This is a genomic window from Gordonia sesuvii (assembly GCF_036350415.1).
GTDB lineage: Bacteria > Actinomycetota > Actinomycetes > Mycobacteriales > Mycobacteriaceae > Gordonia > Gordonia sesuvii.
On record NZ_JAZDUF010000008.1, the window covers coordinates 1 to 56,023 of the forward strand.

Consider the following 56,023-nt stretch of genomic DNA (forward strand, 5'->3'; position numbering starts at 1 on the left):
CGCTGCCTTCGGCCAGCAAATGACCCACCACCGAGTTCACATCCAAAAACTCACCCTGGCGATCAAACTCACCCTGCATACCCACCAGGATCCCAGCCCAACAGCCACAACCCGCCCACCACACGCCGAAAACCAACGCCGATTATTCAGCAGTCTCCTAGCGCCTCGTTCCTCAGGGACCAGAAAGGCTCCCTGAGCAGTCGGGCCTCAAGAAGCAGGCGGGTTCCGCGGATCGCTCTTCCCGCGGGGAAACCGCGACTCGTAGGACTCCTCGTCCTCGAGGGTCACCTCGGGCTGCAACGGGTCCTGTTCGGGCCGCGGTGCGTCCGGCGGGAGCGCCGACGCCGACCGCCGCGCGGCAGCCAGCAGTCCGAGTCCGGCCACGCAGACGACCGCTGCAGCGAGGCCGATCCAGGCGACCCCACCGCGTCCGCCTGCGGCCGCGCCGAGCGCGATGACGATCAGCACGACGCCGGCTGCCAGCACGACATACCCGGCCAGGCCGGCAGCTGTGAAGCGGTGCGCGACGGTTGCCGTGCGACGATGCCCCAGACCGCTGCCGTGAGTGTCGCGCGGGACCTGTCCCGGCCCGTCCGTCCCGGCGGTCACCGGAATCCCTGCTCACCGGTCAGATGGTCGATCGCGGCGGTGGCGCCGGCATTGTCGGCGACACCGGAGGCGCCGGACTCGCGGGCACAGTGCGCGCAGCAATACACGGTTCCGCTGCTCTCCACCCCGTGGCCGATCACCCGGCACCCGCAGTGCGCGCATCGAGGCGCCAACGCTTCGATCGCGCATTCGAAGCTGTCGAACACCCCTTCGCTCTGTTCGGCGCCGTTGTTCACTGTGATCGTCATCGAGCGTTGATAGTCGTTTCCGCACACGTCGCAGATAGCCATCAGATGCTCCCATCGATTGGAACCGACAGTTCGCACTACGAGTTCCCGATTGTCCGATTGCCAAACCCGTTCGATCCCAGGCGTAGAAGCGAGGACTGCCGGGTACGCTGCTGCGCGATGGAGACCTCACGCACGCCTCGACGTCCGGGCGGCCTTCGCATCGTGACCGAGCCGGGACTGCCGGCAACGATCGTCGAGCACGCGGATCGACGTATCCGGCGGGTCCTCGACGAGAACGAAGTCGGTTTCCGCGGATTCACCGTCACCGAGGAAGCGGCGTTGCACGCATCGCCGCAGGGTGACCTGGAAGCGGGGTGGGCCGGGCGCGCCGAGGACGAGACGGATGCGGTGATCTTCGTGACCGAGCTGCCGCGTGCACAGGGCCGGGACGTGCTCACCGTCGAGCTCGACCATGACCGCCGCGCGGCCGTGATCTGCGCGCCGGCACTCGGTCTCTTCCCCGGGCACGCCCTGGTGCGGTGTGTCGAGCAGGTGTTGCGCAGGTTGTCCGGCGGGCACGGGGACGATTCGGGCCCGGCGGGTGGACGTTGGCGCAGTGCCGGCGACGGCACCACCGAGTACCTGGTAGCCGCCGGCCCGCTCAGCCGGCTCCGGCTCGTCGTCGGCATGATCCGGGGTAACCGGCCGTGGCGGATGATCCCGACCCTCACCGGCATGACCGCGGCCGCGGCCGCCACCGCGTCGTTCGGTGTCTTCTATTCGTCGATCTGGTCGATGGCGAACGCGCTCAGCCCCTGGCGCCTCGGACTCATCACCCTGCTGTCGGTTGCCCTCGCGTCGATCTGGCTGATCGTCAACAACCGTTTGTGGGAAGGCCCAGGTGCGATGCCGCGCTGGCGTCGGCGGCTGTACAACACCGCCACCCTCGGCACGGTCGGCTTCAGCGCGGTCGTCCTGTACGTCGGTCTGTTCGTCGCGACGCTGGTCGCTGCCGTCGTCGTCATCGAATCGCAGTACATGGCAGAACAACTCGGGCACCCGGTTGGGTTCCGGGATTACGCGTACCTGGCGTGGCTGGCGACCTCGATGGGTATGGTCGCCGGTGGTCTGGGCTCGAGCGCCGACAGCTACGACGATGTGCTGCGCGCCACCTACGGCTACCGCGAACGGATGCGCCGACGTCGGATCGACGAGGCCGAACGCCGCGAAGAGGACGACGCCCGGGACGGCTGACCGCGCATTTGGCGCCGACCTCGCCGCGTGTGCTGTTTCGCTTGGTCCGCGGCGGGGTAACAATAGGACGACACCGAGACCACCGTGTGAGGAGTGACAGTGGGCGACTCTCGAGGGATCACCGACGAACATGAGGTGATCGACGCTGTTGCGGAGGCCGCAGGCGCTCCCGTGAAACTGTCGGTGATCGCCCATGCGGACCGGCTGCCCATCGTGCGGTCGGTGGTGGAGCGGACCCTCCTCATCGACGACTGGACCATCGACGACGTGGCCGACGTCAAACTGGGTGTCGACGAGATCTGTTCGCAGATGATCGCCGCCTCCGAACCAGACCGCTGCGTCGACGTCTCCCTGGCCGTCGGACCACACGGGATGACGGCGCAGATCGAGGGCTGGCTCGACAACGGCTTCGAGCTCGACACCTCCGGATTCGGATGGCGAGTGGTGGAAACGGTCACCGATGCGCAGTCCGTCGCGTACGTACCTGGCGGATCGAATCGGCAGGTCGTCGTCCGTTTTGTCAAGCGCCGCGCCACACACTGATTCTCGAATAACGCGGAACACCACGTCGACTAATTATCGCCCAGTTCTACAGCTTTCACCCGGTGGCGCTGCTACGTGCCGGAATTGTATGTAGCGCAACGCCACCGGGCGTCGATTGAAACTGCTACGAGGCCAGCCGGTGACCGGCGAGTGCGGAGCCGGCCTCGTCCACGGACGTGTGCAGGGACACCATCTCATCGAGCTGGCACGCCTCGATAGGCCGTGCGACGCTTCGGCGGCACACGACCGCAACCGGCATGTGCTGAGCTGCGGCGTCGGAAGCAAAGCGGGCCAGGATGGACAAACCCGACGCGCCGACGAAGCCGACGCCGGACAGGTCGAGTACGACGCATTCTGGACCTTGCGTCAGCACGCGATCGAGGGCAGCGGCGAAATCGGGTGCGGTCTGCATATCGATCTCGCCGGAAAACCGTTGCACGCAAAATGACTTGGTGGCGGTCAACGAGTTGTCGCTGACCTTGGAACGTCCGGTGGTTTCGTCGTGTGACGGCTGGAACGTGGTCTGGGTCGTCAGGTTCATCGAGCACGCCCGTTCGGTAGGGATCGGGTGCGAACGGCCCACGCGGTACGTGGTCGCTCGCGCGCAGCTTTTCACTGAACCGCTGTACCCACCGTACGATGCGGACGCTGGGTCTTCAAGCGATGTTTGCGATGGGCATCGACCGGGAAACCGATATCGTCGCCATATGGCCGCGCATGAGTCGAGATCGGAGGGTCGTTTGCCGTCGACACCATCGGCCGATTCCGGGCCCGTCGCGACCAGCGAGCACGAGTCAACCGATGCGGCCGAGGTGCCTGCACCCGAGGAGACCGACAAGCCGGCGACGCGACGCGGCTCCGGCAGCGACGACTATGCCGACGTACCCGCCCGGCTGCGTGAGATGCGGCAAGAATCCGATGACCATCGGCGGTCGGATATCCGCGCCGAGGTGGTCGAACGCTGCCTGCCGCTCGCCGAGCATGTCGCGCGGCGCTTCAGTGACCGCGGTGAGGCGTTCGACGACCTGCTGCAGGTTGCACGCGTCGGCGTGGTGAACGCCGTCGACCGGTTCGACGCCGAGCGAGGCAACAACTTCCTGTCATTCGCGGTGCCGACTGTCATGGGTGAGGTTCGCCGACATTTCCGCGACAGCATGTGGTCGATGCGTGTCCCGCGCCGGGCCAAGGAATCATCTCTGCGGATCGGGCGTGCCAGCGACGAGTTGGTGCAACAGTTGGGACGGTCGCCGCGGCCGTCGGAGCTCGCCCGCCACCTTGACATGCCCGTCGATGAAGTGATCGACGGGTTGATGGCGAGGTCGGCGTACACCGCGATGTCCATCGACGCCGAGCCCGACGGAGACGACGACAACCGATCCATCCGCGACACCCTGGGCGAGGACGACACCCGGTTTGCGCAGGTCGAGGAGTACGTCACGCTGCGGCCTGCGCTGGAGCGGCTACCGGAACGTGAGCGAGAGATCTTGTCGTTGAGGTTCTTTCAGGCGATGTCGCAGAGCGAGATCGCCGCCGAGATCGGGATCTCACAGATGCACGTCTCACGGTTGCTGTCGCGGACGCTGAACCGGTTGCGGGATGAGATGGCTGCGAAACCGGATGCGGGTGATGGGGTTTCCGGGGAGTGATCTCTCGGGGGATCTCGATACGCTCGCTCGCCTAGCGGCTCGCGGGCTACTCGATCAGCGGTATGGCGCGGCTCGCGGGCTACTCGATCAGCGGATGGGGCGGCTCGCGGGCTACTCGATCAGCGGATGGGGCGGCTCGCGGGCTACTCGATCAGCGGGGTGGGTGGCTCGTGGGCTACTCGATCAACGGGCCGCGACCGGACCGGCGAGATCAGGGTTTCAGAACCATCTTGACGGCGCCGTCGACCTTCCGTTGGAAGATGTCGTAGGCGTGCGGGGCGTCGTCGAGCGGCAACTCGTGTGACGCGAAGGAGTCGACGCCCAGCGGGTCGTCGTCGCCGAGCAACGGCATGATGGACGGTATCCACTTCTTGACGTTGGCCTGCCCCATACGGATCTGGATCTGCTTGTCGAACAACGTCATCAATGGCAGCGGGTCGGCGGTACCGCCGTAGACGCCGATCACCGACAGGGTCCCGCCGCGGCGGACCACGTCGATGGCCGTGTACAGCGCGGACAGCCGGTCGAGCCCGGCCTGCTTCATCATCGTCTCGGCAACCGTGTCCGGCAATGCGCCGACGATCCGCTGCATCATCTTGTTCACCGGTGAGCCGTGCGCTTCCATCCCGACCGCGTCGATCACCGCATCGGTGCCACGGCCCTGGGTGCGGTCCCGGATCACCTCGGCGACATCGTCCACCGCGCCGAGATCGATGGTGGGAATGCCGCGGGACTCCAAGCGGGCCAGGCGTTCCGGGACGCGGTCCACCCCGATCACCTGGGCGCCGCGGTGATGCGCGATGCGGGCGGCCATGTCGCCGATTGGGCCGAGTCCGAGCACGGTCACCGTTCCGCCCGGCGGGATGTCGGCGTACTCGACGGCCTGCCACGCCGTGGGCAGCACGTCGGACAGGTAGACGTAGCGTGAGTCCGGCGCCTCGCCCGGGACCTTGATGTGGGTGAACTGGGCCTGCGGCACCCGCAGGTACTCGGCTTGTCCGCCGGGAACCGAGCCGTACAACTTCGAGTAGCCGAAGAGAGCGGCGCCCATGCCCTGGTCGCGGACCTGGGTCGTCTCGCATTGGGTGTACAGGTCTTGGCCACACATGTAGCAGGCGCCACACGAGATCTGGAACGGGATCACCACCCGGTCGCCGACCCGGAGATCGCCGGCGTCGGGGCCGACCTCCTCGACGATCCCCATCGGTTCGTGACCGAGGATGTCTCCCGGTTCCATGAAAGCCCCGAGCACCTCGTAGAGGTGTAGATCCGAACCGCAGATGTTCGTCGAGGTCACCTTGATGATCGCATCGGACGGTTCCTCGATCTTGGGGTCCGCGACCTCCTCGACGCTCACACTTCGCTTGCCCTGCCACGTGACTGCACGCATCGGTCCTCCTAGTCCCCGGGCCGCAACTCCACGTGCCCGCGTCATGCTCGGTTACCCGTATCCGCGATACGTACACGCGGACAACACAACTTCTTTCCGACGTTTCCCTCCGCCGGCGGGCCGAGGTTTGGCCGCCCGAACGTCGGGTACACCCCGCCGACAACGAAGGACGAGTTCCCAACCCGGCAACAGGTCGTTTCATGGAAGTGCCGTACGACACCTCTGTAGAGATCACCGTCTCCGCGGCCGCGGAGCGGGTGAGCACGGTCAGACACGTCGTCCGAGACGTGCTGTCCGACATCGGCGTCGAGTCGGACTGCACCACCGACCTCATACTCGCCGTCGACGCCATGTGCGGTCTCGTCGTCGCCTGCTCGGCGGAATCGCAGCCACTGCGCTGCGCGGTCACAGTGCATCGCGACGCCACGAGCGCGTGCGTGACCGGGCGACTCGTCGACGGGCTGCCCCTGCCTGTCGACGGCTACGCCTGGCGATTGCTCGACGGCACCGTCGAGGATGTCGCGGTGGACGCCCGCGACGACGGCTGGGTCATGATCACATGTCGCAAGCCCCATGCCCCATCGTCGTGACTCCTCGGTATCGTGAATCAACTCTCGAGACCGGGGAGGTTTGGCAATGGCGCAGGGTGGTTCGGAGCAGCGCAGATCGATGCATGCTGGATGGGGACCGTCGCAGGCACCTCGGATGGACGGCCGCGTGGTGGTGGTCACCGGCGCGAACTCGGGGATAGGCTTCGAGACCGTCCGACATCTCGCCGGACTCGGTGCTCATGTGGTGATGGCGTGCCGCAACGTCGACACCGCTTCCGCGGCCCGCTCCGACGTGCTCAACTCGTTCCCCGACGGTCAGGTCTCGGTGGTGCAAACCGACCTCAGCGACCTCAGTTCGATTCGCAAAGCCGCCGACGAGATCATCGCCACCCATCCAGTCGTGGACGTCCTGATCAACAATGCCGGGGTGATGGCCGGTCATCGGGAACTGACCGTGGACGGATTCGAGATGGACTTCGGTACCAACTTCCTCGGACACTTCGCCCTGACCGGACGGTTGCTTCCACGCCTGCTCGCCGCCGAGAGCGGCCGTGTGGTCACCGTGGGCAGCAATGCACACCGCGGAGGAAAGGTGGACTTCGACGACCTCGACATGTCGCGCTCGTTCAGTACGTCGAACGCATACCGCCGGGCCAAGTTCTCGCAGTTGGTGTTCGCCGTACAGCTGCAGCGCCGACTCACCATGGCCGGCCACTCGACGCCGATCTCGGTGGCAGCGCATCCCGGCGCGACACACAGCGGGGTCATGCGCGACTCGGGTAAGGTGCTCAGCTGGTTGTTCACCACACCGTCGTTGCACTGGATTCGCCGGACCTTCATCATGGAGGGCCCGCAGGGCGCCCTCCCGTCGGTGCGGGCGGCCACCGATCCGACCGCGATCGGCGGTCAGTACTACGGACCCTCGGGCCCTCTGGAACTCAGCGGTCCGCCGGTGCTCGTCCGGCCGAGCCCACGCGTCCAGGACCCCGGTCTCGGGAAGCGTCTGTGGGAGGTCGGCGAGGACCTGACCGGCGTTCGGTATTCGTTCTGATCAGACGCTCACCGCTGCGAGCATTCCGAGTTTCTGGTGGCTCTCGGTGCCGGGGGTGGCGGTGTAGACGAGCAGTATCTGAGTGCTGTCGGGGTCGAGCAGGGTCTGGCAGAAGACCTCGATGAGGCCGAGCTCGGGGTGCAGCAGCCGCTTCTTCTGGTCGGTGAGCCGCACGCTGACGTCATGGTTCTTCCACAGCTCGGCGAAGTGGGGACTGAGCGGCAGTAGGGCATCGGCGACCTCGGCGGCCCGCGAGGAAGGCCCCTCGCGGGTCGCTGCTGCGCGCAACCTGCCGGCGTGTGCGCGGGCGTGGTGGTCGTGGTCGTCGGCGGGAAAGCGTTGTCGTGTAGCCGATTCGGTGAACCACCGGTAGGCGATACTGCGGCGCAAGCCGGTGAAGTGGGTCTCGTCCCCGACCAGCGCGACCGCCGGTGCGGTCTGCAGCAACGTGTCGCCCGCGCTGTTGACGACCATCGCGGGTGTGTCGGAAAGCCGGTCGATGATCCGCATCATCCCGGGGCCGACGTGATCGCCGACGCCCGTACGTCCTGGGGCGTGCTGCCCGCCGAGGCGGAAAAGGTGGTCGCGCTCGTCGAGCGACAGATGCAGTCCGCGGGCCAGTGCCGCCAGCATCTGCTCGGATGGGTGCGGTCCACGCCGTTGTTCGAGACGCGTGTAGTAGTCGGTCGACATGCCCACCAGCATCGCCACCTCCTCACGACGCAATCCGCCGGTGCGACGTCGCGCGCCCGGGGGAAGCCCGACGTCCGCCGGTTGCAGCGCTTCCCGCCGGTTGCGAAGGAACTCCGCGAGTCCGGCCCGATCGATCGCCATCGTCCGACTCCTGCCCTCGTCCATGCCGCCGCCGGATGCGGCCGCATCCGGTCCACTGTCTCCCATCGGTGCCGGCGTATCCAGGGATCGTCGATCCCCCGATCACCACGTCCTTGTCGTCGCCGCCGGCCGACGTTGAACTGGGTGGTGGCACAGACCAACCCACATCGTCAGGAGATCCCATGCGAATCAGCGGCAACACCATCTTCATCCCGGGCGCGACCTCGGGAATCGGATTGGAGCTTGCATTGCGCTTGTTCGACGCCGGCAATCGGATCATCATCGGTGGTCGGCGAACCGACATGCTCGCCCGGATCGCACGTGACCATCCGGGAATCGAGACCATCCGTATCGACGTCGCCGATGCCGACGACGTCGATCGCGCGGTCACGGAAGTGCGGCAACGGTTCCCGGAGACCAACGTGTTGATCACGATGGCCGGTCTGATGCGCTCCGAAGACCTCAGCGACCCGGCGTTCATCCAGACTGCGGTCACCGAGGTGCAGACCAACATCCTCGGACCACTGCGTCTGATCGCCGGTTTCGTCGAACACCTCGTCGCGCTACCCGATGCGACCATTGTGACGGTCTCGTCGGGTCTCGCGTTCACGCCGATGGCCGGCACACCCACCTACAGCGCCACGAAGTCGGCGATCCACTCGTTCACCGACAGCCTGCGGATACAGCTGGCCGATACCTCCGTCGGCGTGCTGGAGTTGGTTCCCCCTGCGGTGCAGACCGACCTGATGCCCGGGCAGGCGGAAGCAGAGTGGGCGATGCCGCTGAACGACTTCGTCGACGAGGTGATGACTCTTCTGCCGACCGCGACACGCGAGATCCTCGTGGAGAATGTGAAGCCGCTGCGCTTCGCGGAGGCAGCCGGCAATCGAGACGACCTGATGGCAGGCCTCGCGCACCTGACGGGGTAGGTGCCGGCTCGCCGAATGTGGTGGGCTCACCGATGACCGACCGCGTTCACGATTCCGCGAGCGCGTCAGCGGCCCGGACGAATGCCAAGTGCGACAGTGCCTGCGGGGTGTTACCGGCCTGTCGTCGCTCGTCGACGTTGTACTCCTCGGAGAACAACCCGACGTCGTTGGCGGTGGCGACCGCGGTCGCCATCAGCGCTTCGGCGTCGTCGCGACGTCCGCTTCGCGCGTACTGGGTCACCAGCCAAAACGTGCACGCCAGGAACGGATGCTCGTCACCGGCCAGGCCGTCGACACCGGTCGAGGTGCGATAGCGCAGCACGAGGCCGCCGCGCACCAGGGTCTGCTCGATCCTGTCCACGGTGGCGAGCATCCGCGGATCGTCGGCGGCGCAGAATCCCACCTGTGGCAGCAGGAGAAGTGAGGCATCCACTTCGTCGGAGCCGGCGTACTGGACGAAGCAACCGGACTGCGGGTCAACGCATTCCGAGTCGATCTCGGCCCGGATGCGGTCCCGCAGTTCACCCCAGTGCTCCGGTGAGCCGTCGAGTCCGTGTCGTTGCACCGCACGCACGCCCCGGTCGAACGCCGCCCACTTCATCGCTCGCGACTGGGTGAACATCCGTGGCTCACCACGCATCTCCCAGATACCGTTGTCGAGTCGCTCCAGGTTGGCCTCTACCTGTTCGAGCAGCGCCTTTTGTAGTGACCACGACAGCGGTGTTTCGGCGAGGCCGGCTTCGCGCGCATCGTCGAGGCCGACCATCACCTCCCCGATCACGTCACCCTGGTATTGATCGACCGCGCCGTTGCCCACGCGAACCGGTGCCGAGTTCTCGTACCCCGGCAGCTGCGGCACCTCGCGTTCGATCAGATCACGCTCCCCGGCAATGCCATACATGATCTGGATGTCTTCGGTGTCGCCGGCGATGGCTCGCATCAACCACATTCGCCAGTGTTCGGCGACGTTCAGGAAGCCGTGCGTGACCAGAGCCTCCAGCGTCAGGGAGGCGTCGCGCAGCCAGACGTAGCGATAGTCCCAGTTGCGGGCGCCCCCGAACTGCTCGGGTAGCGACGTGGTGGCCGCGGCGACGATCCCGCCGGTGTCCAGATTGCTCAACGCGCGCAACGTGATCAGCGAACGGATGACGAGTTCGTGGTGCGGCCCGGTGTGATCGATGCGGCCGGCCCAGGTCCGCCACCATTCGTGCGTGTGAGCGAGAACATCGTCGACGACCGGCGGTGGCGGTTCTGCTCGGTGTGAGTGATACCAGGACAGCGTGAGGTCCACGGTGACATCGGGTTCGACGGTGAAGAAGCCACGGTGGGCGTTGCCGTCGGCATGTAGTGCGACACCGCGCACGACACACGCGTCCGGCCCGGCGATGGCCCGCAACGCGGGCCCGGTGTCGTCGCCCACCTGCATCACCCACGGGATCGACTTCGCATAGTCGAATCGCATACGCAGGTCGGTCTCGAAATCCACGTGACCGGACACCCCCACCACGCGGCGGACCAGGTCGACCGAGCCTGCGTCGATCGGCATGAACTCGTGAACCTCGGCCGTGCCGGTCGACGTCTCCCACCGGGTGACCAAAATGAGGGTGTCCTCGTCGTAGCGGCGGGTCACCTGGGCATCCGGGTCGCGGGGCGCCAGTCGCCAGCGCCCGTGGTCTGCCGTGCCGAGCAAAGCGGCGAAGATCGACGACGAGTCGTATCGCGGCACGCACAACCAGTCGATGGCACCGTCGCGGGAGATCAGCGCCGCCGTTCGGCAGTCGCCGATCATGGCGTAGTCCTCGATGAGAGCACCCATGCCCTCGATTGTGCCTATCGCCGGTCGGTCATGGCGAAGGATCCGAGAGCACGTCAGTGAGGTGGCCGTCCAGGTTACCGTCGGATATGGCAACCACCACGACCCTGTTCATCTGCGGCGCGATGGGCGACCTGACCTCACGCCTGCTGTTGCCCGCTCTCGCGCAGCTGCTCGATCTCGAACCCGACCGTGATGTCCACCTGGTGGGGGTCGGACGACGCGACGTCACCGACGACGAGTGGCGCGACCGCGTGCGGAAGTCCTTCGGCGACGACGCGTGTTCAGCGGCGCGTGACGTCGCCGAACACGCGAGGTTCATCCGCGCCGACATCAGCACACCCGAAGGTGTGCGGAGCGTCCTGGAGCAGGCGCACGGGCGGTCGGTGCTGTACTTCGCCGTGCCGCCGTCGGTCGCACAGGAGGCGTGTGAGGCCATGTCCGGGATCGATCTGCCCGACGATCTGATGTTGGCCCTCGAGAAACCCTTCGGCACAGACGAAGACAGCGCACGCGAGTTCAACGAGAAGCTCACACGCCTCGTCCCGGAGAACCAGGTGTTCCGGGTGGATCACTTTCTCGGTCAGTCGATCCTGCTCGACATGCTGGGTGTTCGGTTCGCCAACCGGGTGTTCGAGCCGGTGTGGTCGGCCGAGCACATCGAGTCGGTGGTGATCCGCTACGACGAAACCCTCGGCCTCGAAGGTCGAGCCGGATACTACGACAAGGCCGGCGCGCTGATCGACATGATGCAGAGCCATCTGCTCGAACTGCTCGCCGCGGTCGCGATGGACCCACCTGCGTCGTTGGACGAACGCGACCTACGTGATGCCACCGGCGCGGCCCTGCGCGCGACCCGACTGTGGGACGGCGATCCCGTCCGTTCCTCGCGCCGGGCGAGATACACCGCGGGTGAGGCCGGCGGGAAAGAGCTGCCGTCGTATGTCGACGAGGACGGCGTCGACCCGTCGAACAACACAGAAACGTTGGCCGAGGCAACCTTCGAGGTCACGACCGCACGCTGGGCCGGAGTCCGCTTCATCCTGCGGTCCGGCAAGGCGATCCAGCCGGCGATCCAGGAGATCGCCCTGCACTTCCGCCCGGTTCGGCATCTTCCGCCGCAGTTCCGCGGCCACACGGCGCCGAACGTTCTGCGGTTCACCTTCGGTCCGGACGCGATGTCGTTGCGCCTCAACGTGCATGACGGTACCAATCCGTTCGACCTCGCCGGGACCGACCTCTCCGCCGACCTCGGCGAGGGCTCGCTGCGGGCCTACGCCGAGGTGCTGTCGGGCATCCTGGACGGCGACGCGACCCTCGCCGTCCGCGGTGATGCGGCCGAACAATGTTGGCGGATCGTCGCACCGATCATCGACGCGTGGAACGCCGACGAGGTCCCGCTCGACGAGTACCCGGCGGGCTCGGATGGTCCGGAGAGTTGGCATCGGGTGTAGCTGAGTGACGATGAACGATGCCGTCGACGATCGGGGCCGCGGGTCAGGTCGTTGAGGTCGTATCGGTCAGGAATCGAGAAGCCCAATCCCCGCCCCGGCGCCTAGCGTCACATACATGACATCAATCAACACCATCACCCTCGAAGTTCCTGACACAACACAGGCGAAGACCTTCTACGACAAGGTGTTCGGACTCGGCGACCGGTTGCGGTTCCGGGCAGCCGACGGCCCGTCAGACGGGTTCCGCGGCTATGTCCTCTCGCTCGTCGTGCCCGACCCGGCCGTCGTCGACTCCCTGTTCGGTCCCGCGCTCGATGCGGGTGCCACCGAGATCAAACCCGCGAAGAAGTCGTTCTGGGGCTACGGCGGCGTGCTCCGGGCACCCGACGGCGCGATCTGGAAAGTGGCGTCGTCGAGCAAGAAGGACACCGGTGCGCCTGCGCGCCAGGTCGACGACATCGTCGTGCTGATCGGTGCCGCCGACGTCGCGGCGAGCAAGAGCTTCTACGTCGACCACGGACTCGACGTCGCCAAGAGCTTCGGCCGCAAATACGTCGAGTTCGCCGCCGACCCGGGGTCGATCAAACTCGCGCTCTATGGACGCAAGGCCGCCGCCAAGGACGCCGGCGTCGACCCGGCGGGCAGCGGATCGCATCGCGTCGAGATCAACAGCGACGCGGGTGCTTTCGTCGATCCGGACGGCTTCGTGTGGCAGTCCGAAACAGTTGGCACTCGAAGCATGTGAGTGCTAGCGCACGCCGCCGAGCAGTGCTATCTTCGTTCTCGTACAGCGATATGCCACCTGTCACAACCGGTGGTGGGTGGCCTGCGATTCAGGAGGTGAGTAGCTGTGCTTCGTTTTGATCCGTTCAGCGACGTTGATGCGCTTGCTCGTGGATTGATGACCGGCTCGATGGCCGGCACCCAGCGCACACCGCGGTTCATGCCGCTCGATCTGTACAAGGTGGATGACCACTACGTTCTGGTCGCCGACCTGCCCGGCGCGGACCCGGGAACCATCGACGTGGACGTCGACAACGGGGTGCTGACCCTGTCCGCGCAGCGCAGCGCGCCGTCGGACGAAGGCGTGCAGTGGCTGACGAGTGAACGGTTCTCCGGCGCCTACCGCCGCCAGCTGACTCTCGGCGACGGCATCGACTCCACCCGGATCACCGCCAACTACGACAACGGCGTGCTGACCGTGACAATCCCGATGGCAGAGAAGGCCAAACCCCGCAAGATCGCGATCGAGAGCACCGGCCAGTCGCACGCGATCTCCGCTGGGTCGAGCTGACTCACATCGCCTTTCGCCCCGCGGTCATGGGATCCCACGACCGCGGGGCATCCGCGTCCGGAACGGGTGATGCCTGCGCCCGCGGCTGATTCGCGCGATTCGCCACGAGATCCTCTCCCTGCCACTAACGTCCGGTCCACGGGGGGCCATCCGGCAGGAGCGCTCATGTACAGAAGAATCTTCGTCCGATTCGCCGTCGCCCTCGTGGCCTTGTTCACGATGGCCGTCATCGCCCCGGCAACGGCAAGTTCCGCACCACGACCCGAACCGAAGCCCGTCGTCGGTCTTGCCGAAGGGGTGGGGTACTCGATCCAGGTGTCCGGTCGCGAGATCAGCTACACGGTGACCGGCGTGCCGCGGACCCTGGGCGGAATACTTCCGGGCGCCTGCACCACCGCAGTCGTGGACGTGGTCCGGGCTGCGCCGATCGTCGGCCCAGACATCATCGCGATCGTCCTCGGGCAGTCCATCGATGTCCTCGGCCTGTTGCAGGCCCTCGACGACGCCGACGCCATCGCCGCGACGGACCCGCTGGGGGTGGCAAACCGGGACGGAACCGTCACCGGAACCTTCGAGAACCTCCCCGATGGCCTCTACGCCGTCATGAGCGTCTGCAATCTCAACCCCGACCTATACGGCCTGACCGGCGCATTCGTCCTCGGTGACGGTCTGAACTATGGGTCGTCGGCGTAGGCTGTCGACGAGGAGGTCACATGGCGTTGCAGGAGACCTATCGGCGGTGGATCGACGACGTCTGGAATGGGCCGTCGGACGCTGATCTCCTGGCCGAGAAGGCGCGCCGAATCGTGACCGCCAACTTCCAGGGGCATTGGCCCGGACACGACGTGCACGGCCCGGCCGAACTCGCCGCGGCGATCGCCGAGACCAAGGAGATGTTCGATTCCATCGAATTCTCCATCGAGGTCGGACCTTTCGTCGACGGAGATCACGTGGCGGGCCGGTGGGTCGGCGTCGGAACCCGCGACGGACGGACCACCCGCTTCGTCGGCAACGACATCCTGCGGGCGACCGGTGACCGGTTCGCCGAGTACTGGGTCGCGACAGTCCAGTTGTAGGTCGAGTCCGCCGCGGTGCTGTCGGCTCGACGTAGACTCGCGCTCGTGGACCCATCATGACCGCACCGGGTGCCGACCCGGGCTCGACCGGGGTCGCCGCGTCCTCGGCCGCCGGACGATGGCTGATCGCCGCCGCCGTCCTCGGTTCGGGAGTCGCATTCCTCGACAGCACCGTGGTCAATGTTGCGCTCCCGGCGATCGCCCGCGACCTCGACACCGGCCTCACCGGGCAGCAGTGGGTGCTCGACGGTTACCTGCTGACACTCAGTGCCCTGCTGCTGGCCGGAGGTGCCGCCGGCGACCGCTACGGGCGACGACGTCTGTTCGTCGCCGGTCTGTGGGTGTTCGCGGTCGCGACCACAGCCTGCGCGCTGGCGCCGACCGAGTCGGCGCTCATCGGTGCTCGCGTTCTGCAGGGCATCGGAGCGGCGGCGGTGGTGCCCGGCTCGTTGGCGTTGATCGATGCGGAGATTGCCGAGGAGGACCGCGGCCGGGCCATCGGTTTGTGGGCCGGAATGTCTGGTGCGACAACCGCCCTGGGGCCGTTCGTCGGTGGCTGGCTGGTCGACGCGGCGTCCTGGCGGTGGGTGTTCTTCGTCAGTGTCCCGCTCGCGCTCGGTGCGATCTGGATCGCGCTGCGTCACGTGCCGGAATCACGAGATCGGACCGCGACCCATCGGCTTGACGTCGCCGGCGCGATCGCGGTCACCGTGGGGCTGTCGGGCGTGATCTTCGCTCTCATCGAAGGACCCGCCCGCGGATGGGGAGCCGGGATCGTGACGTCGATGATCGTCGGACTCATCGCCCTCGTCGCGTTCGTGGTGATCGAACGGCGGGCTGCGGCACCCCTGTTGCCGCTGAGTCTGTTCCGGTCGTGGCAGTTCACCGGGGCCAACCTCACCACGCTGATGGTGTACGCCGCCCTCGGTGGTGCGCTGTTCCTGTTGGCGCTGCAGCTGCAACAGAGTCTCGGGTACTCGGCCACCGAAGCCGGACTCGCCACCTTGCCGAGTACCACCATCATGCTGTTTGGGTCGCCGCTGTCCGGTCGGCTCGCGCAGATCACCGGACCGCGCCTGCCCATGACGGTCGGTCCGTTGATCGCCGCAACCGGGTTGGCGTTGATGGCCCGGATCGTGCCGGGCGCAGGATATGTCGATGCCGTGCTGCCGGCCGTCGTCCTGTTCGGTCTCGGTATGACCATCACGGTCGCGCCGTTGACGGCGGCGGCGTTGGGCGCGGTCGAACCCGGACGTGCCGGGACCGCGTCGGGCGTCAACAACGCCGTGGCGCGGGTGGCCGGCCTGCTGGCGGTGGCGGTGCTGCCGGTGGTCGCGGGCCTCGATGCGGGCCCGGGACAGCCGCTCGGATCGGGCTTCCCGACGGCAATGCTGATCGCAGCCGGTTGCTGTGCGTTCGGCGGTGTCGTTGCGGCGGTGAGCATCCGCTCCGGGATCGGCTTCACCCCGCACGTCCAGCCGGCGGTCAATCATGGGTGTCAGCAGCCGGAACCGGCCGAACGTCGCAGCGCGGGGCATTGAAGGGCGCCATGGCGCGGGTACGCCGAGTCATCTCCGCTCGCCGACCCGACGAACTCACCTTGTCCGCGCGATATCTGCCGCGAGCCGGGCGATGTTGCGCAGCGAGTTGTCCAGGTGGTCGAGACCGAAGGGTGGGAACTGGATGTACTCGCGGATGTGTGGCGGCACGTCGGTCCAGTCGTAGGTGAGCGTGACCTCGGTGGTCGACGGATCGACGGCGGTCAGGTCGTAGCGCCAGAACCACCCGCCGAAATCCAGTTCGCCGTTGTCGTCCGGCTGGCCGGGCAGCCACGCAATGGCCTTCGGCGGGTCGATGACTGTCACCTGGTTGGAGATCCGGTAGTCACCGTCCGGGTGATTCGAGTGATACATGTTCACCCGGAAGACCTGGCCGACCTCGGTCAACGGTGCCGAGTCGACGGCGTCGCGCACCCATCCCGTGCCGTCGACCGCACCGTGGGTGGACGGGTCGGCGAGCACGGCGAACACGTCCGTGATCGGGACATCGATGGTCAGGGTGACGGTCACGTTCTCTCGGGTCATGATGCTCGCTGCTCCTCTGGTCGGCTCGGGGAGGACATATGGGTAGACCGAGGTGCGCGGCCGGAATCACCGGTCGGAATAACCCGCGGGGCCGCGTAGTTGTAGATTCCGACGGCGTTCGGGATCAGCTGCCCCGGGCCCCACCCCATTTGCCGCTTCGAGCGGCCGTTCGCCGAGAGGCGCACTGCCCGAACCCGTCAACCACGTACGAGGGCCGCCACCCACTTGGGTGACGGCCCTCGTCATATGTGGACCTAAGGCGTCAGATCAGAGATTTCGCTGGACGTAGCTCGCCGCGTCGAGCGTCATCCCGTTCACCGAATACAACACATGCAGACCGTTCGGCTGCCCGACCGGCGATCCGTCACAGATGTTGTCGCCCGGGATGCAGTAGCTCTTGGTGCGCGCCTGGTATTCGCGGTCGACCTGGATCTCCGGCGACCCGACATCACGCAGGAACCGGTCCGACGGCGGCGCGAAGAGCACCACCGCGGCGACGTTGTCGGAGACGTTCGCCGGCAGCGGCGGCGGCACCTGGTTCTCGTACTCCCGGTACTCGGACGGAACATCGATGCCGGTCGCGGTGGTGAATCCGGCGACGACCGCGCCCTGCGAATAGCCGCCGAGCACGATCCGGGTGTTCGGGCAGGTGGCGGCGAGGTACTTGATCCGCGATTGCGCCGAGCGCACGCCGATGGTCACCGAGTTGGCGATGGCGAGACGGTCATTGAACCGGTCGCTGGCGGGATAATTCACGCCGTAGCTGCTGACCGATTTCCCGGGCAGCTGGGCGCGCACTGCTTCGGTGAAGGAGACGCCGGTCAACCCCAGCGGTGGCGCGGGCTCGATGGTGCCGCGCGCGAAGATCACCTCCACGTCGGAGCACGGCGCGGCCTGCGCCTTCGCGTTCGTGAGGAAGAGGGAGCCGCTGAGTGCCATGGCCAGACAGGCCACTGACACCATCGTGCGGCGAGCGAGAGTCGAAACGGACATGAAGCGCACTCCTCGGGTCAGACGGTTTGATCCGGTTCTCACGTGATTCATTCGCTCGGGCTCGGCGGTCGGATGGGTCGTCTTGTCATCGAATGTAGCCATCGGGTGAGCCGGTGTGTCGCTGATCGCGCAGGGTTGTCCGGTATCGGTGGTTTGCCGGGGCGGATTCACGCAAGGTGTCCGCTCCTGGCGAAATATCCCCGGGAACAAACATCCCGCCACCCAGGTTGAGCCCATCAGACTGAACTTTGGAGGTTTGATGTCGAACACGTATTCAGTGCCCGTCCTGTTCGTTCCCGATCTGGTCGTCCTGCCGGGGATGGTCGTGCCGATCCCGCTCGACGACGCCGCTCAGGCGACCGTGGACGCGGCGCGGGCCGGCGAATCCGGAAAGCTGCTGGTCGCCCCGCGTCTGGACGACCGCTATCCCACCTACGGCGTGATCGCCTCGATCGTGCAGGTGGGCCGTATCCCCGGCGGCGGAACCGCGGCCGTGGTCAAGGGTGAGCAGCGCGCACACATCGGCACCGGGACGTCCGGGCCGGGCGCCGCCCTGTGGGTGGAGGTCACCGAGGTCGACGCCCAGCCCGTCACCGACGAGGTCAAACACCTCGCCGCCGAGTACAAGCAGCTGGTTCTGGCGATGCTGCAGCGCCGCGAGGCGTGGCAGATCATCGACGCGGTCAACAAGCTGACCGACCCGTCGGATCTCGCCGACACCGCCGGCTACAGCTCGTGGCTGACCGACGAACAGAAGCGCCGGCTGCTCGAGACCCCCGACGTCGCAGAACGTCTCACGTTGCTGACCGAGTGGACCGGTGAACACATCGCCGAGACCGAGGTCAGCGACAAGATCGCCGACGACGTCCGCAGCGGCATGGAGAAGCAGCAGAAGGAATTCCTGCTGCGCCAGCAGCTCAACGCGATCCGCAAGGAACTCGGTGAGGACGAACCCGACGGCGCCGACGACTATCGTGGCCGTGTCGAATCCGCCGACCTGCCCGACAATGTGCGTGAAGCCGCACTGCGCGAGGTCGGCAAGCTCGAACGCGCCAGCGACCAGTCGCCGGAGACCGGTTGGATCCGCACCTGGCTGGACACCGTGCTCGACCTGCCGTGGAGCGTGCGGACCGACGACTCCACCGACATCAAAGGCGCCCGCGCGATCCTCGACGCCGACCACCACGGCCTCGACGACGTGAAGGACCGCATCGTCGAATACCTCGCTGTGCGTGCCCGTCGTGCCGAACGCGGGCTGCAGGTCGTCGGCGGCCGCGGGTCGGGCGCCGTGATGGTGCTGGCCGGCCCGCCCGGAGTCGGAAAGACCTCGCTGGGCGAGTCCGTGGCCCGTGCCCTCGGACGGAAGTTCGTGCGCGTCGCCCTCGGCGGTGTGCGTGACGAGGCCGAGATCCGTGGTCACCGCCGCACCTATGTCGGTGCACTCCCTGGTCGGATCGTGCGTGCCATCGGCGAAGCGGGATCGATGAATCCCGTTGTGCTGCTGGACGAGATCGACAAGGTCGGGTCCGATTATCGGGGTGACCCGGCGGCGGCGCTACTCGAGGTGCTCGACCCCGCGCAGAACCACACCTTCCGCGATCACTACCTGGATCTGGACCTGGACCTGTCCGACGTCCTGTTCCTGGCGACCGCAAATGTCATCGAGAACATCCCGTCGGCACTGCTCGACCGGATGGAACTGGTGACCATCGACGGCTACACCGAGGACGACAAGGTGGCCATCGCTCGGGACTTCCTGCTCCCGCGGCAGGCCGACCGGGCGGCCCTGACCGCCGACGAAGTGACCGTCGCTGACGACGCACTGCGTGAGATCGCCGCGAACTACACCCGCGAACCCGGTGTGCGACAGTTCGAACGGCTGCTCGCCAAGTTGCTCCGCAAGGCTGCGACGAACCTCGAGTCAGGGAAGGCGCACGCGCCCGTAGAGATCGGCGAGTCCGACCTCAAGGAGTTCATCGGACGTCCGCGATTCACCCCCGAGTCGGCCGAACGGACCGCGGTGCCCGGCGTGGCCACCGGCCTGGCGGTCACCGGCATGGGCGGCGACGTCCTGTTCATCGAGGCCAACAGCAACGCCGGCGAGGCCGGGCTGAAACTGACCGGCCAGCTCGGCGATGTGATGAAGGAGTCGGCGCAGATCGCGCTGTCGTATGTGCGTGCCCACGCCGACGAACTCGGCATCGATCGGGCCGTGCTGGACAAGACGATCCACGTCCATGTGCCGGCCGGCGCGGTGCCGAAGGACGGTCCGAGCGCCGGTGTCACCATGGTCACCGCGCTGGTGTCGATGGCGACCGGCCGCAAGGTGCGTGCCGACGTGGGTATGACCGGCGAGGTCACGCTCAACGGGCGGGTGCTGCCGATCGGTGGGGTCAAGCAGAAGCTGCTTGCCGCCCAACGCAACGGACTGACGACCGTGTTCATCCCGCAGCGCAACGAACCCGATCTCGACGACGTGCCCGCCGAGGTCCTCGATGCGCTCGAGGTCCGGCCGATGGTCGACGTGGCCGCCATCATCGAGCAGGCGTTGGAGCCGGTCGAGGACGCGGTGCACGCAAGCGCTGCCTGACTCGACCAACCGCCGACCGTCGCGAGCTACTCGCGACGGTCGGCGGCGTCGTGTGTCCTCCGCGATTCGGTCAGATCTGGTCGAGATCCTCGAGGATGTTCATGAAGATGGTGGCGTTCTCGTAGAGCACCCACATCTCGGCGACCGTGGCGTCGTGCAGAGCGGGGTTCTGCAGTCCGAAGTTGTTGACCCAGGCTGCGGTTCGCGTCGACTGGAACAGCACGGTCGTGGCGCGCTGGTCGCCGATGATGTCACCGAGGAACCACGCGGTGAACAACGGTTCGAGATCTACACCGTAGGTTCTCTTGAACGCTGCGATGATTGCCGGAGTGGCATCGACGAGTGCGCCGCCGAACGTGTAGAAGTCGCGAGTGTGGCGCGGCTCGGACTTGACGGTGACGAGTGCGTTGGGGAAGTCGATGATCAGGTGGGCGAAGATCTGACCCATCAGCACCCGACCCGGGCTTCGGTCACACTGTTCGGTCAGCCGCAGTGCCTGCCACCAGTGCGCGGGCGGCCTTGCGCCGGTGACGAAGTCGTGCAGGGCGCTGACGTAGAGGCGCACCACCTCGATGGCCAGGTTCGTGGCCCACACCGGGTCGTCATAGATCCCCGACTTGATGCTCGGACCGACGAGCTTGAGGATCTCGTCAAATGCGATGGGGAACGTTCCGCGGTAGTCGTTCGGTTTCGACAAGGCGGCGCGCAACTCCGAAATCTTGTCGGCCGCGTCTTGGTAGGTCTTGATGTCCGACGGGTCCGTCAGATCGGCCAGCGCTGCACGCTCGGCAGGCGTTGCGACCGGGATACACGCGGAAACTGAACGAGGCGCCGCGTCGGCGCGTGGAACTGCGACCGGCGCGAACGCCAAGGCCACCAAAACGACGATCACACCGAAGATCTTCAGCGGGCGCATAGCACGAACTCTGCCACGATGCGCGCGGACAGTGTTGCACTTTGGTAAATCTACTTGCAGGTAATAAAGTGGTCGAAGGTCGCACGGGAGCGATCCACGGCAAGCGCTCCCCAGGGACATCGCGCTCGTGTTGGTCACGCTGATGGGGCACTTCGTGGTTCGGTGAGCCGTGCCGGTAGAGGTGATTACAGCTCGCCCACAGCGAACTGCTTGCGGTACGCGCTTGGCGGAACCTGGTAGGCCGCAGCGAATTTCTGTCGCAATGTGACCCCGCTGCCGAATCCGCAGGCGGTCGCGACGGCATCGACGGTCCAATCGGTGGTCTCGAGGAGGGTGCGTGCCTCCTCGAGACGTCGCTCCAGAATCCAGCGCGCCGGGGTGGTTCCGGTGGCGTCGCGGAAGTGTCGGACGAAGCTGCGGCGACTCATCCGCGCCTGCCCGGCCAGGATATCGACGGTCAGCGGACCGTCGAGCCGGGCCATCGCCCAGTCGAGGACATCGCCGATCACACCGTTGTGCGCCGGCCGTGACAATGGCCGTTCGATGTATTGCGCCTGACCGCCCTCCCGGTGAGGGGCCACCACCAGTGACCGCGCCACCCGCGCGGCCGCAGCCGATCCCAGATGGGTGCGGACCAGATGCACACAGGCATCGATCGCCGAGGCGGTCCCCGCCGAGGTGAGTACGTCACCATGATCGATGTAGAGCACCGACGAGTCGACCTGCGGTCCCGGACGTCGTTGTGCCAGAAGGTCCATCGCCTCCCAGTGGGTGACTGCGTCCCGTCCGTCGAGCAGTCCGGAATCGGCGACGGGAAAGGCGCCCAGGCACAGGCCGACGATGGTGGCTCCGCGAACGTGCGCATCGGTGATCGTCCGCCGCAGCTCGGGTTCGAGGCCGGGTAACGACAGCGGCCACGACGGCATGATCACGATGTCGGCATCGGCGGTGGTCTCGGGGCCGCCCACATTCCCGATGGGATACCCCTCGGCAGTGTGTATCGACCCGGCGTGATCCGACCACAGTGCCGTTGACCAATCGGGTGCGATGCCGAGACGACCGATCTCGCCGAACACCATCAGCGGGGCTGCGAGATGGAACATGGTGATCCCGTCGAAGGCGTAGATCGCGATCCGCATAATGGTCACCTCCGTGAGTTGGCCCGAACTCATCGAAAGTATGCATTCGTGCCACTCGTGCGTGCAAGGGGTGGAGCGAAGAATCGACACCGTTCACCCGCTGACACAGGAGGAAGCATCATGACCGCACCGCGCCGCGCACTCATTGTCGTCGACGTCCAACAGGAGTACTTCGACGGTCCGCTGCAGATCCAGTACCCGCCGCGCGACGACACCCTGGGCAACATCGTCACGGCGATCGACACCGCGACCGACCACGATGTCCCGGTGGTGCTGGTTCAACATCAGATGCCCGACGGCGCACCGGTTTTCGCAGAAGGAACGGATGGCTGGCAGTTGCATCCGGAGATCGACCGGCGAGTGGGCGCGGCGGCCAAACGCGTGCACAAGGTGTACGGCAGCGTCTTTGCCGGTACCGACGTCGCCGACTGGCTGCGCGAGCGCCACATCGACACGATCACCATCGTCGGCCACATGGCCAACAATTGTGATCTCGCCACCGCGGTAGAAGCCGAGGGTCTGGGGTTCGCTGCCGAGATCCTGTCCGACGCAACCGGCGCCATCCACCTCGCCAACGAGGCCGGAACCGTCTCTGCGCAGGTCCTGCACGACACGCTCATGGTCCTGTTCCAGTCGAACTTCGCCGCCGTGACGTCCACGGAGAAGTGGATCGCCGCGGTGGACGCCGGCACGGCGAGTGAGAAGAGCAATCTGGTGGTCTCGGCTCTACAGGGCCGCGACGCTGCGGCTGCGACAGCCTGAAAAGCGGCCACCGGCGTACGTTGGACCCATGGCACAACACTCTGTCACCAGCGTCGACCGCGGAGCGCACACCGTGTCCCGACAGGTCGTCGTGGACGCCCCTGCCGCCGACGTGTTCGCGTTGGTTGCCGATCCGCACCGCCACCCCGAGCTCGACGGATCGGGCACTGTGCGTGACACGCCGGTGACCGGACCGGACAGGCTCGGACCTGGCGCCCGTTTCAGCGTCGGAATGAAGCAGTACGGGATGCCCTACAAGATCACCTCGACGGTGACCTCGTTCGCCGATGACGAGTTGGTGGAATGGCAACACCCCATGGGCCACAAGTGGCGTTGGGAGTTCGAGGCACTGTCACCGTCGCAGACACGGGTCACCGAGACCTTCGACTACTCGACGATCAAGGTGCCGAAGGTCATCGAACTGCTCGGCTTCGACAAGAAGAACGGCGTGGGCATCGAGGGCACGTTGTCGGCGCTGGCGACGCGCTGGCCTGGATGATCGGCGAACCACGACCGTTTGTCAGATCGCAGCTGCGTACTCATCGTTGATCTTGACGGCAAGCACCGGGACCGGGGCCTGCAGCAGCAAGCGCTGGCTCAGACTGCCCAGCAACGCCTTTCCGGTGGGTGAGCGTCGACGCACACCGATGACGAGTCGATGGACCCGTCTCCGGTTGACCTCGTCGAGAACGGTGTCGAGCGGGTCTCGTTGGGCGGCGCCGCTGCGTTCGATCAGTTCGACGGCGACATCGGTGGGTATCACAGTCGTTGGGAGTTCGGACAGTCCGACGTTGATGACGACGAGGTCGGTGCCGAGCATCTTGGCTTCTTCGCCTGCCGCAACGAGTGCGGCGAGACCTTCGGCGCTGTCGGGGACTGCAACGAGAACGGACATGGTGGCTCCTTTCGGAGTCGGGTCTGGGTCAGGAGTGCTGGATTCGGAAGTCGTCCTCGAACTGCTCGAGGGTGCGGCCGCGGGTCTCGGGAGCCATCCGCCACATGAAGATGATGGCCAACACTCCCAGCGCGGCGAACACGAAGAAGGTCGACGAGATCCCGAGTGCGCTGACGGTGGGTGGGAAGCCGAACGCCACAATCGAATTGGCGATCCACAAGGTGAATACGCTGACGCCCATGGCGAACGAGCGGATCTTGAGTGGGAAGATCTCGGACAACAACAGCCAGGTGAGCGGACCGATCAGGGCCTGCATCGAGAAGACAAATCCGATGACCAGCCCCATGATGACGTAGGGCTTGAGGGAATTGTCGGGCATGGCGAGCGCGAAGATGCCGACGAGGAGATGAAATGTGGTGGTCAGGGTGTAGCCGGTGATGATCATCGCGCGCCGGTTGAACTTGTTCATCATCAGGATGCCCACGGTGACACCGAGGACGCTGAACAGTCCGTTGGCGGTGTTCGCCAGGATGGCGCCGTTGCTCGAGAAGCCGGCGTTCTCGAGAAGCTGTGTGCCGTAGTACATGATGACGTTGATGCCACTGAGTTGGGAGAACACGCCGATCCCGATCCCGACGATGATCAGCCGACGAATCCACGGTGTCGCCAGGTCGGACCACCCGCCGGTCTGAGATTCCTTCTCCTCCAGGGCAAGTGCATGGACCTCGGCGAGTTCGGCCTCGGCCCGCTCGGGGGAGCGGACCTGGCGTAGCACCTCCAAGGCCTCGTCATCGCGCCCCTGCGACGACAGCCATCGCGGGCTCTCCGGCATCCGGAGCATGCCGACGAACAGGCCGATCGCCGGAGCCAGTGCAACCAGCAGCATGTACCGCCAGACCGAATCGTGTTCGCCCCAGATGTTGAAGATGATCGCGTTGATGACGAAGGCGGCGAACTGGCCGGAGACGATCATGACCTCGTTGCGGGTGACGATGCTGCCACGCCGTTCCACCGGCGCCATCTCGGCGAGGTAGACGGGAACAGTGGCCGATGCGCCGCCGACCGCGAGACCGAGGATGAACCGGAAGACGCCGAGCGTCTCCCAGGTGGGAGCGAGAACGCACCCCAACGTGCCGACCATGAAAATGGTCGCCAGCATCAGGATGTTGCGCCGGCGGCCCTGGCTGTCGGCCATGCGTCCGCCGATCAGCGCGCCGATGGCCGCGCCGAAGATCAGCACACTCACCACGAAACCCTCCATGGTCGCGGTGAGTCCCAGGTCGTCGCGCATGGGCTCCAGTGCGCCGTTGATCACGCCCGTGTCGTAGCCGAACAGCAGGCCACCGAAAGTGGCGATGACGGCGATGTAGCCCAGACGCTTGGAATGGGGGCCCGGCCGATCCGCGGGGAGTGTCGGATGGGACGCGGGAGGGGGAGCGGTGGCGCCGCTACGGGTCGATTGTGGGGTGTCGAACATGGTCGATCCTGTCTACGCACTCAGGCAACCTCGGTGTGTGCTGCGCGAATGTGCGGTTTGTGGAATGGCGATGCGCCGGGGCTCTCGACGTAACAGTCGGGACAAGCGACCGACTAGCTCGTGCTACTAGCACGTGCTAGTCACTATGACTCACGTCACTCATGAAGTCAAGAGTTTGTCCTGACATGCATTGGGGGCGATGCGATCGAGCTAGTGCGCCCCGCTCGACACGGCTGCCGTGCTACCGCGGACGCACAGGTCGGGTGCGACAACGATCTCGACGGCGTCGGCGCGTTCGCCGGCCAGTCGTTCGACGATGGACTCGACTGCGCGGCGGGCGATCTCGGCGGCGTCCTGACGGACGGTCGTGAGATCGACGAACGGTAACCGTGACGTCCGGTCATCGTCGTATCCCGTCACCGAGATGTCGCCGGGTACCGAGATGCCGGCGCGTACCAGCGTGCCGAGCACCCCGAGGGCGCAGCGGTCGTTGGCCGCGACGACGGCGGTCGGACGTTCGGGCCACTCCAGGAGCTGCTGCGCGGCCGAGTACCCCGACATCTCGGTGTAGTCGCCATCGATGATCTGGATCTCCGCGGCGTACCCCCGGGTGGTCATCGCGTTCACGTAGCCTCGGCGACGATCGGCGGCCCCGGGCATGGTGCCGCCATCGATGTGGACGATGCGTCGATGGCCGAGGTCGACCAGATGGTCCACCGCCAAGCTCATCCCCGCCGCCCCGTCGGAGTAGACGGCGTCGATCCCGGCTGCACCGCGATGACGCCCCACCTCGACGATCGGCATCTGCGCGGCAAGGGATGTCAGGCGATGCGGCGGGAGCTCTGGTCCCACCAACACCAGGGCCTCGATGCGGGAGCTCAGCATCTCGTCGAGCGCTTCGGGCACTTCGTGAGTGGGCGCGATCGTCCCCAGGGTGATCGCATAGCCGGATTCGGCGACAGCCGGATACATGTTCTCCACCAGGGCCAGTTCGAACGGGTGCTCGGCAGTGAACAACACGCCCAGTAGGCCACTGCGGGTACGGCGCAGCAGTCGCGCCGCACCGTCAGGGTGATATCCGAGTTCCTCGGCGGCGGCGGTGATCTTCTGCCGGGTGCTGGGGCTGGCGCCGGGCTGACCGCGCATGACCAGCGAAACAAGCTGTCGGGACACCCCGACATGCGCCGCGATGTCCGCCATCGTCGGACGCGCCCGAACCTGGGGGCCGGAGTCGTCGTGCGTTCCGGAGTCTGTCATCTCACCTGCTTCCAGCCACCCGAGGTTACCGGTTGGTGAGCCGGCAGTGGTTCGTGATCGCCGCCGAACCCGCAGCGGCGCTAGTGTTCCGCGTTCCCGGATGTCGAACCGACCTTCAGCTCCGGATCGAGCAACGAGACGGTTCGAGCGCTCTGCGGGTCGGCGATTCGGGCCAGGAGTCGTTGCACGGCAAGCCTTCCCATGTCGGCATAGTTGTTGTCGAGCGTGGTGAGTCCGATGTATCCGAGCCGCGCAAGGTAGCTGTTGTCGTAGCCCACCACGCTGAGGTCGTGCGGGACGTCGAGGCCGAGTTGCTTGGCGTGCGACATGGTGATGACGGCCGCATAGTCGTTGTTGGCGAGGATCGCGGTCGGGCGGTCGTCCGGCTGCAGCAGTGCGACCGCTGCGAGGTGGTCCCCGGGCTCGGATCGGTCACTCACCTCGACGCGGATGTACTCGTCGAGCCCGTGCCGACGCATGGCGTCCCGATACCCGTCGGTGCGCAGATCGGCTGCGCGTCCGGTACCGGCGAGGTGGGCGATGCGGCGGTGTCCGAGTTCGACGAGGTGGTCGACCGCCCGTGCGGCACCCGACCGGTCGTCACCGGTCACCACATCGACATTCGGTAGATCCGGTTCGCGCCCGGCGGCCACCACGGTCGGCAACGTCCTCGCCGTCGACAGCAGGTGTTGTGCCGGCGGCAACGTGCCCAGGCAGAGCAGACCGTCGACGCGCGCCTCGATGAAAGCGTCGAGCACCGACGCGTCGCGATCCATCCCGAAATCCTCGGACAGGAACAGGGTCAGCCCATGCGCGGTCAGTTCGGCGCGCACGGCGGCGAGCAGGTCGATGAACCACGGATTGCGCAGGTCCGACAGCACCGCACCGACGGTGTGCGTCCGCTGTTGGGCCAGCGACCGGGCCGCAGCGTTGGCGCGATAGCCGAGTTCCTCCGCTGCGCGCAGCACGGCGGTGCGATTGGACTCGCTGGCCCCCGGTTGGCCCCGAAGGACCAGCGACACCAGCGACTTGGACACGCCGGCGCGTTGGGCGACGTCGACGATGGTGGGTCGCGAGCGTCCACCGGTGTCACTGGATGTGCTCATCGGCACCCTTCGTCTGGTCAACGGCCGGTTGGTCTGGAGCGATCCAATGAAGTGTAGCCGATGCGGGCGCTGACACGGTGCTGCGGTTGTGCGGTGTGCGCTGCGGTTTTCGGTGCGACGTAGGCTTGGAGTGCGAACGCCCTTGACGTGTGCTGTGGCGCAGCTTACAGTTTGAGGCCTGGAACGCTCCAAGTCCCCGATCTGAAAGTGAGCTCCGAACATGTCTTCACGCCGTACCCTCCGCGTCGCGCTCGTCGGCGCCGGCGCAGCCGGTCAAGCCCACGCATTCGGCTTCCGCAACGTGTCGATGGCGGCCGGACTGGAACAGGTCGACGTCGACCTGGCCGTCGTGGTCGACCCGAACGTGGAACTCGCGCGTCGCACCGCCGACCGCTACGGCTACACCGAGGCGACCGCTGATCTGCAGCGGGTGCTCGACGATCCGTCGATCGACGCCATCAGCGTCGCGCTGCCCAACAGCGTCCATGCCGATGTGCTGCCGGCGATCCTGCGATCCGGCAAGCACGTGTTGGCCGAGAAGCCGATCGGGCGTGGGGCCGACGAAGCCGCCGAACTGGTGGAGCTCGCCGAGCAGTCATCCGCGACCACCGGCGTCGGTTTCTCGTTCCGTCGTCTACCGGGACTTGCCGCGGTGCACGACGCCGTGGCCGCCGGAGCCATCGGGCAGGTCCGTAGCTTCACCGCCTGGTACAACGCAGATTACGGCGCTTCGCCGCAGACGCCGTTCTCATGGCGCTACGCGAAGGAGAGCGCCGGCGCCGGGGCGCTCATCGACATCGGCACACACGCACTCGACACCGTGCAGCACGTCGCCGGCCCGATCCGACGCGTCCTCTCGGCCACCCTGCACACCGCGATCACCGAACGTCCGATCCCCGGCACCGACAAGACCGGCGCGGTCGACACCGACGACATCGCCCTGCTGACCGTCGAATTGGAGAACGGCGCCATCGGTCAGATCCACGTCAACCGGATCGCGGTGGGTCTGCCCAACTCGCTGGGCATCGAGGTGCACGGAGCCAAGGGCCACGCCCGGTTCGACTCGATCTCGGGCGGCGAGTTCCACATTCACCTCGCCGACGACTCCTCGGCCACCCTGTCCGGTCCGCGCCGGGTGTTCACCGGGCCGCAGCACCCGTACTTCTCCGATGTTGCCGCGATGCCCGGCGGGGGAGTGGGCACCGGTTACGCCGAGGCCTTCGTCGCCGAGATCCAGCACTTCGTTCGCTGCATCCTCGCCGAGGAGCCGATGGACACCAGCTTCCCCTCGGCGCTGCGGGTCATGCGCGCGGTCGACGCCGCGCAGCGAGCCGCCGCCACCGGAGCTGCCGTCGAGGTCGACGCCCAACCCATCTCCGCACCCGCCTGACCTTCCCGCCGACACACCGATTGGACCTTCACATGAGCTCATCCACCGCCGCCGCGAACGCCCCCGCTAACCCGACCTTCTCCCGACTGAGCCTGGGCACCGCGCCGGACTCGTGGGGGATCTGGTTCCCCGACGACCCGAAGCAACCGCACTGGAGCACCTTCCTCGACGAGGTCGTCGAAGCCGGCTACCGCACCATCGAACTCGGACCGTTCGGCTATCTCCCCACCCATCCCGAACAGCTCACCGACGAGCTGGGCAAGCGGGGATTGTCGCTGACCGGCGGCACGGTCGGCACGGCGCTGCACCGCGGCCCGGACGCCTTCGAGCAGGCGCGCAGAGACGCCTTCGACGTGTGTGAACTGTTGTCGGCCATGGATGTCCACGATCTGATCGTGTTGCCCGAGCAGTACACCGATCTGCACACCGGCGCGCTCACCCAGGCTGCGGAGCTGACCGCCGACGAGTGGCGTTCGCTCACCGAGGGCCACTCCGCGCTGGGGCGCCTGATCAAGGACGCCTTCGGTATCACCCAGGGCTTCCATCCACATGTGGACACCCACGTCGACACCCAGAACTTCATCGAGAAGTTCCTCGACGACACCGATCCCGACACGGTGTCGCTCTGCCTGGACACCGGCCACGTCTCCTACTGCTCGGGCGACAACCGCGAGATCATCTCCCGTGACCCGGACCGCATCTCCTACATCCACCTGAAGCAGGTCGACCCGGGTGTCGCGGCCAAGGCGCGCGAGGATCACGTCGGCTTCTACGAGGCCGTCCAGCGGGGCGCGATGGTCGTACCGCCGCTTGGGGTTCCGACGATGGAGCCGCTGCTGGCCGACCTCGCGGCACTGGGACGCGACTTCCGGCTGATCATCGAGCAGGACATGTACCCGGCTCCGCCCGGAAGCGCCAAAGAGATCGCCATCCGCACCCGCGAATACTTCGCGAGCATCGGACTTCTCCCCGCCGACAATTAGGACCACACCCAGTTCTTCGTCAACCAAAGGAGCGAGACGATGAGATCATCGAGACGGCGCACCCGCGTCATCACCGGGGCGGTGGCCGCCGCCGGGGTGGCCCTGCTGGTGCTGTCCGCGTGCTCGAGCACCGGTGGGCGACCCGACGGCGACGATGCGGGCATGGCCGCCGGACAGGCGGACACCCCACGCGCGACCGTCGCGATGGTCACGCACGGGGTCCCGGGCAACGCGTTCTGGGACCTCGTGCAAAAGGGGGCGGAAACCGCGGCGGCCAAAGACAACATCGAACTGAAGTACTCGGCCGATCCGCAAGCGCCCAATCAGGCGAATCTGGTTCAGGCTGCCATTGATTCGGATGTCGACGGCATCGCGGTGACCCTGGCGAAGCCGGAGGCGATGGCGCCGGCGGTGTCGCGGGCCCTCGCCGATGGCATCCCCGTCGTCGGACTCAACGCCGGGTTCGATCAGTGGCAGCAACTCGGCATTCAGCAGTACTTCGGGCAGGACGAGACCATCGCAGGTGAGGCGGCGGGCAGTCGGCTGCAGGACGAGGGAGCCCGTAAGGTGCTGTGCGTGATCCACGAGCAGGGCAACATCTCGCTCGAATCACGTTGTGCCGGTGTGCGTCAGGGGTTTCAGGGCGGTCAGGTCGAGCTGATCAACGTCAACAGCGCCGACATGCCGTCGGTGGAGGCGGCGCTCACCGCGAAGTTCCAGCAGGACCCCTCGATCGACCATGTCATTGCGCTCGACGCATCGATCGCGCTGACCGCTGTCGAGTCCAAGAACACCGCCGGGGCGCAGGCGCAGATCGCCACCTTCGACACCAACGCCGCGCTCGTCGGCGCGATCGAGAACGGTGATGTCATCTGGGCGATCGACCAGCAGCCGTTCCTGCAGGGCTACCTCGCCATCGATTCGTTGTGGCTCTACCTGAACAACGGCAACACGATCGGTGGTGGTCAGGCGGTGCTCACCGGACCGGCGTTCATCGACGAGTCCAACGTCGACGCGATCGCCGAGTACGCGGAGGCCGGGACGCGCTGAGGTGTCGATGAACGGTTCCCTCCACCTACCGCTCGGGGCGACCAAGACGCCGTCAGATTTCTGACCGGAACCACCACCCAAGCGGCCCGAGGCGACGATAATCGGCCTCGGGCCGCTCCGCGGTGTCACCTCATCGCCGGGCGGCGACCTTCGAGGCAGAGGAGCCCGGCCGTGACCGATCTACCCACGATCACCGACGAGCAGATGAACGAGATGCTCTCGCACGCAAGCCCGTACAGCGTGATGATCCTGAGAACGGGACCGAAGTACGACACCGACGCCGCCGCGGCGGCGATCTGGGAACACGGGCGACGCAACTTCGCGTTGCGCGCGGCCGGGGCGCTCTCGGTGGTGTTGCCCGTCGACGACGAGTCGGGCATCTGCGGCATCGGTATCTTCGACCGCGACGTCGACACGACCGTGGAGCTCATGAACTCCGATCCGGGCGTGCTTGCCGGCGTCTTCGAGTTCGAGGTCCATCCGGCGAGGGGCTTTCCGGGCGACGCCCTGCCGGTCGCGGAAGACTGAGCGTCCCTTCGTGAGAGCCCGATGAGAATTCGGGCCCACCCCTTGAGCGATCACGGGTGAACGGCGATCCTGAAGGGTGTGCGCCACAAGACGCTCACACTCATCTCGGCCGCCGTATTAGCAGTCGCGGCGGTCGCCCTCGCCGTGGTCAGCCGAGACGAGGCAGCTGCCGCCCCCGCGTCCGGTCACAGTACGGAACACATCGGCTCCGGATCGGGCGCGCGCACATTCGAGATGTACCGTCCGGCAGGACTTTCTGGTCCGTCCCCGCTCGTCGTCGTGCTGCACGGCGGCTATGGGAGTGGCCGGCAGGCGGAGAACTCCTATCACTGGGACGCGCAGGCCGACCGCGGCCGGTTCGTCGCCGTGTTTCCCGACGGAGTCGGACGGTCCTGGAATGCCGGTACATGTTGTGGCCCGGCGCAGCAACGTGGCGTCGACGACGTCGCGTTCATCCGGGCGGTGGTCGAGCGTGCCGCAGCCGTCCAACCGATCGACCGGTCGCGCATCTTCGTCACCGGAATGTCCAACGGCGCCATGATGGCCTACCGACTCGCCTGCGAGACCGACCTGTTCGCCGCGGTTGCTCCCGTCGCAGGAACAGTGGTCACCGACTGCGACGACGCCGGGCCGACATCGTTGTTGCACATCCACGGCACCGCCGACGAGTCGGTCCGGTACGACGGAGGTCCGGGCCGGGCGCACAACGTTCGTGGTACCGCGCGGGTCGACGGGGCGCCGGTGCCGCGGGCGGTAGAGCCGTTCCGGCGTGCCGGTGAATGCCCAGAGCCGACAATCCGAAGGGCGGGCAAGATGATCACCTCGACCGCCGAATGTCCCGGCGAGCGCACAGTGCAACTGATCTCCATCGTCGGGGCCGGGCATCAATGGCCTGGTGCGACCGCGCGACCCGCGGCCTCGATACTGCGTCCGGGCGACACGCCGTCGGACGCCCTGGATGCGACCACCGCCATCTGGGACTTCTTCGCCGCGCACGGGCGGTAGGTGAGTACTACCGCTCCTCGTAACGGAAGATGCGTGCGATGGCCGCGCGGATCATCGGCCTGGGGAAGTTCGACGTCGCGACGAGGGTCTGCTGCTGGATCAAACCGTCGATGAGTACGACGATCAGTTCTGCCGCCCGTTCGGAACTCTCCGGCGCATAGGCCCGGACGAACGGCTCGGTGAATCCGATGAACGCCGTCCGGTTGGTGATGACCTGCTTGCGGAGGTCGGCGTCGAACTGGGCCTCGACCAGCAGTGCATGACGTGCTCGGACGGCGCCGCGGCCCTCGTTCGACATCGCCTCGACGAAGTCGGTCGTGCAATCCAGGACGACGTCGGTCGCGGCTTTCTCTCCGACATCGAGGACCGGACCGAACGTCCGGACCGCGATCGCGTACATCTGCTCGTACACCTCGGCGAGTGCGAGGCCGTTCAGCCGCGACCGGGTGGGTGCGTAGTAGTTCACCGATCCGGCGGGGAGTCCGGCCGCCTCGTCGACGGCCCGGTGGGTCAATGCCCGTAGGCCGCCGGACGCGATCACCTGGAGTGCGGCCTTCCCGAGCAGGGCCTGGCGGTCAGTCATCGTCGGCCACTGTCGTCACGTTCCCCCACCCTTCGAGGTATGCCTTGCGGACATCGCACCGAGAAATCGCACCGGGCCGTGGCCGGTCGGATGAGTTTAAGCGGGGCGGTGTGCGCCCTGTGTGACCGCAGTGCAGAGTTGAGAGCTCCCTCACATTGAGCGGGGTTGGCTCAATTTTCCGGCCCAGGTCGGGAACATTCCTCTGCCCACACCCGTTGGACCCTTCGAGAAACCTGAGCGGTGTAGGCTCAACCCAGGTTGACTCCGTCGCGTGTCTTGAGTAGGACATGAGTCGGATGCACTGAAGTTCAGGTTTCGAGAGAACTCGGATCGAGACGCACTGGGTGCAGACCCATGAACTAGGAGGAAATACATGTCTCGTGCAGTTGGAATCGACCTCGGTACCACCAACTCGGTGGTATCCGTGCTCGAAGGCGGCGAAGCCGCCGTCATCGCCAACGCCGAAGGCTCCCGCACGACCCCGTCGGTCGTCGCGTTTGCGCGCAACGGCGAGGTCCTGGTCGGGCAGCCGGCAAAGAACCAGGCGGTCACCAACGTCGACCGCACCATCCGGTCGGTCAAGCGCCACATGGGCGAGGGTGACTGGTCCGTCGAGATCGACGACAAGAAGTACACCCCGCAGGAGATCAGCGCCCGCACGCTGCAGAAGCTCAAGCGCGACGCCGAGTCCTACCTGGGCGAGGACGTGACCGACGCGGTCATCACCGTGCCGGCCTACTTCAACGACGCCCAGCGTCAGGCCACCAAGGAAGCCGGCCAGATCGCCGGCCTCAACGTGCTGCGCATCGTCAACGAGCCCACCGCCGCGGCGCTTGCCTACGGCCTGGACAAGGGTGAGAGCGAACAGACCATCCTGGTGTTCGACCTCGGTGGCGGTACCTTCGACGTCTCGCTGCTCGAGATCGGCGACGGCGTCGTGGAGGTCCGTGCGACCTCCGGCGACAACCACCTCGGTGGTGACGACTGGGATCAGCGCATCGTCGACTGGCTCGTCGACAAGTTCAAGAGCCAGAACGGCATCGACCTGACCAAGGACAAGATGGCGATGCAGCGTCTGCGTGAGGCTGCCGAGAAGGCCAAGATCGAACTGTCTGCCTCGCAGAGCACCTCGATCAACCTGCCCTACATCACCGTCGACGCCGAGAAGAACCCGCTGTTCCTCGACGAGCAGCTCTCGCGCAGCGAGTTCCAGAAGATCACGTCCGATCTGCTCGAGCGCACCCGTTCGCCGTTCCAGGCGGTCATCAAGGACGCCGGCATCGCCGTCGGCGACATCGACCACGTGGTGCTGGTCGGCGGTTCGACCCGCATGCCTGCCGTCACCGAACTGGTGAAGGAACTGACCGGCGGCCAGGAGCCCAACAAGGGCGTCAACCCGGACGAGGTCGTCGCTGTGGGCGCGGCCCTGCAGGCCGGTGTGCTGCGCGGCGAGGTCAAGGATGTGCTGCTGCTCGACGTCACCCCGCTGAGCCTCGGTATCGAGACCAAGGGCGGCGTGATGCACAAGCTGATCGAGCGCAACACCACCATCCCGACCAAGCGGTCGGAGACCTACACCACCGCCGAGGACAACCAGCCGTCGGTGCAGATCCAGGTCTATCAGGGTGAGCGCGAGATCGCTTCGCACAACAAGCTGCTCGGCTCGTTCGAGCTCGGCGGCATCGCGCCGGCGCCGCAGGGTGTCCCGCAGATCGAGGTGACCTTCGACATCGACGCCAACGGCATCGTGCACGTCACCGCGAAGGACAAGGGCACCGGCAAGGAGAACTCCATCCGCATCCAGGAGGGCTCGGGCCTGAGCAAGGACGAGATCGACCGGATGATCAAGGACGCCGAGGCACACGCCGACGAGGACCGTCAGCGTCGTGAGGAGGCCGAGACCCGCAACCAGGCCGAGTCGCTGGTCAACCAGACCGAGAAGTTCCTCAAGGACAACGAGGACAAGGTTCCCGGCGAGGTCAAGGACAAGGTCAACGCGGCCATCTCCGAGGCGCAGGAAGCGCTGAAGGGCACCGACATCGCGGCCATCAAGTCCGCGGTGGAGAAGCTCTCGGCCGAGTCGCAGGAGATGGGTCAGGCGATCTACGCCGCATCGGCCGCCGAGTCGCCCAACGGCGACGCACCCGAGGGTGAGTCGGCCGGTGGCGACAACGACGTCGTCGACGCCGAGGTGGTCGACGAGCCGTCGAACACCAGCGGAGACAACAAGTGACCGCTGGGGAGCCGGAAGGCGTACGCGAGCAGGAACCGGTCACGGTGACCGATCGTCGCCGCATCGACCCGGAAACGGGTGAGGTGCGCGAGGATCCGGCCGCCGGGCCGGGCCCGGCCGACGCCGAACCGGACACCGAGGTGACCGCAAACGGTGCAGAAGCCGAACCGGAGATCCCCGACGTCGCCGACGAGCGGGTCGCCGAACTCACCGCCGATCTGCAACGGGAGCGCGCTCAGTTCGCCAACTTCCGGCGGCGTGCCGCCGAGGAGAAGCAGGGCTCGGTGACCTACGGCAAGCAGTTGCTCATCGACAAGCTGTTGCCGGTCCTCGACGATCTCGACCGTGCCCGCGAGCACGGCGACCTCGACGCGGGCCCGCTGCGCAGCGTCGCCGACAAACTGGCCGGTGCCCTGTCGGCCGAAGGGCTCACCAAGTTCGGTGAACCCGGCGACGTGTTCGACCCGGAACTGCACGAAGCCGTTCAGCACGAGGGTGACGGCGCGGAGCCGGTGATCGGCGCGGTGTACCGCACCGGGTATCGGCTCGGCGACAAGGTCATCCGTCACGCGATGGTCACGGTGACCGATCCGGTCGATGTAGCCGGCGATGCGGCCGAACAGACTGGTGCACAATAAGCACACTGGTCACTCCGCTCACCCCGCTCCCTGAGGAGCGAGGAGCGCTAGCGACGAGTGTCACGAAGGGGCGGACCCTTCGTGACGGACCTCCGCTAGCGCTCCGGCCCTCCTCAGGGATCGGGCGGGGCGACAACTGAACAGGGACAACTTCATCAAGACAACTGAGATACCGAAGGAGGTGACGTCTGATGGCTCCACAACGAGAGTGGCTCGAACGCGACTTCTATCAGGACCTCGGCGTTGCTTCTGACGCTTCTACCGAGGACATCCAGAAGGCCTATCGCAAGCTCGCCAACGAGCTGCACCCGGACAAGAACCCCGGCAACACCGAAGCCGAGGACCGCTTCAAGCGGGTGTCCGAGGCCAAGAGCGTGCTGTCGGACCCGGAGAAGCGCAAAGAATACGACGAGACCCGCGCCATGTTCGCCGGCGGACGATTCCGCGGCGGCGGCAACGGTTTCCCCGGTGGCTTCCCCGGCGGGGGCGGAACCCACTACACGTCCACCACGGGTGCCGACTTCAACATCGGTGACCTGTTCGGCGGAGGCGCCGGCGCCGGTGGCGGTGAATCCGCCGGCGGGTTCGGCGACCTTTTCGAGGGCCTGTTCAACCGCGGCACGCGGTCGTCGACGGCCACTCGCCCGAAGCGCGGCAACGACCTCGAGACCGAGACCACGCTGACCTTCAAGGACGCGGCGATGGGCACGACCGTGCCACTCCGCGTCACCAGCCCCGCACCGTGCACGACCTGTCACGGCAGCGGCGCCAAGCCCGGTACGAGCCCGCGGGTCTGCCCGAACTGCAACGGTTCCGGATTCGTCAGCCGCAACCAGGGGGCGTTCGGTTTCAGCGAACCGTGCCAGGACTGCCAGGGCACCGGATCGCGGATCGATGACCCGTGCACCGACTGCGACGGCAGCGGCGTCAAGGTGCGTGCCCGCACCATCAACGTCCGCATCCCCGCCGGCGTCGAAGACGGACAACGCATCCGGCTCGCCGGACAAGGCGAAGCCGGTCGACGCGGAGCACCGTCGGGCGACTTGTACGTCGTCGTGCACGTCACGCCGGACAAGGTGTTCAGCCGCAGCGGCAACGACCTCAAGGTGCAGCTTCCGGTCAGCATCTCCGAACTCGTGCTCGGCGCGACCGTGTCGGTCCCGACCCTCGACGGCAGCGTCGGGGTCAAGATCCCCGCCAACACCACCGACGGCCGCACCCTGCGTGTCCGCGGCCGCGGTGTCCCGAAGCGTTCGGGTGGCGCGGGTGACCTGCTGGTGACGGTCAAGGTCGCCGTCCCGCCGAAGCTCGACGAGGCCGCGGTCGAGGCCATGCGTCAGTACGCGGCCGCGGAGAAGGCAGCCGGATTCGATCCGCGCGCCGGGTGGGGGCGATGAGGATGGCCACCTACGACGACGACGCTGCCGCGACCTTCATGATCTCTGTCGCCGCGCAACTCGCCGGCATGCATGCGCAGACCCTGCGCACCTATGACCGGCTCGGCCTGGTCACCCCGCAACGCACCAGCGGCGGCGGCCGGCGCTACTCCGCCCGGGACGTCGAGGTGCTGCGCGAGATCCAGCGTCTCTCCCAGGAGGAGGGCGTCAACCTCGCCGGCATCAAGCGCATCATCGACCTGGAGAACCAGGTCGATGCGCTGCAACAACGGGTCCGCGAATTGCAGGCCGAGGTCGACAACGCGCCCGTGCGTCGCGGCGGCGAACTGGTCCCGGTGCCCCGCACCAGCGCGCTGGTGGTCTGGCAGCCGCGCCGCAAGCGCACCACCGACTGACTCCACGGTGCGGCCGCCGTGGCCGCCGCGTTCCGGCCGCACCTCCAGGTTCCGGCTTGGGAACAGTACTGCGGCCAGAAGCGGCAGGTGCGGCCAGAACCGGGAAAGCGACCCGCTACCCTGGCTCGGGACAACGTGGCGGGGAGACAGGACGGGGACATGGCCGAGACCAGGAGCGCCCAGATCGCGGGCGATTCGGACTCGGACGGCTCGGTTCTGGGGATCTCCGTCGTCGAGGATCAGGTCGCATCCGTCGTGCGCAGCGCCGACGGCGCCATCATCGCCAGCAACCTGGTGGAACTGCCCGATCCGTCGGCGCAGAGCGCCGAGAACGCCATCCATGAGCTCGTCGATTCGGTCCCCTACGAGATCGACCGGATCGGCGTCGCCTGCGCACGCCCTGCCACGCAGGGATATCTGCAGGCCAATCTGTCTCCCAGCACCGCGCGACCGGCCTGGTACGACAAGGTCGCGGTCACCGACATGCCCGCCGCCCTGGCCGAGGTCGCCCGGACCACCGCAGCGGGGCGCGGCATCATCGCGGTCGTCGACCTGGACCGTTCGGCGGTTCCCTCGCCGGGGTCATCGGTGGTCACGCTGGACTCGGCGACCGGGGAAGTCCTCGGCACCGCCGAGTTCGCCTCCGGTTCTCCCGGGCCCGTCACCGATCCTGCTCACGCGAGCGAGGTCGCGGATGCGGTGACCGCTGCACCCGGCGGGTCGTCGGTGACGTCGGTCGTGTGCACCGGTCCCGGTGCGGAGGTGCCCGGCGCGCCCGAGGCCCTCGAATACGCGTTGGCTCGCCCGGTCATCGTGGCCGATCAGCCCGCACTGGCCGCCGCCCTCGGCGCGGCGGTGCTCTCCCGACGCAGCCCCCGCGCAGCGGCAGGCGCCGCATCGAACCGCCGGTGGTGGATGATCGGTGCCGCCCTGGTCGCCGCGCTGGCGCTCGGTGCGATTGCGGCGTCCGCGGTCTTCGCCGGCGTCGACGCGGCCGAGGACGAGGCGGCACCCACGACGACGGTCACCGAGACGGCGCCTCCGTCGACGGTGACCCAAACCGCGGAACCGGTCACCGAGGTCCGCACCGACGTCGCGACCACCACGGTGACGCGGTCGGGGGAGGCGGTCACCCGCACGTCCACGGCCACCGAAACCGAGACGCAGACCGAGACCGAAACCGTGACGGAGGCCCCGACGGCGACGGTCACGGAGACGGTGACCACGACGGTCACGACCGCGGCGCCGGGCACCGGCGGTCCCTAGAGTCTCGAGCAGCAGCTCAGACGACGGGGTCGTGCTGGATGAGGCTGGCGCGGGCGCCCGCGATCAGCATCCGCCGACGCGTCACCTCGATCATCCGTGCCGATCCGGCGATGAGCACCTGATGGTCGTCCCACGGTCCGGCAGCGGCGGCGACCTCGTCGAGCGTGCCGATCCGGTGCTCGATTCCCAACGCCTCCGGTGTCGTCATCGCGGTGATCCACCACGGGTCCTCGGTCTGCTCGGAGACCGCCGTGATCCGCAGCCACGGGTTGGTCGTGGCGATCCGGCGCAGCACCGCGAGGTCGTACAGTTCCCCGGGATAGCGCATCCCATAGAAGATGTGCGTCGACGGGGTGTCTGCCCGCTTCGACATCTCGATCAGCAACGCCCGCAGCGGCGCCAGTCCGGTGCCGCCGGCGACCATCACGACCGGCCGGTCGTATTCGACGTGCAGGGTCCCGTGACCCTGCGCGAAGTACCAGGTGTCGCCGGCCCGGGTCTCGCCGACGATGGCGGTGCTGACCGCACCGCCCTGGACCGCTCGCACATGGAACTCGAGTTCGCCGCGCGGGTTGGGCGGGATCGCCGGTGACAGGTTCCGCCACGCCTTCGGTCGCTGAGGAACCTGCACCTCCAGGTATTGGCCGGGCGCGAACCGCATCGGCGATGTGGTGAGCAGCCGTATGACCGCGAGGTCGCGGGTGATCCGGAACTTCTCCACCACCTCGGCCGACCACAGCGCGGGATGCGGCGCGGTCTCGGCGGCGCCACGCATCACCCCGGTGGTCAGCATCATCGCCTGACTGACCGTCTGCGCGGTCTCGTCATCCCAGTAGTCGCCCAGGATGGACGCGAACTCGGCGATCAGCGCCTGATAGATGACGCCGTAGTGTTCCGGGCGCACGCCGTACTTGCGGTGATCGCGTCCGAGCTGCGCCAGGAACTCCACCAGTTCCCCATGCCCCTCCCGTTGGGGCACCACGTCGAGGACGTGGTCGATGACGCGGAAGAAGGCGTCGCGCTGACCGGACATGACCGCGGGAAAGAGCTCCCGCAGATCGGGATCGATGGAGAACATGCGGGTATAGATGTTCGACGCGAACCGATCCGGATCGCGACGGATCAACTCGCGAAGATGATGGAGGATGTGCCGTGAGTGGCTGGGCATGAGGCGGGTCACCTCCCCTGAAATGCGTACCGGTCCGTCCGTGAGCGGATCTCCCGCCCACGACAGCCTAGCGGTCGCTGGACGCCGACTTACGATCCATCAATCGATGTCGGGTTCGTCGTGACTGTGGCAATGTCGGTGAGGTGAGCTCGCTCGATGGTGTTGTTCCTGCCATAGTCGATGCCCACCTCCACCAGTGGAATCCGCGGACGACACCGTGGGCGGCGAATCGACTCTCCCGGCTGTACCGGTTCGTGCCGTCGTTCGGCGACCGGGTGTTCCCGATGGTCGTCTCGCAGGCCGACCGCGAGTACGTGCTGACCCCGAGCACCGTCGCGCGTGTCTACGAGCCGATGCAGTATCTCGCCGACACCTCACCTTTGTTCGACGGCGTCGGCACGCGGGTGGACACGGTCGTGCACATGGAATCGCACTGGCGGGGCGATGAGGCGGCGGGACGACTGGACACCCCGGCCGGTCGGTCGGCGGTGGAGGAGACCCGATATGTGACCGCGCTGCCGTTCGGCGAGGACTCGCTGCCACGACTCGGGGCGATCGTGGCCCACGCCGATCCGCGCGCCGAACGGTTCGGTGAGCTGCTCGACGAACATGCCGGGCTCACCGACCGTCTGCGCGGCATCCGCTGGATCACCACCCGCCACCCGGACCCGAAGATCCGCAACGGCGCCGATGCCGACGGCATCCTCGCGTCGCCTGCATTCCTGAAGGGATTCGCCGACGTGGCCGAACGCCGGTTGGTGTTCGACGCCTTCGTGTACTCGCATCAGCTGTACGACGTCGTGACGTTGGCGCGGGAGTATCCGGAGGTCACGATCGTCGTCGATCACATCGGGGCACCGGTGGGACTGTTCGGGCCCGTCGGGGCACGCACCGGTGCGACGGCCGGTGCACGCGCGGATATCCTGCGGCTGTGGCGCGAACGGATGTTCACGCTCGCCTCGTGCCCCAACGTGATGGTGAAGCTCTCCGGACTCGGCCTGCCGGTCCTCGGCTATGGCCGGGAACGCTGGGGCAACGTCGGGAGTCGTGCGACGCTCACCGAGATGATCGGTCCCCTCATCGACCACGCGTTCGCCAACTTCGGTCCGGATCGTCTGATCTTCGGTTCCAACTTCCCGATCGACAAGCCGAACGTCTCGTTCGACATGATCGTCGGCGCGTTGACCGACCTCATCGCGCCACGTGGGGGCGACTATGCGCTCGCGAATGTGTTCCGGGAGAATGCGTTGCGTGTGTACAGGATCGACTAGGTGCGCCCCTCCCGTTGATCGAGTAGCCCGGAGCGCGCCCCTCCCGCTGATCGAGTAGCCCGGAGCGCGCCCCTCCCGCTGATCGAGTAGCCCGGAGCGCTAGCGGAGGGTGTATCGAGATCTGGTGAGCTGCTGTGGGTCTCGATACGACCGCGGTTGGGGTGTTTCTCGAAGTTCGAGTGGTCCAGGCGCGCCCTCCCGTTGATCGAGTAGCCCGGAGCGCTAGCGGAGGGTGTATCGAGATCTCGTGAGCTGCTGTGGGTCTCGATACGGCCTCGGCTAGCGCCTCGGCCTACTCGACCAGCGAGACAAATCTCGACCGGCGGTTGGGGTGTTCGACCAGCGAAGCCTCGTCTACTCGACCAACGGCTTCGCCCGCCGCGACCACCACCGACGACGCTGAGGCGTCGGCACCGGCACATCGAGGAGCGCGCGCCGGACGATGTCGGTGAACTCCGCACACGTCGGATATCGGTCGGCGGGGTTCTTGGCGAGCGCCTTGGCGAACACCGAGTTCAACGCCGACGGCAGCCAGGGCTGCGTCTTGGTGAGACGGGGGATCGGGTCGTGCAGGTGGGCGTAGGTGATGGCGAACGCGGTGGCCCGCGGGAACGGGGGTTCGCCGGTGAGCAGCTCGAACAAACTGGCCGCCAAGGCGTACTGATCGGTGGCCGGTGAGATCCTGCTGGCGGTGAGCAATTCGGGCGCGGCGTAGGCGATCGATCCCTGCACGCGGCCGTTGCGAGCGAGTGGCCGCGCGTCATCGAGCAACTGCGCGATCCCGAAATCCGTCAGCACCGCGCGCGTCGGCGTCGAAGCCGTGGACACGATGATGTTGGCGGGCTTCACATCTCGGTGGAGCACCTCGCAGCTGTGCGCGTAGTCGAGAGCGTCGGCGATCTGTCGTCCGATCTCCACGGTGGCGGCGACCTCGGCCTGCGTCGGGTGCGGTCCCACCAGTTCGTTGGCCGACATCCCGGCCACATACTCCATCGTCATCCACAGAACCGTTGCGGGCGTGCGGTTGTCGACCCCGAGCTCGTCGATGTCCAGTTCACCGCGCGCGTGCATGTGGACGATGTTGGGGTGATCGAGCAGGGAGGCGATCGAGAACTCCCGCTCGAAACGCTCACGAATGCGTTGCTGATCGCTGGATCGGGTGTGGAGCACCTTGAGCGCGAGCGGTTCCGGATGCGATGCGGTGTGGACGCGGTACACCTCGGCGCTGCTGCCGCTTCCCAGGAAGGCATCGATGGTGTGGTCGGCCACCACGTCACCGGCGGCGAACACCACATCGGTGTCGTCTCGGGTGCGCCGATCGGCGCGGTGCGGCGTGGTCATCGTGTCGACCGCTACTCGTCGACGATCTGCGCTTGGGAATCACTCACCCGGACCATTGTGCCGGGTCACGGGGCAGATCGCCGCAGCATCACCCGGGTGGCGGTGGTCCGCCCGGCCCGCCCGATCCACCGGGTCCTCCGGGTCCGCCCGGTCCGCCGGGCCCGCCACCCCCGGCGGGCGGCGCGCCCATGCTCGCCTGGTTGTCCTCCCGCGCGGCCACGCCGATGGTGATCGAGATGTCCATGCCGTCGTTGGGTGTGCCCTCGACGGTGGCCAGCTCCGCATCCCAGCCGTCGCCGAAGACGTTGTCGGACGCCAGCGTCACGTCCGACATGTTGGATACGCTCTGTGCGTACCCGCTGTCGTGGTCGAACACCGCGGTGCATGCGTCCTCGGGGAGGGCGATCTGCGAGGTGAGCCGGGCGTCGGAGCCGGCGACGGCCTGCTCCAGGGAGTCGAAGACCTCGAAGTGGATGTGTGGCCAGCGACCCGCGTAGCAGGCGGGGAAGATCGTGGTGAACCGCACGACCCCCTCGGCGTCGGCGACCTGCACACCGCGCAGATAGTTCTGGTCGGCGACGTCGTCGCTGTACATCGAGTAGTTGCCGTCGCGGTCGCAATGCCACACGTAGACGGCCATGCCCTCGCCGGGCGAGCAGTCGGCGACCAGGTCCTGCATCGTGATCGTCAGGGTTGCGGGCACGCCCTCGGCGGTGCCGGAGGCGTCGCCGAAACTCGACCGGATGTCGCTGCGGACGATCCCGGATGCGATCAGCACGTTGGGACCGTTGGAGCCGTCGCCGGGGTAGGGGCCGGCGGTCTCGCCGGGAGCCGCCGGAGCACAACCCGCGGCGGTGCCCGAGGTGCCGGACCCGGCCGCCGACGACGTCGACGACTCACCGGACGTGGATGTGCCGTTGCCGCAGGCCGCCGCGGTCGTCGCGACGGCGCCGGTCGCGAACAGCATCAGGGCACGTCGGCGACTGAGATTTCGCAGGTCGAACCGCAATCCGCGGTCGTGGTCATGTGTTTCGGGCTGCATGTCGTCAACGTACAAAGCGGACCTTGCGCTCGTCCCGGGAAAGCGCTGTGCAGTCGCTGTGAACGGTCCTTCCGCATCACCGGCAGCCGGCCGTTCCGTTCGCCCTTGCCGCCTACAGTGAGGACATGACCGACGTCATCAGTCCCGATTCGCTCAGCACCGAACTGCCCGACGGGATGGTGGTGACCGACCCGGACATCCTCGGCGGGTATCGGCAGGATCGCGCGTTCGACCCGGATGCCGGTACCCCGTTGGCACTGGTGCGGCCGACGACCACGGCTGAGGTTCAGACCGTGGTGCGCTGGTGCGCCCACCACCGGGTGCCGCTGGTCACTCGGGGTGCGGGCACGAGCCTGTCGGGCGGGTCGACCGCCGTCGACGGTGCGCTGGTGCTGTCGACGGAGAAGATGCGCGGCCTCGTCATCGATACCGCGACACGAACCGCGGTGGTACAGCCGGGACTGTTCAACGCCGAGGTGAAGGCGGCGGCCGCGGCCCATGGCCTCTGGTATCCGCCGGACCCGTCGTCATTCGAGATCTGCTCGATCGGCGGCAACGTCGCCACCAACGCGGGCGGGCTGTGTTGCGTGAAATACGGCGTCACCACCGACTACGTGCTCGGCCTCGAAGTGGTACTGGCCGACGGCCGCGCGATGCGCCTCGGCGGCAAACAACTCAAGGACTCGGCCGGACTGCCGCTGACCAAGCTGTTCGTCGGCAGCGAAGGGGTGCTCGGCATCGTCACCGAGGTCACTCTGCGGCTGCTGCCACCCCAGGCTCCGGCGTGCACGGTCGTCGGCAGTTTCGCCTCGGTGCACCAGGCGAGTGAGGCGGTCCTGGCGATCACCGCCCAGATCCGCCCGGCGATGCTGGAGTTCATGGATTCGGTGTCCATCAACGCCGTCGAGGACATGCTGCGGATGGGCCTCGACCGGCAGGCCGGCGCGCTGCTGGTGGCGCAATCGGATGCACCCGGCCCGGCCGGCGCCGCCGAGGTCGAGATCATCGAGCGCGCGTTCGCCGAGCACGGCGCCGCCGAGGTGTTCGCCACCGACGACCCGCAGGAGGGGGAGGCCTTCACCGCCGCGCGACGAGCGGCCATCCCGGCGGTCGAGAAGCTGGGCTCACTGTTGCTCGAAGACGTGGGTGTCCCGTTGCCGCAGCTGCCGGCACTGATCGACGGCGTCGCGGCGATCGCCGCCGAGCGTCGGGTGATGATCTCGGTGATCGCACATGCCGGGGACGGCAACACCCATCCGCTGATCGTGTTCGATCCCGCCGACACCGACGAACACGACCGGGCGCAGCTGGCGTTCGGGGAGATCATGGACCTCGCCATCTCGCTCGGCGGCACCATCACCGGCGAACACGGGGTGGGTCGACTGAAGAAGGGCTGGCTGCCGAACCAGGTCGGCGACGACGTCATGGACCTCACCGCGACCATCAAGAACGCCCTCGACCCGCACGGACTGCTCAACCCGGGAGTGATCCTCTGAGCTGGGAAAACGGTAGATGAAAAAAGCTTCATCTTCCCCTCATGAACGAATCACGCACGCCGTTCATGGTTGGGATCATGAACATCACCCGCCCGCTCGTCGCACTCGTCGTGATCGGTGCGGCCGCTGTCGCCGTGGTCGCCGGCTTTGTCCTGACACGGTCACCCGGACCCGACCTCGATCCCTCGCCGGTGGTGGTCAGCGTGCCGCCTGAACCCACCAGCAGTACTCCCGCCGCGCCCCCGGTTCCGCAGGCGCCCCCGGCGCCACGCGTCGACGGCCGCGATGACGACGACCGAACCGACGACTGGGGAGATGACGACTGGGGAGACGACGACTGGGACGATCGCCCCGCGCCTCAGAATCCCGCCCCCCAGAATCCGGCGCCCCAGAATCCCGCCCCTCCGATGGACGACTTCGACGACGACATCGATGACGACCTGGACGACGGCACCGACGACTTCGACGATGATGATGCCGGCGACGATGACTGATCCGACTCCCACCGAACGTTTCCCGCAGCCGACCGAACACACTCGGCCGCTGGCGTGGAGCGACGTGGAGTCATCCGCGACACCCGCCGGAGAGACGGCAGCGGCCGGCGGGCAACGGTCACCGGAGCCACCGCTGAGCGAACCCGGTCTCCCGGAACCCGCACCGCTGCACGGACCGGACTTCTCGTCGGAGCCGTCGACACACACAGCCGAGGCGGGCGCCCGTCGTCGATTCCGCACAGGTGCGGCGTTGCCGGCACGCTGGCGGATCGCCGCGTGGATCATGCTCACCACGTTCGTCGTGCTGGTCGTGGTCACGCTGACCGCGCGCAACCTGCTGCTCCGCGACGCGGACGTCCGCGCGAACGGTGATGTCACTCAAGAGGTCGACGAGTTCCGTACCTTCGCCGCCGAAGGCGTCGACCCCACCACCTCGCAACCGTTCACCTCCGTGACGCGGATGCTCGAGGTGTACATGGCCCGGCAATCACCGGTCCCCGGTGAGGTGATGGCCGGCGTCGTCGGCGATCAGGTGATCCAGGGGCCGGGGGAGCCCGGACCGTTGTTCACCGATCCCACGCTGTTGGCCACGATCACCGGCGCAGCGGCATCGGGTGGGGTGATGGACACCTCCGCCGGACCGATGCGTTGGGGCCGGGTCCAGATCGACAACGTCCAAGGTGGCAGCGGAATCTTCGTCGTGGCGGTGTTCACCGACCAGGCACGCGAACTGGTCGATCGCACCATGCGCACGATCGCATTCGTCGGCCTGGGCGGCCTGGTCCTGACCACGGGCATCGCCTACTTCGTCGCCGGACGCATCCTGGCACCTGTGCGCACGGTGCGTCGAGTGGCTGCCGATATCGGCGAGAACGACCTGACTGCTCGCGTCCCGGTGGTCGGCCGCGATGATGTGGCCGCGCTTGCGGCGACATTCAACGAGATGCTCGACCGCATCGAGCAGGCGTACATGACGCAGCGTCAGTTCGTCGACGACGCCGGACACGAACTGCGGACACCGATCACGATCGTGCGGGGACACCTCGAACTGCTGTCCGACGACCCCGAGGAGCGACGCGCCACGCTCGCCCTCGTGGACAGCGAGCTGGTCCGGATGGGCCGCATCGTCAGTGATCTGCTGATGCTGGCCAAGGCCGAGCAACCCGACTTCGTCGTCGCGCGGACCGTCGATGCGGCGGGACTCGTCCTCGACATCGAGTCGAAGGTGCAGACGATCGGCGACCGTCGTTGGCTTCTCATGGAAGTCGCCGAAGGCAGCTGCCGGGTCGATCCGGAACGGATCACCCAGGCCATGGTGCAGCTCGCGGCGAATGCGGTGTCGCACACCGAGGACGACTCCACGATCCGACTCGGGTCACGGTTCGTCGGCGAGGGTGAGCGGCGACGGTTCTCGATCTGGATCACCGACGAGGGACCCGGTGTCCGACAGGAGGACGCCGCGGCGATCTTCGAGCGGTTCCAGCGCGGTGCCGACCGCACCGGCAGCGCCAACCGATCCGGGGCGGGACTGGGACTGGCGATCGTCCGGGCCATCGCCGACGCCCACCACGGTTCGGCCTGGGTGCGCAGCGTACCCGGAGAGGGAGCGACCTTCGGTCTCGATCTACCGTCGCCGGATCCTCAGACCCTGTACGTCACAACGACGCCTGGACCCGAGGTGAACCGATGAGCCGCATACTGATCGCCGAGGACGACCACCACATCGCGTCCTTCGTGGGCAAGGGTCTGCGTGCTGCCGGGTACTCCGTCGAGCACGTCGCCGACGGAGACACGGCACTCATGATGGCGCGCGACGGATCGTTCGACATGGTCATCCTCGACATCGGATTGCCCGGCATGGACGGATTCACTGTCCTCCGCCAGATGCGCGGCGAAGGCGTCGCCACCCCGGTGGTGGTGCTGACCGCCCGTGACAGCGTGACCGACACAGTCGCCGGTCTCGAGGGCGGTGCCAACGACTACATGACCAAGCCGTTCCAGTTCGCCGAACTACTGGCGCGGGTGCGTCTACGTCTCGTCGCGGACACCGGTGCAGGGTCCGAATCCGCACTGTCCCTGGGAGATCTACGTCTGGACCTGCGTTCCCGCCGGGCCCATGTGGGTGACTCGGCCGTCGACCTCACCGCACGCGAGTTCGCGTTGCTCGAGGTGTTTCTCCGTCACCCCGACCAGGTCCTGTCGCGTGAACAGATCCTCGGACACGTGTGGGGTTACGACTTCGACCCGGCATCCAACGTGGTCGACGTGTACGTCCGCGCACTTCGCGCCAAGATCGGGACACAGCGCCTCGAGACCGTCCGCGGCATGGGGTACCGGCTGCGATGACCATCACCGAGTACTCGACATCTCCGCCGAGAGCACAGTCGCACCGTCCGAGAACGCTGCGCCGGCAACCGATACCGGACCCCGCACCGCGTCGCCGCCCCACGATCTCCGCACACGGCGTCCGTGCCGGCCTGGGTGCGGCCGTCGCCGTCGTCCTGGCCGGATATGTACTCGGTGCGGGATGGCGTGGCGACCTGGACATCGACGCGGTCGTCACCTTGCTGGTGTTCGTCGTCGCGGTGTGGATGTGGATCTTCGCGCCCGTCGACGACACCTCCATCGCCCTGGGTGCGGCGCTCGCACTCGTCGTGGTCGGTGCCGTCGACACCGAGACCTTCACCGAGACACTCGGTTCCGAACTCATCTGGTTGATGGTGGGTGCGTTCGTCATCGCCGCCGCGATCACGGCATCCGGGCTGTCGGCGCGACTGTCGGCACGTGTCCTGACGTGGGCGCGAACGCCCCGCCACCTGGTTCACCTCGTCACTTTCGCGCTGCTGATCACCACGTTCGCGATCCCGTCGACGTCGGGGCGTGCGGCCATCGCACTTCCGGTGTTCCTCGCCCTAGCCAAGGTCCTACGCGACCGGGCGCGTCTGGTGTTGTGTCTCGCACTGGTTTTCCCCGCGGTGATCCTGTTCTCCGCCATCGGTTCTCTCCTGGGCGCGGGTGCGCACCTCATCACCAGCCAGATCCTCGACACCACCGTTGGTTCCGGCATCGACTATCTGACCTGGGCGATGCTCGGACTGCCGCTCGCGATCCTCTGGTCGCATCTGGCCGCCGAAGTGGCGCTGTGGATCTTCACCGACCATGCCGAAAGAGCGACGCCGCTCCGCATCACACGCGAGGCGGTCGGGGCGATCACCGCCGCACCGATCCATGGGCCGTTCTCGACGCCGCAGCGTCGTCTGCTGTGGATTCTCGGCGTCGTGATCGCGTTGTGGTGCACGGAATCCGTCCACGGTCTCTCTCCGGCGATCGTTGCCATGCTCGGCGCGTTGGTGGCGACGGCACCGGCGGTCGGGGCGACGACCATGCCGGCGGCGGTCAAGACCATCCCGTGGACCCTGCTGCTGTTCATGGCCGCCACCATCGCGCTCGGTGTCGCCCTGTCGGAAACCGTTGCAGCGCAATGGCTCGCCGATCAGGCATTCGGGTCGATCCGAGATCAGGGCCCGGCCGGTGCCATCTCCTTCGTGGTCGTCGTGGTGGTGATCTCGCTCGCCGCCCACCTGGTGATGCAGTCGCGGTCGGCCCGGTCCGCGGTCCTGGTGCCCATCGTGGTGGCGACCGCTCCGCTGGTCGGCGTCGACCCGGCAGCGGCAGCGTTCATCTCCACTGCCGCAGCAGGTTTCTGCATCACCCTCACCAGTTCGGCCAAGCCCGTCGCGATGTTCGCCGCCTCGGAGACCGTCCCCGGCTATGACAGCCGCCACCTGCTCAGCCTCACCGCCGTGTTGGCGCCGATCTCGCTCGGACTGCTCCTCGCATTCGCTTTCTGGGTGTGGCCGGCGCTCGGTCTGCCCCTGCTCGCTTCCTGATCTGCCGACAGTGTCATCGCTCGTCCCGTCACCCCTTGGAGGAACCATGCCTATTTCCGTACCGCAGCGTATTCTGGTGGCGCCCAGCGGCTTCAAGGAGAGTCTCGACGCCGACTCGGTGGCGTCGGCGATCTGCGCCGGCATCCGACGTACCCTGCCCGGCGTGCGGATCGACGTCGCCCCGATCGCCGACGGTGGTGAGGGGACCGCACGCATCCTCGCCGATGCCGCCGGCGGCCGTCTCCACGAGCGGACGGTGACCGGGCCGACCGGACTGCCGGTGCGCGCGCAGTGGGCCGAGATCGGCCCGCGTGACTCGCGGACCGCGGTGGTCGAGATGGCCTCGGCGGCCGGCCTGTCTCTGGTGCCGCGGGATCAGCGAGATCCCGGCGCCACCACGACCTACGGGGTGGGCGAACTGATCGTTGCTGCGCTGGACGCCGGGGTGTCGAGAATCCTCGTCGGGTGCGGCGACTCCGGCACATGTGACGGGGGAGCCGGGGCGCTGCAGGCGCTGGGCGCGCGGATTCTCGACGCCGACGGGCGGGAGATCGGAACGGGTGGTTACGAACTCGCCTTCGCTAGAGGATTGGACACCTCCGGCATCCACCCACGCCTCGCCGAGGTGGAGGTGGTGTTGGCCTGCAACCCGCACAACGTGCTCACCGGCCCGCAGGGCGTCGCCCGGGTGTTCGGGCCGCAGAAAGGCGCATCCCCGGAACAGGTGCAGGAACTGTCGGATGCGCTGGACAACTGGGCGGCGGTCCTCGAATGCCACGCGGACGCACCGGGCGCCGATCTGCGCACCGGAATGGGAACCGGAGTATCAGGTGGTCTGGGCGCAGGTCTGGCCGGCGGCATCGGTGCAGTCCTGCGCTCGCGGTTCGACGCGCTGCTGGACTCCGGGCTGTCGGGAATCGACCTCGACCGGCGAATCCGGAAGGCGGACCTGGTGATCACCGCCGAGGGCTCCATCGACTTCCAGACCCCGCACGGCAAGGTGCCTGCCGAGGTCGCCCGCCGCGCGCAGCGTCACGGTGTTCCCGTGCTGGCGTTGGCCGGATCGCTCGGCGAAGGGGCGCCGTCGGTGCACGACGTCGGGATCGCGGCGATCGCGGCGATCATCGCGGTACCGATGCCGCTGTCCGAAGCGGTCGCCAACGGCGCCGAACTGCTGGCCGATGCGGCCGAGCGCACCATGCGGATGATCCTGCTCGGGGGCGCGGTCTCGGCGCGCAGTGGCCACAAGCGGCGCAAGAAGGCGTCCTGAGCGTCGCCCCTGGTCCCTGAGGTGCGACCCTTCGTGACGATCCTCCGCTAGCGCTCCGGATCTCCTCAGGGATCGGGTGGTGGTGCCGGTCCCTGAGGAGCCTCGCGAGGTACGAGCGATGCGTCACGAAGGGCGAACCCTAGTGTCGCTCGAGGATTGCTGCGAGATCGGCACTGTCCGGCAGGGCCCCGTATTCGAATGCGCGATCGTCGCCGAGTCGCGCGGCGATGAATGCATCCGACACCGCCGACGGCGAGTACCGCACCAGCAGTGACGCTTCCAAGGCCAACGCCATCGACTCGACGACGCCGCGCGCCCGACGCTGCGCCGATCCGGCATCCATTCGGGCGAGCTCCCCCAGTTGATCGCGCAGCCGCTCGAGGTGCAGATCGAGGGTGCGGTTCGTACCCAGTGCCTTGACGATCTCGGCGTCGAACGCGGCAATGGACTCCGGTTCGCGGGTCATCGCACGCAGCACATCGAGCGCGATCACGTTCCCGGAACCTTCCCACACCGCCATCACGGGTTGTTCGCGGTAGCGCATCGCGAGCGGGAAGGCCTCGGTGTACCCGTTGCCGCCCAGGCACTCCAGTGCCTCGTAGGCGTGGTGGGGTCCGCGCTTGCAGATCCAGTACTTGGCGACCGCGGTGGCGAGCCGCCGGAACGCCTTCTCCTGGTCGGTGGCGTCCTCGTCGTGGGCGCGGGCCAGCCGCATCGCGGTGACGGTGGCGGCCTCGGATTCCAGTGCGAGGTCGGCGAGTACGGCGGTCATCGCGGGCTGGTCGGCCAGGGTCGCCCCGAATGCGGCGCGATGACGTGCGTGCCAGACGGCCTCCGCGACGGACTGCCGCATCCCGGCGGCGCTGCCGAGTACGCAGTCGAGGCGGGTCTGCGCGACCATCTCGATGATGGTGCGCACGCCCCGGCCGGGTTCGCCGACCATGGTCGCGACGGTGCCGTCGAGTTCGATCTCCGACGACGCGTTGGACTTGTTGCCCAGCTTGTCCTTCAGGCGTTGGATTCGGAAGACGTTGCGGGTTCCGTCGGGCAGGACGCGCGGCAACAGGAAGCACGAGAGTCCTTCACCGCCTGGGCCTTGCGCCTGCGCGAGGACCAGGAACGCGTCCGACATCGGTGCCGAGCAGAACCACTTGTGGCCGGTCAGCAGATAGTCGGTGCCGGGCCCGCCGCGGCCGACCGGTTTCGCCACCGTGGTGTTGGCGCGGACGTCGGAACCGCCCTGCTTCTCGGTCATCGACATCCCGAAGATCGCCGACTCCTTGGTGGCGGACAGATCAGGGAAGTAGCTGCGGGACAACGCCTTCGGAACCCACTGGGCCGCGACATCGGGCTGAAGTTCCAGCGACGGGATCACGGCGTGGGTCATCGAGACCGGGCAGGCGTGGCCCGGCTCGATCTGACCGAACAGCATGAACCCGGCCGCACGGGCGACATGCGATCCGGGTTGCGGATCGGCCCAACAGCGAGTGTGCGATCCGTGCGCCACCGACGCCTCGATGATCCGGTGATACGACGGGTGATACTCGACCTCATCGATACGGTTGCCCCACCGGTCGTGCGTGTGCAGGACCGGGGTGATGGTGTTGGCGAGGTGCGCGTCGTGCTGGAACTGTGCGCTGCCGACGAGCGCACCGATCTCCGTCAGCTCGTCCTCGGCCCAGCCGGCGTCGTGGCGTCGGATGGCCTCGACGAGAACGGTGTTCAGCTTGAACTCGTTGATGTCGACGCGAGGTGCGGACTGGTTGAGGACGGTGTGGGTGAGATGAGGTTGGGGATGTGTGGTGGTCTCGCTGACGTGCGTCATGGGTTTACCTTTCGGAAGCCTTCCCGCTGGTCGATCTCGATACGGGCCCTCGCAAGCTCGGCCCCTACTCGATCCAAGGAGTAGGTCGCGAACGAACTGAGTGACCGTATCGAGACCCCGTCAGATCGCATGCTGCAGCACCTGTTCCGGGATCTGCAGGTTCGTGAAGACGACGGCGACAGCCTCCTCGAGCGAGTAGCCGAGCTGCTCTCCCGCGGCGGCCTGCTGGATGACGAGGCCGAAGATGGCTGACCAGAACGCTTTTGCTTCGACGTCGATGGACGCGCGCAACTGCCAGCCGGTGCGCACCAAGGTGCGCATGAGGGCGTCCTGGCCACGCTCGTGCAGGACGCTCAGCGTCTCGCTGATCTGCGGTCGCAGATCGGTCCGCCGCGACGCCATCGACATGGCGGTCGTGAACAGTTCGACGTTGCGAGCCTCGGGACCGAGGAGTGTGGAGATGAGGGCGGTGGTGTAGTCGCCGACGGTTGTCGCGAGGGCGGCCGCCTCCTCGGCGTGGCGACCTGCGCGCAGTACCGCGTGGCATGCGACCTCGACGAAGAGCTGGTCCTTGGAGCCGAAGTAGTAGGTGACCTGGTTCGGGTGTGCCTCGGCGAGCCGACAGATCTTGGCGACCGGTGCCGTCTCGCCCTGTTCGGCGAACACCTCGGCGGCGGCGCGCAGCAGAGTCTGCCGGGTTGCTTTGCCGGCGTCGCGGGTGGCGCGTGCGGGGGTGGTCACCGGAACATCGTCTCATGTTCTTGTTTGTGTGACAAACAAGAACATGGCCTTATGGTCTGACGACGGCGTCGTCGCTGGTCATCATCACTTCGCCCACCGCAGACCGAACGACATCCCGCAGCAGCTGATGTTCGGGCTCACGATCGTGAATGGGATGCCACCACATCGCCTGCACCAGAGGTTCGAGCGGCACGGGCGGCGGGTGCGCTATCAGGTTGTGCTCCTCGGGAATCGCCTCCAACATGAGCGTCGGGAGGAGCGAGATCCGGTCACTGTGCGCGAGCAGAGCCGGCACGGTCAGGAAAGACTCGGTGACGACCTGCGCATGTGGCTCGATGCCGAGCATGCGGAGTTGCCTGGCGGCCGGGGTCGACGCTGCCACGTCGTGGTACACGAGCACCCAGGGCAACGTCTTCAGGTCGTCTACCGTTGGTCCGGCCGCGGCAATGGGATTGTCGGCGTCCATCACGATCGCCCACTCATCACGGAAGAGTTCCTCGTTGGGGAGGTCGTACACGAATCCGTGCGGGACCAGGAGCAGGTCACGTTCGGCGAGCACCTGTTCGGCGCGGACGACCAATTCGGGGCTGGTCGGAATGATGCGGATGCGTGCATGAGGTGCTCTGTCGAGGAGATTGCTGACCACCGCCTCGCCGATCAGCGAGGTCGCGTAATCACTTGTGAGGATCGCGAATTCGCGGATCGTATCGCCGACGTCGAGGCCGGAACGGCTGTTGAAGACGCGTTCCACGCCTTCGAGTGCGACCCGCGTGCGCGGTCGGAGATCGGCTGCCAGGGCCGTGAGCCGGTACCGGGCACCGGAGCGGTAGAGCAGTTCGTCGGAGAAATGGCGTCGGAGGCGTCGGAGTGTCGCCGAGACCGCGGGCTGGGTGACGCCGATCTGCTCGGCCGCCCGAGTGACGCTCTGATGCTGCAGTACCGCGTCGAGCGTGACGAGCATGTTGAGGTCGAGATTCGCGAGCGAACGGCTCGGCTCGCTGCCTCGTGGCTGAGCTCCACTGGTGTCGCCCTCGCTGATCTCCATAAATGAAGCTTATCCCGATCATCAGCAATCGCGTCTTCACTTATTGTGACGCAGACCGCACAGTGGTGACACCACGTCATCGGTCACGCGACCGTCATCACTTCGGGAGACAATCTCAATGACTCAGGACACAGCGACGTCGGTCCTCGTGGCCGGCTCCGGGATCGCCGGTTGTGCCGCGGCGATTCTGCTTGCCAAGGCGGGAGTTGCGGTCGACATCGTCGAATCACAGCCTCGAGAACATGCGACTGGATCGGGTATCACATTGCAGGGCAACGCCTTGCGGGTGCTCGCGCAACTCGGCGTGTGGGACGAGGTGACCGAGCACGGCTACGGTTTCGACACCCTCGGTATCCGCGCCCCTGACGACAACGGCACGTTGATCGTCGAGATGCCGGACGCCAAGACCGGTGGGCCGGACCTCCCCGCGACGATGGGGATGGAGCGTCCGGTGCTGGCGGCGATTCTGCGTGATGCTGCCGACCTGGCCGGAGTCAAGTCCCGCTTCTCCACCGAGGTGACGGCATTCGTCCAGGACTCGGATGGGGTCGATGTCGAGTTCTCGGACGGCTCGCACGGACGCTATGACGTCGTGATCGGCGCGGACGGCGTCAAGTCCGCGACACGGCGTGCCCTGGGTATCGACGTCGAGCCGGCCCCAACCGGCATGGGGATCTGGCGGGTGCTGTGCTCACGACCGGCGTCGATCACCCGCACCGACCTCTACTACGGCGGGGTTGGCTACATCGCCGGATACTGCCCGACAGGCGAGGATTCGATGTACGCCTACATCGTCGAAGATGCGCAGGACCGCTCCGGACTCAGCGACGTCGAGCGGCTCGAGATCATGCGATCCCTCGCCGAGCACTACCACGGTCCGTGGGACGACATCCGCGCCCTCATCACCGACGCCGCCCGCATCAACTACACCTGGTTCGAGTCCCACCTGCTCGAGGAGCCATGGAACCGTGGTCGGGTCGTGCTGATCGGGGACGCGGCGCATGTGTGCCCGCCCACCCTCGCCCAGGGCGGCGCGCAGGCACTCGAGGATGCCGCTGTGCTGGCCGAACTGCTCGTCA

At 67.0% G+C, this 56,023-nt stretch carries 54 protein-coding genes (1 of these 54 cut by a window edge); 33 read left to right on the forward strand and 21 right to left on the reverse strand.

What is annotated here, in order from left to right:
- Positions 1-207 precede the first annotated feature (207 nt).
- Positions 208-609, reverse strand: coding sequence for a hypothetical protein (locus VZC37_RS21395; RefSeq protein WP_330435572.1), 402 nt, complete (start codon positions 607-609; stop codon positions 208-210).
- Positions 606-857 (reverse strand): hypothetical protein, encoded by a 252-nt coding sequence (locus VZC37_RS21400; protein WP_330435574.1) that lies wholly within the window; start codon positions 855-857, stop codon positions 606-608. Before VZC37_RS21400 ends, VZC37_RS21395 begins: the two co-directional genes overlap by 4 nt.
- Before the next feature lie 159 nt (positions 858-1,016).
- Between VZC37_RS21400 and VZC37_RS21405 the strand changes: the two genes are divergently transcribed.
- Positions 1,017-2,093 carry a hypothetical protein gene (locus VZC37_RS21405; RefSeq protein ID WP_330435576.1) on the forward strand — a complete coding sequence of 359 codons (1,077 nt, stop codon included), beginning with the start codon at positions 1,017-1,019 and terminating at the stop codon, positions 2,091-2,093.
- A gap of 99 nt (positions 2,094-2,192) precedes the next feature.
- Positions 2,193-2,636, forward strand: a complete 444-nt coding sequence (locus VZC37_RS21410; protein WP_330435578.1) for an ATP-binding protein — start codon at positions 2,193-2,195, stop codon at positions 2,634-2,636.
- 124 nt (positions 2,637-2,760) lie between these two features.
- Here the strand turns inward: VZC37_RS21410 and VZC37_RS21415 are convergent, their stop codons facing one another.
- Positions 2,761-3,177, reverse strand: coding sequence for an STAS domain-containing protein (locus VZC37_RS21415; RefSeq protein ID WP_330435580.1), 417 nt, complete (start codon positions 3,175-3,177; stop codon positions 2,761-2,763).
- A gap of 361 nt (positions 3,178-3,538) precedes the next feature.
- Between VZC37_RS21415 and VZC37_RS21420 the strand changes: the two genes are divergently transcribed.
- Positions 3,539-4,282, forward strand: a complete 744-nt coding sequence (locus VZC37_RS21420; protein WP_330436000.1) for a SigB/SigF/SigG family RNA polymerase sigma factor — start codon at positions 3,539-3,541, stop codon at positions 4,280-4,282.
- A 211-nt stretch (positions 4,283-4,493) separates the two neighbouring features.
- Here the strand turns inward: VZC37_RS21420 and VZC37_RS21425 are convergent, their stop codons facing one another.
- Complete coding sequence (locus VZC37_RS21425; RefSeq protein ID WP_330435582.1) at positions 4,494-5,672, reverse strand: zinc-dependent alcohol dehydrogenase; 1,179 nt, start codon at positions 5,670-5,672, stop codon at positions 4,494-4,496.
- Positions 5,673-5,872: 200 nt separating this feature from the next.
- On the opposite strand from VZC37_RS21425, the gene VZC37_RS21430 reads away from it, so the two are divergent.
- Positions 5,873-6,262, forward strand: coding sequence for an ATP-binding protein (locus VZC37_RS21430; protein ID WP_330435584.1), 390 nt, complete (start codon positions 5,873-5,875; stop codon positions 6,260-6,262).
- Between the two features lie 79 nt (positions 6,263-6,341).
- Positions 6,342-7,274: an oxidoreductase gene (locus VZC37_RS21435; protein WP_330436001.1), complete on the forward strand. Its 933-nt coding sequence runs from the start codon at positions 6,342-6,344 to the stop codon at positions 7,272-7,274.
- Here the strand turns inward: VZC37_RS21435 and VZC37_RS21440 are convergent, their stop codons facing one another.
- Positions 7,275-8,108, reverse strand: a complete 834-nt coding sequence (locus VZC37_RS21440) for a helix-turn-helix transcriptional regulator (RefSeq protein ID WP_330436002.1) — start codon at positions 8,106-8,108, stop codon at positions 7,275-7,277.
- A 182-nt stretch (positions 8,109-8,290) separates the two neighbouring features.
- Between VZC37_RS21440 and VZC37_RS21445 the strand changes: the two genes are divergently transcribed.
- On the forward strand, positions 8,291-9,037 hold the full coding sequence (locus tag VZC37_RS21445; protein ID WP_330435586.1) for an SDR family oxidoreductase: 747 nt from the start codon (positions 8,291-8,293) through the stop codon (positions 9,035-9,037).
- 46 nt (positions 9,038-9,083) lie between these two features.
- Here VZC37_RS21445 and VZC37_RS21450 read toward each other — a convergent pair whose 3' ends face one another.
- Positions 9,084-10,853, reverse strand: coding sequence for a glycoside hydrolase family 15 protein (locus tag VZC37_RS21450; protein ID WP_330435587.1), 1,770 nt, complete (start codon positions 10,851-10,853; stop codon positions 9,084-9,086).
- A gap of 86 nt (positions 10,854-10,939) precedes the next feature.
- On the opposite strand from VZC37_RS21450, the gene VZC37_RS21455 reads away from it, so the two are divergent.
- The 6 genes from VZC37_RS21455 (at position 10,940) to VZC37_RS21480 (ending at position 16,215) form a co-directional block, all read left to right on the forward strand.
- Complete coding sequence (locus VZC37_RS21455) at positions 10,940-12,304, forward strand: glucose-6-phosphate dehydrogenase (RefSeq protein WP_330435590.1); 1,365 nt, start codon at positions 10,940-10,942, stop codon at positions 12,302-12,304.
- A gap of 115 nt (positions 12,305-12,419) precedes the next feature.
- A complete protein-coding gene (locus VZC37_RS21460) occupies positions 12,420-13,049 on the forward strand; it encodes a glyoxalase (RefSeq protein WP_330435592.1) in 630 nt (209 codons plus the stop codon).
- 105 nt (positions 13,050-13,154) lie between these two features.
- Positions 13,155-13,598, forward strand: a complete 444-nt coding sequence (locus VZC37_RS21465) for an Hsp20/alpha crystallin family protein (protein ID WP_330435595.1) — start codon at positions 13,155-13,157, stop codon at positions 13,596-13,598.
- Positions 13,599-13,763: 165 nt separating this feature from the next.
- Positions 13,764-14,291 (forward strand): hypothetical protein, encoded by a 528-nt coding sequence (locus VZC37_RS21470; RefSeq protein WP_330435597.1) that lies wholly within the window; start codon positions 13,764-13,766, stop codon positions 14,289-14,291.
- 20 nt (positions 14,292-14,311) lie between these two features.
- Positions 14,312-14,674, forward strand: coding sequence for a nuclear transport factor 2 family protein (locus VZC37_RS21475; protein ID WP_330435599.1), 363 nt, complete (start codon positions 14,312-14,314; stop codon positions 14,672-14,674).
- A gap of 56 nt (positions 14,675-14,730) precedes the next feature.
- Positions 14,731-16,215 carry a DHA2 family efflux MFS transporter permease subunit gene (locus VZC37_RS21480; protein WP_330435601.1) on the forward strand — a complete coding sequence of 495 codons (1,485 nt, stop codon included), beginning with the start codon at positions 14,731-14,733 and terminating at the stop codon, positions 16,213-16,215.
- A 54-nt stretch (positions 16,216-16,269) separates the two neighbouring features.
- Here VZC37_RS21480 and VZC37_RS21485 read toward each other — a convergent pair whose 3' ends face one another.
- The gene (locus VZC37_RS21485) at positions 16,270-16,758 is read right to left on the reverse strand and encodes an SRPBCC family protein (RefSeq protein WP_330435602.1); all 489 of its coding nucleotides are present in this window, start codon (positions 16,756-16,758) and stop codon (positions 16,270-16,272) included.
- A gap of 267 nt (positions 16,759-17,025) precedes the next feature.
- Entirely contained in the window at positions 17,026-17,751 is a 726-nt protein-coding gene (locus tag VZC37_RS21490) for a cutinase family protein (RefSeq protein WP_330435604.1), read from the reverse strand.
- A 259-nt stretch (positions 17,752-18,010) separates the two neighbouring features.
- Between VZC37_RS21490 and lon the strand changes: the two genes are divergently transcribed.
- Positions 18,011-20,341, forward strand: coding sequence for an endopeptidase La (gene lon / locus VZC37_RS21495; RefSeq protein WP_330435605.1), 2,331 nt, complete (start codon positions 18,011-18,013; stop codon positions 20,339-20,341).
- 70 nt (positions 20,342-20,411) lie between these two features.
- Here lon and VZC37_RS21500 read toward each other — a convergent pair whose 3' ends face one another.
- Both VZC37_RS21500 and VZC37_RS21505 read right to left on the reverse strand, forming a co-directional pair.
- Complete coding sequence (locus VZC37_RS21500) at positions 20,412-21,257, reverse strand: DUF5995 family protein (RefSeq protein ID WP_330435607.1); 846 nt, start codon at positions 21,255-21,257, stop codon at positions 20,412-20,414.
- Between the two features lie 185 nt (positions 21,258-21,442).
- A complete protein-coding gene (locus tag VZC37_RS21505; RefSeq protein WP_330436003.1) occupies positions 21,443-22,396 on the reverse strand; it encodes a GlxA family transcriptional regulator in 954 nt (317 codons plus the stop codon).
- Between the two features lie 120 nt (positions 22,397-22,516).
- On the opposite strand from VZC37_RS21505, the gene VZC37_RS21510 reads away from it, so the two are divergent.
- Complete coding sequence (locus VZC37_RS21510; RefSeq protein WP_330435608.1) at positions 22,517-23,158, forward strand: isochorismatase family protein; 642 nt, start codon at positions 22,517-22,519, stop codon at positions 23,156-23,158.
- A gap of 28 nt (positions 23,159-23,186) precedes the next feature.
- Positions 23,187-23,657: an SRPBCC family protein gene (locus VZC37_RS21515; RefSeq protein ID WP_330435610.1), complete on the forward strand. Its 471-nt coding sequence runs from the start codon at positions 23,187-23,189 to the stop codon at positions 23,655-23,657.
- Positions 23,658-23,678: 21 nt separating this feature from the next.
- Here the strand turns inward: VZC37_RS21515 and VZC37_RS21520 are convergent, their stop codons facing one another.
- From VZC37_RS21520 to VZC37_RS21535, 4 genes are all read right to left on the reverse strand, one after another.
- Positions 23,679-24,053, reverse strand: coding sequence for a universal stress protein (locus tag VZC37_RS21520; RefSeq protein ID WP_330435612.1), 375 nt, complete (start codon positions 24,051-24,053; stop codon positions 23,679-23,681).
- A 28-nt stretch (positions 24,054-24,081) separates the two neighbouring features.
- Positions 24,082-25,530, reverse strand: a complete 1,449-nt coding sequence (locus VZC37_RS21525; RefSeq protein WP_330435614.1) for a sugar porter family MFS transporter — start codon at positions 25,528-25,530, stop codon at positions 24,082-24,084.
- Positions 25,531-25,740: 210 nt separating this feature from the next.
- Positions 25,741-26,787: a LacI family DNA-binding transcriptional regulator gene (locus tag VZC37_RS21530; RefSeq protein ID WP_330435615.1), complete on the reverse strand. Its 1,047-nt coding sequence runs from the start codon at positions 26,785-26,787 to the stop codon at positions 25,741-25,743.
- 80 nt (positions 26,788-26,867) lie between these two features.
- Positions 26,868-27,893: a LacI family DNA-binding transcriptional regulator gene (locus tag VZC37_RS21535; protein ID WP_330435617.1), complete on the reverse strand. Its 1,026-nt coding sequence runs from the start codon at positions 27,891-27,893 to the stop codon at positions 26,868-26,870.
- Positions 27,894-28,113: 220 nt separating this feature from the next.
- Here VZC37_RS21535 and VZC37_RS21540 point away from each other — a divergent pair, with 220 nt between their 5' ends.
- From VZC37_RS21540 to VZC37_RS21560, 5 genes are all read left to right on the forward strand, one after another.
- Positions 28,114-29,283 (forward strand): Gfo/Idh/MocA family protein, encoded by a 1,170-nt coding sequence (locus VZC37_RS21540; RefSeq protein ID WP_330435619.1) that lies wholly within the window; start codon positions 28,114-28,116, stop codon positions 29,281-29,283.
- Positions 29,284-29,315: 32 nt separating this feature from the next.
- On the forward strand, positions 29,316-30,266 hold the full coding sequence (locus tag VZC37_RS21545) for a sugar phosphate isomerase/epimerase family protein (protein ID WP_330435621.1): 951 nt from the start codon (positions 29,316-29,318) through the stop codon (positions 30,264-30,266).
- A gap of 39 nt (positions 30,267-30,305) precedes the next feature.
- Positions 30,306-31,316: a substrate-binding domain-containing protein gene (locus VZC37_RS21550; protein WP_330435623.1), complete on the forward strand. Its 1,011-nt coding sequence runs from the start codon at positions 30,306-30,308 to the stop codon at positions 31,314-31,316.
- 204 nt (positions 31,317-31,520) lie between these two features.
- Positions 31,521-31,844, forward strand: coding sequence for a hypothetical protein (locus VZC37_RS21555; protein WP_330436004.1), 324 nt, complete (start codon positions 31,521-31,523; stop codon positions 31,842-31,844).
- A 78-nt stretch (positions 31,845-31,922) separates the two neighbouring features.
- Positions 31,923-32,849 (forward strand): CE1 family esterase, encoded by a 927-nt coding sequence (locus VZC37_RS21560; RefSeq protein WP_330435625.1) that lies wholly within the window; start codon positions 31,923-31,925, stop codon positions 32,847-32,849.
- A 7-nt stretch (positions 32,850-32,856) separates the two neighbouring features.
- Here the strand turns inward: VZC37_RS21560 and VZC37_RS21565 are convergent, their stop codons facing one another.
- Positions 32,857-33,432 (reverse strand): TetR/AcrR family transcriptional regulator, encoded by a 576-nt coding sequence (locus VZC37_RS21565; protein WP_330435627.1) that lies wholly within the window; start codon positions 33,430-33,432, stop codon positions 32,857-32,859.
- Between the two features lie 373 nt (positions 33,433-33,805).
- Here VZC37_RS21565 and dnaK point away from each other — a divergent pair, with 373 nt between their 5' ends.
- From dnaK to VZC37_RS21590, 5 genes are all read left to right on the forward strand, one after another.
- Positions 33,806-35,665, forward strand: a complete 1,860-nt coding sequence (gene dnaK, locus VZC37_RS21570) for a molecular chaperone DnaK (RefSeq protein WP_330435628.1) — start codon at positions 33,806-33,808, stop codon at positions 35,663-35,665.
- On the forward strand, positions 35,662-36,303 hold the full coding sequence (grpE, locus tag VZC37_RS21575; RefSeq protein ID WP_330435630.1) for a nucleotide exchange factor GrpE: 642 nt from the start codon (positions 35,662-35,664) through the stop codon (positions 36,301-36,303). Before dnaK ends, grpE begins: the two co-directional genes overlap by 4 nt.
- 191 nt (positions 36,304-36,494) lie before the next feature.
- Positions 36,495-37,700, forward strand: coding sequence for a molecular chaperone DnaJ (gene dnaJ / locus VZC37_RS21580; RefSeq protein ID WP_330435631.1), 1,206 nt, complete (start codon positions 36,495-36,497; stop codon positions 37,698-37,700).
- Positions 37,697-38,095 (forward strand): heat shock protein transcriptional repressor HspR, encoded by a 399-nt coding sequence (locus VZC37_RS21585; protein WP_431309473.1) that lies wholly within the window; start codon positions 37,697-37,699, stop codon positions 38,093-38,095. Before dnaJ ends, VZC37_RS21585 begins: the two co-directional genes overlap by 4 nt.
- A gap of 159 nt (positions 38,096-38,254) precedes the next feature.
- Positions 38,255-39,361, forward strand: a complete 1,107-nt coding sequence (locus VZC37_RS21590) for a DUF7159 family protein (RefSeq protein ID WP_330435633.1) — start codon at positions 38,255-38,257, stop codon at positions 39,359-39,361.
- 16 nt (positions 39,362-39,377) lie between these two features.
- Here VZC37_RS21590 and VZC37_RS21595 read toward each other — a convergent pair whose 3' ends face one another.
- Positions 39,378-40,529, reverse strand: a complete 1,152-nt coding sequence (locus VZC37_RS21595; protein WP_330435635.1) for an FAD-binding oxidoreductase — start codon at positions 40,527-40,529, stop codon at positions 39,378-39,380.
- 143 nt (positions 40,530-40,672) lie between these two features.
- Here VZC37_RS21595 and VZC37_RS21600 point away from each other — a divergent pair, with 143 nt between their 5' ends.
- Positions 40,673-41,800, forward strand: coding sequence for an amidohydrolase family protein (locus VZC37_RS21600; protein ID WP_330435636.1), 1,128 nt, complete (start codon positions 40,673-40,675; stop codon positions 41,798-41,800).
- A 354-nt stretch (positions 41,801-42,154) separates the two neighbouring features.
- Here the strand turns inward: VZC37_RS21600 and VZC37_RS21605 are convergent, their stop codons facing one another.
- Both VZC37_RS21605 and VZC37_RS21610 read right to left on the reverse strand, forming a co-directional pair.
- Positions 42,155-43,141 (reverse strand): serine/threonine-protein kinase, encoded by a 987-nt coding sequence (locus VZC37_RS21605; RefSeq protein ID WP_330435637.1) that lies wholly within the window; start codon positions 43,139-43,141, stop codon positions 42,155-42,157.
- Positions 43,142-43,229: 88 nt separating this feature from the next.
- Positions 43,230-44,183 carry a dioxygenase family protein gene (locus VZC37_RS21610; protein ID WP_330435638.1) on the reverse strand — a complete coding sequence of 318 codons (954 nt, stop codon included), beginning with the start codon at positions 44,181-44,183 and terminating at the stop codon, positions 43,230-43,232.
- Between the two features lie 125 nt (positions 44,184-44,308).
- Between VZC37_RS21610 and VZC37_RS21615 the strand changes: the two genes are divergently transcribed.
- The 6 genes from VZC37_RS21615 to VZC37_RS21640 all read left to right on the forward strand — a co-directional run bounded on the left by VZC37_RS21615 (position 44,309) and on the right by VZC37_RS21640 (position 51,333).
- Positions 44,309-45,679, forward strand: a complete 1,371-nt coding sequence (locus tag VZC37_RS21615; protein WP_330435639.1) for an FAD-binding oxidoreductase — start codon at positions 44,309-44,311, stop codon at positions 45,677-45,679.
- 41 nt (positions 45,680-45,720) lie between these two features.
- Positions 45,721-46,173 (forward strand): hypothetical protein, encoded by a 453-nt coding sequence (locus VZC37_RS21620; protein ID WP_330435641.1) that lies wholly within the window; start codon positions 45,721-45,723, stop codon positions 46,171-46,173.
- A 283-nt stretch (positions 46,174-46,456) separates the two neighbouring features.
- The gene (locus VZC37_RS21625; RefSeq protein WP_330436007.1) at positions 46,457-47,863 is read left to right on the forward strand and encodes a sensor histidine kinase; all 1,407 of its coding nucleotides are present in this window, start codon (positions 46,457-46,459) and stop codon (positions 47,861-47,863) included.
- Positions 47,860-48,519 (forward strand): response regulator transcription factor, encoded by a 660-nt coding sequence (locus tag VZC37_RS21630; protein WP_330435642.1) that lies wholly within the window; start codon positions 47,860-47,862, stop codon positions 48,517-48,519. Before VZC37_RS21625 ends, VZC37_RS21630 begins: the two co-directional genes overlap by 4 nt.
- Positions 48,516-50,063, forward strand: coding sequence for an SLC13 family permease (locus VZC37_RS21635; protein WP_330435644.1), 1,548 nt, complete (start codon positions 48,516-48,518; stop codon positions 50,061-50,063). Before VZC37_RS21630 ends, VZC37_RS21635 begins: the two co-directional genes overlap by 4 nt.
- Before the next feature lie 46 nt (positions 50,064-50,109).
- Entirely contained in the window at positions 50,110-51,333 is a 1,224-nt protein-coding gene (locus VZC37_RS21640; protein WP_330435647.1) for a glycerate kinase family protein, read from the forward strand.
- A gap of 139 nt (positions 51,334-51,472) precedes the next feature.
- Here VZC37_RS21640 and VZC37_RS21645 read toward each other — a convergent pair whose 3' ends face one another.
- The 3 genes from VZC37_RS21645 to VZC37_RS21655 all read right to left on the reverse strand — a co-directional run bounded on the left by VZC37_RS21645 (position 51,473) and on the right by VZC37_RS21655 (position 54,944).
- Positions 51,473-53,158 carry an acyl-CoA dehydrogenase family protein gene (locus VZC37_RS21645; protein ID WP_330435648.1) on the reverse strand — a complete coding sequence of 562 codons (1,686 nt, stop codon included), beginning with the start codon at positions 53,156-53,158 and terminating at the stop codon, positions 51,473-51,475.
- A gap of 120 nt (positions 53,159-53,278) precedes the next feature.
- Complete coding sequence (locus VZC37_RS21650; protein ID WP_330435651.1) at positions 53,279-53,899, reverse strand: TetR/AcrR family transcriptional regulator C-terminal domain-containing protein; 621 nt, start codon at positions 53,897-53,899, stop codon at positions 53,279-53,281.
- Between the two features lie 49 nt (positions 53,900-53,948).
- On the reverse strand, positions 53,949-54,944 hold the full coding sequence (locus VZC37_RS21655) for a LysR family transcriptional regulator (protein ID WP_330435653.1): 996 nt from the start codon (positions 54,942-54,944) through the stop codon (positions 53,949-53,951).
- A gap of 118 nt (positions 54,945-55,062) precedes the next feature.
- Here VZC37_RS21655 and VZC37_RS21660 point away from each other — a divergent pair, with 118 nt between their 5' ends.
- Positions 55,063-56,023, forward strand: the 5' portion of a protein-coding gene (locus tag VZC37_RS21660; RefSeq protein ID WP_330435655.1) for an FAD-dependent oxidoreductase. It continues 176 nt past the right edge of the window; only the first 961 of its 1,137 coding nucleotides appear in the window; the start codon lies at positions 55,063-55,065; its stop codon lies beyond the right edge, outside the window.

What these genes read in the sequence shown, in the direction of transcription:
- VZC37_RS21400 (WP_330435574.1), bottom strand. Translation starts at nt 857, where the DNA reads ATGACGATCACAGTGAACAACGGCGCCGAACAGAGCGAAGGGGTGTTC.
- VZC37_RS21405 (WP_330435576.1), top strand. Translation starts at nt 1,017, where the DNA reads ATGGAGACCTCACGCACGCCTCGACGTCCGGGCGGCCTTCGCATCGTG.
- VZC37_RS21415 (WP_330435580.1), bottom strand. Translation starts at nt 3,177, where the DNA reads ATGAACCTGACGACCCAGACCACGTTCCAGCCGTCACACGACGAAACC.
- VZC37_RS21420 (WP_330436000.1), top strand. Translation starts at nt 3,539, where the DNA reads ATGCGGCAAGAATCCGATGACCATCGGCGGTCGGATATCCGCGCCGAG.
- VZC37_RS21425 (WP_330435582.1), bottom strand. Translation starts at nt 5,672, where the DNA reads ATGCGTGCAGTCACGTGGCAGGGCAAGCGAAGTGTGAGCGTCGAGGAG.
- VZC37_RS21430 (WP_330435584.1), top strand. Translation starts at nt 5,873, where the DNA reads ATGGAAGTGCCGTACGACACCTCTGTAGAGATCACCGTCTCCGCGGCC.
- VZC37_RS21435 (WP_330436001.1), top strand. Translation starts at nt 6,342, where the DNA reads ATGCATGCTGGATGGGGACCGTCGCAGGCACCTCGGATGGACGGCCGC.
- VZC37_RS21440 (WP_330436002.1), bottom strand. Translation starts at nt 8,108, where the DNA reads ATGGCGATCGATCGGGCCGGACTCGCGGAGTTCCTTCGCAACCGGCGG.
- VZC37_RS21445 (WP_330435586.1), top strand. Translation starts at nt 8,291, where the DNA reads ATGCGAATCAGCGGCAACACCATCTTCATCCCGGGCGCGACCTCGGGA.
- VZC37_RS21450 (WP_330435587.1), bottom strand. Translation starts at nt 10,853, where the DNA reads ATGGGTGCTCTCATCGAGGACTACGCCATGATCGGCGACTGCCGAACG.
- VZC37_RS21455 (WP_330435590.1), top strand. Translation starts at nt 10,940, where the DNA reads ATGGCAACCACCACGACCCTGTTCATCTGCGGCGCGATGGGCGACCTG.
- VZC37_RS21460 (WP_330435592.1), top strand. Translation starts at nt 12,420, where the DNA reads ATGACATCAATCAACACCATCACCCTCGAAGTTCCTGACACAACACAG.
- VZC37_RS21470 (WP_330435597.1), top strand. Translation starts at nt 13,764, where the DNA reads ATGTACAGAAGAATCTTCGTCCGATTCGCCGTCGCCCTCGTGGCCTTG.
- VZC37_RS21475 (WP_330435599.1), top strand. Translation starts at nt 14,312, where the DNA reads ATGGCGTTGCAGGAGACCTATCGGCGGTGGATCGACGACGTCTGGAAT.
- VZC37_RS21480 (WP_330435601.1), top strand. Translation starts at nt 14,731, where the DNA reads ATGACCGCACCGGGTGCCGACCCGGGCTCGACCGGGGTCGCCGCGTCC.
- VZC37_RS21485 (WP_330435602.1), bottom strand. Translation starts at nt 16,758, where the DNA reads ATGACCCGAGAGAACGTGACCGTCACCCTGACCATCGATGTCCCGATC.
- VZC37_RS21490 (WP_330435604.1), bottom strand. Translation starts at nt 17,751, where the DNA reads ATGTCCGTTTCGACTCTCGCTCGCCGCACGATGGTGTCAGTGGCCTGT.
- lon (WP_330435605.1), top strand. Translation starts at nt 18,011, where the DNA reads ATGTCGAACACGTATTCAGTGCCCGTCCTGTTCGTTCCCGATCTGGTC.
- VZC37_RS21500 (WP_330435607.1), bottom strand. Translation starts at nt 21,257, where the DNA reads ATGCGCCCGCTGAAGATCTTCGGTGTGATCGTCGTTTTGGTGGCCTTG.
- VZC37_RS21505 (WP_330436003.1), bottom strand. Translation starts at nt 22,396, where the DNA reads ATGCGGATCGCGATCTACGCCTTCGACGGGATCACCATGTTCCATCTC.
- VZC37_RS21510 (WP_330435608.1), top strand. Translation starts at nt 22,517, where the DNA reads ATGACCGCACCGCGCCGCGCACTCATTGTCGTCGACGTCCAACAGGAG.
- VZC37_RS21515 (WP_330435610.1), top strand. Translation starts at nt 23,187, where the DNA reads ATGGCACAACACTCTGTCACCAGCGTCGACCGCGGAGCGCACACCGTG.
- VZC37_RS21520 (WP_330435612.1), bottom strand. Translation starts at nt 24,053, where the DNA reads ATGTCCGTTCTCGTTGCAGTCCCCGACAGCGCCGAAGGTCTCGCCGCA.
- VZC37_RS21525 (WP_330435614.1), bottom strand. Translation starts at nt 25,530, where the DNA reads ATGTTCGACACCCCACAATCGACCCGTAGCGGCGCCACCGCTCCCCCT.
- VZC37_RS21530 (WP_330435615.1), bottom strand. Translation starts at nt 26,787, where the DNA reads ATGACAGACTCCGGAACGCACGACGACTCCGGCCCCCAGGTTCGGGCG.
- VZC37_RS21535 (WP_330435617.1), bottom strand. Translation starts at nt 27,893, where the DNA reads ATGAGCACATCCAGTGACACCGGTGGACGCTCGCGACCCACCATCGTC.
- VZC37_RS21540 (WP_330435619.1), top strand. Translation starts at nt 28,114, where the DNA reads ATGTCTTCACGCCGTACCCTCCGCGTCGCGCTCGTCGGCGCCGGCGCA.
- VZC37_RS21545 (WP_330435621.1), top strand. Translation starts at nt 29,316, where the DNA reads ATGAGCTCATCCACCGCCGCCGCGAACGCCCCCGCTAACCCGACCTTC.
- VZC37_RS21550 (WP_330435623.1), top strand. Translation starts at nt 30,306, where the DNA reads ATGAGATCATCGAGACGGCGCACCCGCGTCATCACCGGGGCGGTGGCC.
- VZC37_RS21555 (WP_330436004.1), top strand. Translation starts at nt 31,521, where the DNA reads ATGAACGAGATGCTCTCGCACGCAAGCCCGTACAGCGTGATGATCCTG.
- VZC37_RS21565 (WP_330435627.1), bottom strand. Translation starts at nt 33,432, where the DNA reads ATGACTGACCGCCAGGCCCTGCTCGGGAAGGCCGCACTCCAGGTGATC.
- dnaK (WP_330435628.1), top strand. Translation starts at nt 33,806, where the DNA reads ATGTCTCGTGCAGTTGGAATCGACCTCGGTACCACCAACTCGGTGGTA.
- dnaJ (WP_330435631.1), top strand. Translation starts at nt 36,495, where the DNA reads ATGGCTCCACAACGAGAGTGGCTCGAACGCGACTTCTATCAGGACCTC.
- VZC37_RS21585 (WP_431309473.1), top strand. Translation starts at nt 37,697, where the DNA reads ATGAGGATGGCCACCTACGACGACGACGCTGCCGCGACCTTCATGATC.
- VZC37_RS21590 (WP_330435633.1), top strand. Translation starts at nt 38,255, where the DNA reads ATGGCCGAGACCAGGAGCGCCCAGATCGCGGGCGATTCGGACTCGGAC.
- VZC37_RS21595 (WP_330435635.1), bottom strand. Translation starts at nt 40,529, where the DNA reads ATGCCCAGCCACTCACGGCACATCCTCCATCATCTTCGCGAGTTGATC.
- VZC37_RS21605 (WP_330435637.1), bottom strand. Translation starts at nt 43,141, where the DNA reads ATGACCACGCCGCACCGCGCCGATCGGCGCACCCGAGACGACACCGAT.
- VZC37_RS21610 (WP_330435638.1), bottom strand. Translation starts at nt 44,183, where the DNA reads ATGCAGCCCGAAACACATGACCACGACCGCGGATTGCGGTTCGACCTG.
- VZC37_RS21615 (WP_330435639.1), top strand. Translation starts at nt 44,309, where the DNA reads ATGACCGACGTCATCAGTCCCGATTCGCTCAGCACCGAACTGCCCGAC.
- VZC37_RS21620 (WP_330435641.1), top strand. Translation starts at nt 45,721, where the DNA reads ATGAACGAATCACGCACGCCGTTCATGGTTGGGATCATGAACATCACC.
- VZC37_RS21625 (WP_330436007.1), top strand. Translation starts at nt 46,457, where the DNA reads ATGCTCACCACGTTCGTCGTGCTGGTCGTGGTCACGCTGACCGCGCGC.
- VZC37_RS21630 (WP_330435642.1), top strand. Translation starts at nt 47,860, where the DNA reads ATGAGCCGCATACTGATCGCCGAGGACGACCACCACATCGCGTCCTTC.
- VZC37_RS21635 (WP_330435644.1), top strand. Translation starts at nt 48,516, where the DNA reads ATGACCATCACCGAGTACTCGACATCTCCGCCGAGAGCACAGTCGCAC.
- VZC37_RS21640 (WP_330435647.1), top strand. Translation starts at nt 50,110, where the DNA reads ATGCCTATTTCCGTACCGCAGCGTATTCTGGTGGCGCCCAGCGGCTTC.
- VZC37_RS21645 (WP_330435648.1), bottom strand. Translation starts at nt 53,158, where the DNA reads ATGACGCACGTCAGCGAGACCACCACACATCCCCAACCTCATCTCACC.
- VZC37_RS21655 (WP_330435653.1), bottom strand. Translation starts at nt 54,944, where the DNA reads ATGGAGATCAGCGAGGGCGACACCAGTGGAGCTCAGCCACGAGGCAGC.